Raw genomic sequence first — 57671 nt, 5'->3', positions numbered from 1 at the left:
AAAGTGTGTTGGCTAAAATCGCAGCGTCCAGCGCGGATTTGCCGCGTTTAGCGCTGAGTGCGACCCTGGGCATTGCAATTTCGCCTTTGGACGGTTCGGATGCCGACATCCTGCTACAGCATGCCGACAGCGCCATGTACAGAGGCAAGAACGGCGGCCGCGCCACGTTTAACTTCTATGAAGTCAGTTTCGAGCGCGAACAACGCCAGCAGGAGCTGTTCGCGCAGGAATTGAGGCAGGCTATTGAGCACAGCCAAATCCAGCCGTTCTATCAGCCTATTGTCAATCTTCCGGAGCAACGCCTCGCGGGCTTCGAACTATTGGCGCGATGGCTGCACCCCGAGCGTGGAACTATCATGCCGCTTGACTTCATACCCGTGGCAGAACAGTTGGGGCTAATCAAGCAACTCACTGAAAGTCTCCTGCTTCAGGCCTTCGATCAGGCGCGTGACTGGCCCAGCGACTTTACGCTGTCCATAAACGTCACTTCATTGATGATCGAAAGTGTCGATTTTCCCGACTGGTTGGCCCACGTGGCCAGTGAAGGTCAATTTCCACTGAGTCGGCTGGAAGTGGAAGTGACGGAAAATGCCCTTGTGGCCAATATCGACAGTGCACGCCTGAACCTGGAGCGTTTGCGCGCTATGGGTGTGAGCGTAGCGCTGGACGATTTCGGTACGGGCTATTCGGGTCTTTACCACCTGACCAAACTGGCCATCGACAAAATCAAGATCGACCGGTCTTTCTTTGACACCTCACTGGACAACCAAAATGAGATGGTCAAAGCCATCCTCGCTCTGGGAAAAAGCCTGCGCATGAAAATCACCGCCGAGGGAGTGGAGCACGAGGAACTTGCAGACTGGTTAGCCTCCCACGAGTGCGATTTCGCTCAGGGTTACTTGTTCGGACGGCCCTTGCCTTTGGCCCAGGTGACAGCGCTGCTGGCAATGGCCGAGCCCGAAGTGCCGATAAGGGCGCGCGCCAGTGCCGGGTAGCACGAACGTCGGGCGCACAGGATGTGGCGCGCCACTAATGGCAAGCTACGGTGCCCGCCGAAGCGTAATCCGGGTCAACTCCGAAGGCTGGCCAAGACGAATGGCAAATCCGGGCCAGAGTGCGGTGCCGTTGTTGACGTACAGCTGCATCCCGCCGACATCATAAAGCCCCGACATAAATCCTCCGTTGGCCAGGGCCAGCAGGCGGTGAAGACCGAAGATCATTCCGCCATGGGTATGGCCGGAAAGTTGTAAAGTTACCCCTTTAGCCGCGGTTTCTCGCGCGTTTCTCGGTTGATGGTCGAGCAGGATGATCGGTGTGTCTTTTGCGATGCCTGCTATGGCTTTTTCAACGTCTGGCGCGGGGAAGCCGGTTTTTGGTGCGGTCACATCGGTGACGCCAGCCAGAGCGATCCGTGCGCCGTCGCGCTCGATCAGAGTGTGGCTGTTGGCGAGTGGCACCATCCCCAGCGAGACAAAGTGCTGCATCCACGTCTGGTTATCGAAAAAGTATTCATGATTCCCGGGTATGACATACACGCCGTCAGGCGCCCGTAAATCGCGCAACGCTTCAACATCCTGCTTTCGGTTGTTGAGTGAGCCATCGATCAGGTCGCCGGTGATGACGATCAGATTCACTCCCAGCGCATTCGACTGCTGCACCACCGCCTGCGTCCACGGTGCGTCAAACAGGCGACTGATGTGCATGTCGGTCAGTTGCAATACTTTGTAGCCCTCGAATTGCACAGGCAGGTTTTTGATCGCGATCTGGATGTCTTTCACAGGCGGCACGCGCACGGCCTGCTGGACGCCGATTGCCGCCAGTACCAAGGCTGCCACACCGATGACGTAGCGCAGATTTGCCGGAATGGTCAGTGTTTTCCGGCGCAGCAGCATCGTCAGCAACGTTGCGATATCGACGATGATTTGCAACACCGCAAGCAACAGGATCGCGCCAAACGCCCAATTGAACAGCATCACGACGGAGCGTGGAAATTCTGGCGAAAACACGCTCCCGGAGGAAAACCGGCAATACAGATGATATTGCGAGGCTAGAACAAGCAGCAGAGCAACGGCAATTCTGGTTGATAGCGCCCACGGCATTGGCCATAAGAACCTGGCGATAACGTACAGGCAGGGCAGGCTGAACATAACGTGAAACATCAAAGCGCTCCTTTAGTCATCCGCCGATAGTAACGGCTCGCCTCTCGAGGCGTCGACCGGTGGGCTCCGAATACTCACTTGATTCATAAGCGGATGAAGCAACACCCGATACTGGAAACGTGGTTGGTGCCTCTTTCGGCTGCGGGCCCGGCCTTGCTCGCGATCCTCCCTTCATGGAGCGGGTTTTAAGTACCTGGAGCGTTGACTGAGAATGCCGGAATGGCAGGAAATGGCATCCATAAATAAACGTATGGATGCATTAAGCATCCTAATCGCAAAAAGCCATCTCTTAATTGACGCTAAGGTCGGCACTCATGGTTAATGGCTGCAACGCTATTCAACGTAGAGTTCGCCGCCATGCTCAAATTCTCATCTCGTTTAAACGCTGTTTTCGGAGCCCTGACCGGGTTGGCTTTGCTGATCGGCGCAAACGCCGCGATGGCGGACCAGACGTTACGTTTAGCCCACGCCTCCAGCTCCAGCAGCCTTATCAATCAGGCGATGACGCGATTCGCCGCCCAGGTCAGTGCGCAAACCAACGGTGAGTTGAAAGTGCAGCTCTACCCGGACGGCCAACTGGGTGATGAAGCGCCTATTGTCGATTCGGTCGGCGCAGGAGCCATCGACATTGGCCTGGGCGGCTCGACCGACGGCATCGATCCGCGCCTGAATGCGCTGTCGCTGCCATTTCTGTTCGAAGATTCGGTCGCCGTACATGCCTACCTCGATAGCGAAGCTGGCAAGAAATTCCTCAGCATGGGCCAGGATCATGGCTTCGTCATGCTCTCGGCGCTGGACTCTGGCTTTCGTCAGTTCGCCAACAGCAAACACCCGATACTTCAGCCCGCGGACCTAAGCGGCCTAAAAATACGTACGCCGCCCAACCCCGTGATCCTGGCAACCATCAAGCAACTGGGCGGGCTGGGACAGTCGATTCCGTTCGGCGAGGTGTATACCTCGCTGCAATCGGGTGTAGTCGACGGTGTGGAGCCCGAGCTGCGCGATTTTTACGACCAGAAATGGTACGAGGTCGCCAAATATGTCTCGCTCTCGAACTACGTGTGGTCGGCTAACTTCTGGTTCATCAACAAGGACAAGTACGAAAGCCTGAGCACAACTGAACGGGCAGCTCTCGATAAGGCGGTGGTAGACACCACAGCCTGGTATCGCTCGCAGCTGGAAGCGGTGTACAGCAAGATTCAGCAGGAAATGCAGGGCAAGGGCGTGAAGTTCAATGACGTCAACCCGCGTCCATTCCGCGAGCTGAGCAACCCGGTGTATGCCCAGTTCGGCAAGGTCTGGGGCGAAGACTTCGTCAGCCAGCTGCGACACGACGCGCAAGGCGAGTGACGCCATGTCTATCAGCCCGCATCCTGACCAACCACCCAGCAGCCTGGCTGAACGCTGCCTTGCTGTATTCGGCTCGCTGATGTTCGCCGTGACCTTTCTGTCCATTCTGGCAGGCGTTTTCTCGCGTTACCTGAATCTGCATGGCTTCGAATGGTCGTTCGAGATCGCCACGATCGGGTTTATCTGGGTGACATTTATTGGCGCCGTGATCGCTGAAGTCAGGCACGAAAACGTGCGATTCCAGGGCCTGGTGGGCATGCTGCCAAGGTCTTTGCAAAAGGCCCTGGATGCCTTTGCCAGTGTGGCCCTGCTGGGTATCAGCGCCTGGCTGCTGAGCAGCGGTGTTGCGTTCATTTCACGCACCGGCTGGATGCCAACCCCAGTGCTGCGCTGGCCCGCCGGGCTGAGTTCACTGGCGTTGATCAGCGCCGCCGCGATGCTTGCGCTACTGGCTGTGGTTCGTCTGACACGCCTGATTCGCAACGGAGTACGCCCATGACCGTGCTGATCCTTTTTCTGGCGTTTTTCTGTTTGCTGATGGCTGGCCTGCCAGTTGTCTGGGCGATGGCCGGTGGCAGTATCGCGGCCCTGCTGTGGGGTGATCTGCACATGCCGCTGGCCTGGATTGCCCAGCAAACGCTGCGCGGTGCCGACTCGTCGACCCTGGCCTCGATACCGTTGTTTCTGCTGGCCGGAGAGCTGATGAACCGTGGCGGTCTGACGCTGCGCATCATGCGTGTTGCAGAGCACTGCTTCGGGCGTTTGCGCGGCGGACTGGGGCTGGTGAATGTCGCCACTGCGTTCGTCTATGGCGGTCTGACCGGATCAGCCACCGCCGATACTGGCACCGTTGCCAAGGTCATGATTCCGGTGATGGAGGCGCGTGGCTACCCACGTGCCTTCGCCGCTGCTGTTACAGCAGCCTCTGGAACGCTGGGCATTATCGTACCGCCGAGCGTCATCCTGATCATGTTCGGCGTGTTGACCAACACGTCTATCGGTGGTCTGTTCATGGCCGGCGTTATCCCTGGCCTGATGCTCGCCGCAGTCTTCATGATGACCGCTTACATAGTCGGGGTTCGCGAGGGCTTTCCAAAAGCTGAAGGCAAGATGGACTGGGGCCTGTTCCTACGGGACACCGGTGGCGCGCTGCCTGCGTTGCTGATGCCGTTCATGGTGCTCGGGTCGATAGTTACCGGCTTTGCCACGGCCACTGAAGCGGCGTCGCTGTCAGTACTCTATGCGCTGTTCGTCGGCACCATTGTCTATCGACAACTGGGCTGGCGCGATCTATTCCCGGCCGTGACCGAAGCGGTGACCACCACCGGCTCGGTAATGATCATCATGGCTGTGGCCATGCCGTTTGGCTGGATCCTGACCTTCGAACTGGTGCCCCATACAGTGGCCACCTGGATTGTCGGCCTGCATACCGGCCCGCTGGTCACCATATTGCTGGTGATTCTGGTACTCAAAGTGGTCGGTTTCTGGCTGGACCTTGGCCCGGCAATGATCATTCTGGCGCCGATTCTGGTCCCCGTGGCCAAGGCTGCGGGCTTCGAGCCCTATCAGATCGGCCTTATCTTCACCATGACTCTGGGTTGGGGACTTTTCACTCCGCCTATCGGCACCAACATCTTTGTGGTGTGCAACGTAGGACGTATTGATATCGGTGCCGTATCACGACGATTGATACCGTTCTGGATCGCCACCGCGTTTGCCATCGCCTTGCTCGTGTTTTTCCCGAATCTGACCCAATGGTTGCCCCGCGTCATGGGCTATTGATACCTCCCATTTCCTGAGAATAAAGATGAAACATTTGATCGGTGGAATTTCCAGCGGCGGCCGCGCTTTGCCCGAAATCGACGGCCAGGCTTTCAATGTCGCACGCTCCAATGGGCCATGGCTGTGGGACAGCAAGGGTGTGCGCTACGTGGATACCGCAATGGGTTTTGGTGCAACCATGCTGGGCCATGCTCAGATGGAGGTCATGGCAGCGGCCAGTGCAGCAATGCTCAACGGCCCGATGCCTTCCTTTGCCCACGGGGACGAGGAGGCCGCTGCTGCCGCATTGGCGACATTCACCGGCGATCTCAGCCAGGTGATCTTCCTCAACACCGGCAGCGAAGCCGTGCACCTGGCCTGCCGCACCGCGCGCGTGGCAACGGGTCGCCAGCGCATTGTAAAGTTCGCTGCCGGCTATGACGGCTGGTACGACTCGGTAGCCTTTGGCAATGCGGGGCAGGCCTCGGCCTTGATGAGCGGCACAACCCGGCCTGAACGTGATGGCATGCTGCTGTTGCGCTACAACGATTTTGAGGATGCCGAACAACTGTTTCGCGATTACAGCGACATCGCAGCCCTGGTGGTGGAACCCGTGTTGGCCAACGCAGGCTGCATCGAGCCTGCGCCGGGCTATTTAAAGCACCTCAGCGATCTGGCTCACCGCAATGGCGCACTGGTTATCCTGGATGAAGTGTTGATGGGGTTGCGCCTGTGTCCAGGGCTGACCGGCACGATGCTGGGTGCCGAGCCTGATCTTGCCACGGTCGGCAAGGCGATCGGCAGTGGTATTCCGGTCGCCGCTCTGGTTGGCAAACCCGAATACATGCGTCTTTTCGAGCAGGGAAAAATCGTACGCGCCGGCACCTACAGTGGAGCGCCGCCAGCGTGCGCTGCAGTACTGGCGACCCTCAAGCAACTGGCGACCGCCAACTATGCCGCACTGCTGACACGCGGTGACCAGCTGCGCGCCCAACTGGTCGCAGCCTTTGCCAGCAAAGGCATGGCCGTGAGCAGTACGGGTTACGGGTCAGTGTTCACGTTATGGCCCTCGGCGACGCCACCCAGAACCTACGCCGATGCGGCGCATGTGGCTGACAGCGCGTGGACACTCGCGCTGCACAAAGCGCTACGCCGTGAACGGGTCATGAGCATGCCGTTTGCCTTTGGCCGAACCTATCTGACCTTTGCGCATCAGGAAAAAGCGCTGCAAGCGGTGCTTGAAGGTTACAAGGCTGCCATCGCTTCGCTTTGAGACTCGCTTTCAGAACGGCTTTTGGCCTGAAAGCAATCACGGACGAAATGCGCCAGGCGGCGGGTATTCAACAGGGCATGTTCAGGCACCAGCAGCTCCAGTTCGATGCTTGGCAGCCGGGGCAACTGCTCGGATTTCAGGATGCGCCAGCCAGATGGAACAACTGAAGCGGGCAATACCGTCACCGAGGTGCCCAGTCGAACCGAATGCATGACGCCCGGCAGATGAGATGAAGAACTGACCACCCGCCAAGGCGTGCCCAATAGATCCAGCGCCTCAATGATCTGCGGACGCGCCCGGCAGCTTTCGGTAAATAACGACAACGGTAAAACTTTCTGTTGCTCGGGAAAATGCCCCGGCGCTGCGCACCACAACATCGGTTCGCACCTAAGTAACTCACCCTGCACCTTGGTGCCGGAGCGGGTGATGATCGCCAGGTCGATGCTACCTTCGGTAATCATGGACTCGAGGCGAGAAGAAAAATCACAGATGATTTCTACCTGCAGATGCGGATGGCGCAGGGTGAATGCCTGCATGAGCTCGCAGCCCAGCGACTCAAGATAGTCATCCGGCATGCCTATACGAACGCGAGTGGCTTCCTGCCCGCAATCGAGCGCGGCAAGCGCCTCGTCTTCGAGCATCTGGATACGCCTGGCGTAGCCGATCAGCCGTTCACCATGCTCCGTCAGCGTAACGCCACGGCGAGACCGCTCCAACAGCTTGCGCCCGACCCGGGATTCCAGCCGGCCCAGCATCAAGCTGACAGCTGCCTGGGTCTTGCCGATACGCTCACCGGCAGTGGTGAACCCGCCGCAATCGATGACAGCAACAAAAGCAGCAAGGCAATCGGTATCGAGATGGCGCATGGGGAGACCTCGGGTGAAACCTGATAGGCGAGGTCTATGCACGTTCCATTCCGTTACGGGAAATGAAGCAACTTGAATGTCACGACCGAAGCTTCTCATTCGCCTGGCTGTTGAGCTGACGCTGCATATCCCAGCAACGGTAATGATCTGTCAGCGTTTCCGTGATGGATCGATATTTGATGCCCAGATCATTCAGGCTGCGCTGGTTATCCACCACGAAGCGAATGCCGAGGTGCTTGCTCAGATAATCCTGAGTGAGCCCGAAGAAGGGACCAATCAACCTGACAATAGCGTCGGGAATGCGGTAACGCGGCAATAACCAGGGGCGTCGATGCAAACGGCGCACAATGCCAGCTATCTCCACGAAAGAAATCATATGTTGTTCAGCAAGGATATAGCGCCCCTGAGCGTCAACCTTGTTCGCTGCGATGATATGAGCTGCCGCTACATCCCTGACGTCCACGGTAGTCAGACTCAGGTCGGGCATGCCATAGAAGAAGTAACCGCGGAACATCTCATCCAGAAGAAACAGGCTTCCGGAGTCCGAGGCCGGCGTAAGAGAAGGGCCGAGGATCATGCCCGGATTGATAGTGACCAGGCTCCAGCGAGTCTGCTTCTCGCAGATCCGCCATGCTTCTTTTTCGGCCTCGACCTTGGCGTAGTGATAGGGGTTGGTTTCAAGCGTGCTGCTGGTATTGAAATAGTCTTCGGTAAGGGTCTTGTTCTTCATGTGCAAAACGTCAATGTAATCGCCAAAGATTGCCCCGACGGTGGAGGTCGGGACGACACGAAGGACGCTGGGCGTTTTATCGACACTGCTCAGAACGTTCCGGGTGCCCAGCAGTGCAGGCTCAAGCATTTCCCGGCGGCCGTCCTTTATTTTTTCAGGCAGCAGAAAGGGCGACGCCACATGATGGACGACCGTGCAGTCGTGCATGGACGCATCAAACGCGCCGTCTACAAGAAGATCTGCTTCGAACAGGTAAAGTTTGCCTGGATGTTGCTTTTGCAACGTCAGCAGAGGAAGCACTTTTGCCCTGTTGGTGAGGTTGCGCACGGTGGTATTGACGACATTGCCGCTGGCAAGCAGTTGCTGAATCAAGTGGCAGGCCACAAAACCGCCACCCCCGGTAACAAGCACTCGTTCTGTCATCACGGCCCATCTCTTGTTTGATTATTTATGGAGAGCAGAGAGCTACGATAAACAACCGGTCACAGAACGATCAGGGGTTGAGCGGACACAAAAGGGGGCGGCAGCGGACGTTTGATGATCACGTATGTTCTTGCGAGTACGCAAAAACTCAGGAGGTTGACAGGCCCTGGATGTCTTTTCGAAATTGTTGAATTTCGTATCTGGCTTCGCGGGGTGTTACCCCGGTCCAGCGTTTGAACGCCCGACGGAAATCACGAATATCGCTGAAGCCGGTTTCAGTCGCCACGTCGATCAATTTCGTTTCACGGTGACTCAGGAGTGACAATGCTCGGGCCCTGCGTAGCGAGTCGATGACGCCCTGATAGGACTGTCCCGCCTCGTCAAGACGACGCCTTAAGGTGCGTTCGCCGATATTGAGCTGTTGCGCAAGGTCATTGAGTGACGGCGGAGCGCAGAGACGCTTGCGTATTTCCCGTTGAACGGTTTCGACAAGATCTGACGTGCCTTTATCTTCCCAGTTTGCACTGTCCAGCAACTCTGCCACTTCTGCAGCCACGAAGTCATCGCGCGTCAACAATGGAATGTCCAGCCACCGGGCATCGAATTCGATCAGATTGTGAGCACCGGCAAACACCACCGGGCAGCGGAATATTTCGCTGTATCGTTGCCGGTGCGCAGGCTCTGGATATTCAAGCTCGATGCGGCTGGGGAGCATGTCATGATGCCCAGTCAGATGCCGCGCAATGGCCATCGCGCTGGCGAATGCCTCTTCCAGATAAAAACTGATCACGTCAGGGTCAAAGAACTGCGGCACCATGTAGGTCAGGCAGCGACCTTCATGAAGCTCCATTCGATGGCGGAGCAGGGCACCGGCATGCTTCTGGTAACGGATGGCCAGGTCCAGCGCCTCACCCAGCGTGGGACTGGCCTGCATACCCAGCCCGACAATGCCCCATGACACTGCTGTCTGGCGCTCGCCGACCGACAGACCCAAGCCGTCATCACCCAGCACCGTGATTGTTCGGCGTACCAGCAGGTTGCTTTGCCGATGCGACAGAAGATAGCCGGGCTTTTTCAGGTCATCAGGGGCAAAACCCAGGCCACGGCATAGCCACTCGGCATCGACGCCACGTTCGGTCGCGTACTGCAGGAGCATGCGCGATACCTGCGGCGGAGCCGAGGCTTCAGAGAACAGTGGGTCAGCAATGAGCTTCATGTTGATCCGGACCTTTTACAGACAGGTTTTATTGTTTTATCGAATCACAGCATGCCTGAAAAAACAGCCGAAACACCCCTCGAATCGTTAAATTAATCATTGATCCGACCCGCCAGCCGAACAAGTCCGTTACCACCCCCTTTTACGTCCATTGGCCCCCTGCATGCTCCGCGCCTCCTTGGCTAACTTAGGGTTCTCGCTGTTGAACCCGAGGAATACAAAGTGAGCCACGAGAACAACAAGATCCACGATTGCGCCGACGCGGTGTGCATTATCGGAAGCGGCCCTGGCGGGCTGTGTATGGCGAGGGCGCTCAAGCGTCAGGGCCTCGATTACGAGCAGTTCGAGCGACACGGCGAAGTGGGAGGCGTATGGGATATCAATAACCCCGGAACCCCGATGTACCAATCGGCGCACTTTATCTCCTCTCGCGATCAGTCAGGGTTTATCGACTATCCCATGCCCGCGCACTTTCCCGATTACCCGAGCAATCGACAGATTTTCGAGTACGTTCGCTCTTTTGCGATGGCGTTCGATCTGTACGACAGGATCCGTTTCAACACCGCAGTCAAAGACGTTGAAAAAGAACAGGATGGACGCTGGCTAGTCACGCTGGCCAGCGGTGAACGACGCCGCTATCGCGCGGTAGTGTGTGCCACCGGCTGTAACTGGGACCCTAACATGCCTGAAGTGAAAGGTCAGTTTGAGGGCACCGTTCGGCACTCGGTAACGTACAAGAACGCCGACGAATTCAAGGGCAAGCGGGTGATGGTCATCGGTGCGGGTAACTCCGGCGCCGATATTGCCTGCGATGCGGCCAAATATGCAGATAAAGCCTTTATCAGCATGCGTCGCGGCTACCACCTCATTCCCAAGCACCTGTTCGGGATGCCGGTTGATGAGTTCGGTGAAAAGGGACCGCAACTGCCGATGTGGCTGGCGCGCCCGGTTTTCCAGACCATTTTACGGGTCATAAATGGTGATACCCGGCGCTTTGGCTTGCCCAGGCCGGACCACAAGCTCTTTGAGAGCCACCCGTTGCTCAATACCCAGTTGCTGCACTACCTGCAGCGCGGCGATATTCAGGTAAAGCCGGACGTGTCCCACTACGAGGGTCAGCACGTGGTGTTCAAAGACGGCACGCGTGAGCCACTCGATCTGGTGCTGTATGCCACCGGGTATAAATGGAGCTGCCCCTATGCCGCGAAGTATTTCGAGTGGCAGGGCGGTCGGCCCCGGTTGTACCTGTCTATTTTCAGCCGTGAGCATCACAACTTGTTCGGCATCGGGTACGTCGAGACGAACTCGAGCGCCTATAAGCTGTTTGATAGCGAGGCGCATGCTGTCGCTTGTTACTTGCGTGACCAATTGCATCAGAAAACCCAGGCCAGTCATTTCGATCAGTTGATTGCTACGGACGACCCGGATCTTTCCGGGGGAATCAAGTTCGTCAAATCCCAACGCCACGAGGTGTACCTGGAGGCGCATGCGCTCAAGAAATACCTGCGCAAGCTGTTTCACAGCCAAGGCTGGCCTGCGGTCGAAGAGGGTTATTACAAAAGCCTGCGTAAAGGCACTGGCTATATTCCTGCGCCACTGCAACAGAAGGTCGCCATTCAGGAGACGTGCTTATGAAAACGGTGGTCCTGATTACCGGCGCGGCCGGCGGCATTGGCCAGGCGATCTGCGCCCAGCTGATCCGCAGGGGCATGCAACTGATACTGGCAGACATCGACGAAAAGCAGCTGCGCGTGTTGGCGGAAAGCCTCGGCGAAGATGCTTTTCCCTATGTAGTTGATCTGACCGACCAGGAAAGCCTGGCAGGCTTGATGACCTACATAGAGTCAGAGTTTGGCCGACTTGACGTGTTGATCAACAATGCAGCCATTGCAGTAGTCGAAGCGTTTGATACACGCTCGGTGGAAAGCATCAGTCGAGAGCTCAACATCAATCTCGTCGCACCGCTGATCCTGACTCGTCTGGCCATTCCATTGCTCAAGCGCTCGAACGACGCCCGGATCATATCCACTGTTTCATTGGGGGGCGTATTTCCCACGCCCGAATCACCGATCTACTGCGCCAGCAAGTTCGGCCTGCGCGGCGCAATGCTCTCGATCGGTATGGATCTGGCCGAGAAGGGCATCAAGGTCGGCTCCATCCTGCCAACCGCGACAGACACCCAAATGCTGCGCAAGGAAGCGATCGAAGGCGGCAACGCTTTACAGTTCATTGCACCGCCACAATCGCCGGACGACGTCGCACGTCAGGTGTTACTCATGCTCGACAAACCGTGCCTGGAACGGACACCGAAACCGAGCGAATCCTTGGCATCCAGTCTGGCTATGCTGTTCCCCAACCTGTTGCCACGCACCACCCGGTTGCTGCAAAAGCGCGGTGAGAAAGGCATGAAGAAGTACATCGAGTCGCTCGGCGAGCGCGGTCTGGCGCATCGGGTGGAGGGGATTTGGCGTTTGAAATAGCAGCCGTCTGCGCTGCGGACAACACAGAGCGTTTCAGGGCTAAGGGCTTGCGGACATCGTTCGTCCAGGGGCGATGACAGTTGATCGAGCCAGACGGACCGGGGCAAGCCATTGTGGCGCCTCGTCTGGTGAGTCTCATCAGTCGTGATGTTCAGATCCTTCATGGCGTTTACGGTGCCCGACAGGAGCCGGAGCGCGTTCCGGTTTCCGAAGGTGTGGGCGAGGTCATCGCTGTAGGCGAGGGCGTCAGCCAGGTCAAAGTGGGTGACCGGGTTATCTGCGGTCACTTCCCGGACTGGCTGGAAGGCCCATTCAGAATCGATGTGTTTGCCCATGACGTCGGCGTAACCCACGACGGCTGGCTGGCGGACAAAGATGTTGCCGCGCTCGCATCTGCGGGCCTGACAGCCTGGAACGCGCTGATGGAGGTGTGCAAAGTCAAACCGGGCGAGCTGGTCCTTTGTCTCGGAACCGGCGGGGTGGCGCTGGCCGCTTTGAAGCTTGCGAGGCTCCACGGCGCGCGCGTGGCAATTACCTCGTCAAGTGACGAAAAACTGGACATCGCCCGCCAGCTGGGCGCGGACATTACCATCAATTACCGAACACACCCTGACTGGGCTGCGCAAGTCATGGCGCTCACCAATAACACCGGTGCGGACGTCATCCTAGAAACCGGAGGCCAGGACACCCTGGGGCAATCAATCGCTGCCGCTGCCGTCAACGGACGTATCGCGGTCATTGGTGTGACCCCGGGGAAGCACTCTCCGATTCCCGATTACCTGTCCCTCATCCTGAAAAATGTAACCATCAGGGGCATTGCCAATGGTAGCCGCGCGATGTTTGTCGACCTCATACGCGCAATCGAGGCAAATGGGATTGAAACCGTTGTTGCCAGGACGTTCAAATTCGCTGATGCACCCCAAGCCTATGCTTATTTTGCTGCGGCAAAGCATATAGGAAAGGTGTTGATCGAGTTTGAGCGCGACTGAGGGCAGGGCACAGGATCATCCGGAGAATGGCGAAAGGCTTACACGAGCTGGAGTGGATCCACTCTGTACGGCGCCACGGCGAAGGAGCAATCTACACCCATCAACTGCAAGCGCAGGAAGCGCTTCACAGGTCACGGATGATCACCATTGCCGGGATGGCTACCGACAGGATGTCGGAATGGTATTGATGGAAAAAACAACCCGCTTCGGCGGGTTTTTTTATGCGCGCAAGTAATGGGCGCGCCTGCAAACGTAATCGGCGCTGGCGGCAACGGTTTTACGGATGACGTGAAGGTGAAGGGCCTATGCAGACGCATACCCAAGCCCAAAGGCGTCAAAGGGTGTCGTATCGGGCGGGGGATCGCAAGGCGGCGCTGACCGTCGATTGGCGGTGGTCGTCATTGGCGTGGTATCGGCCTCGACCGTACTAAGCCTGCTGGTAGTGCCCGTTATTTTTACTTATATCGATGATGGCCACGAGACACTAAAAAAATGGTTTCGCAGACCTCGATAAAATAGTGTAATCCGCTATCGTCGCAGGCTCGGTGACTCGGGCTAACGCCTGATAATACCTGGCACGCCGACACGTTTTCCTACCTGGGTTCTACTTGGCAAACCCTGCGTAGCGGTGCCCGTTTTCACGAGCATTCGCAAAGCTGCTCCCGCCTCACTACAATCCCGGCAGACAAAGCAATCCAAAGGTGTACATTGGAATTCACACGGGACAAATTCAACGGGATCATTGTCGAACCAGCTTCACTGCCAAATGACCCGCAAGCGTTGCGTGACGCTGTCGACGCGCTGGTTACCCTCATCGAAAACGAGCGCCTGGCGCTGGCATGGGTCACGCTGCCTATAAGCAATGCCCAGAGCATTCCGATCTTCACGGCTGCCGGGTTCTCCTTCCATAGCTGTCTGACCGATCAACTGACCCTGGTGCGCTGCCCATTTGAGCAGGCATTCGTCCCGTTCATACCTACCCATACTGTAGGGGCGGGTGCCATCGTGATTAACGACGCAGGGGAACTCCTTGTCGTGAAGGAGCGAGGCACCCAAGGGTTCAAGCTGCCGGGAGGGCATGTAGACAACGCCGAACGAATTCAGGATTCGATCGAGCGTGAGGTGCTGGAGGAAACCGGGATCGAATCGAAGTGCGAATCCATCGTGGCGTTTACCACCAGACATCCCTACCAATTTGGCAAATCGAATATTCACTTCATCTGCCGAATGACGGCCCTGACGCAGCGTATCAACATCCTGGACACTGCCGAAATCGAAGACGCTAGATGGGTAGCATTGCCAGCCTACCTGGCAGACGACAGCAATAGCCTGTCCAACCGGCAATTGCTCAAAGATGTCGCGTTCAGCCGAGGTCTTGTCGCCACCGAGTACTCCGCCAACATCGGACCGCATAAAAAACAGGAGATTTTCACGACAACTGGCTGATCAACAGGCAACGCTGTCTTTAGGTGTATGGCAAAACATTCGGATTGAATGCGTTCTGGAATGTAGCGCGGGAGTCTGAGTAGGACTTGAGCACTGAATGCAGTGCTACTGATCAGATTTGAAATATCTTGAAACATTCCTGTCACATGACGAGTCAATGGAATAACCCTCTTCAAGGTTTTCCGATGAAAACGCCTCGTCCCGACACACGCCTCAAATCCCTCATCAACCTGCGCAACCTGAAAATGGCGCGGTCTGCGCACGCGTTCGTTCGAGGCAATACCGAGCAGTTCTATGAGTGGCTTCACAGTCAGTCGGGCAGGCGTCTGCCCAGCGGTCCGCCGGTCTGGATCTGCGGAGACTGCCATGCCGGCAATCTGGGGCCCACTGGGGATTCGAACGGCCGCATCGACATGCATATCCGCGACCTCGATCAAGCCGTCATCGGTAATCCGGCCCATGACCTGGTGAGGCTGGGGCTGTCGTTGGCGACAGCTGCTCGTGGCTCGGATCTACCCGGAGTGACCACGGCAAGAATGCTGGAAGAGATGATGCAGGGCTACGAAGAGGCTTTTATTGGCAACGACGATGAAGAGCCGGATCGTCCTGCGCAAGTGAAAGCGGGGATGCGTAGCGCGGTACAACGCACATGGAAGCATCTGGCAAAGGAGCGTTTCGAAGGTACGCAACCGACCATTCCGCTGGGCAAACATTTCTGGCAGCTGTCACGTGCGGAACGCGATGCAATCAAGGCGCTTTGTGAGACGCCGGAGATTCATGCGTTGGTGACATCGCTAAAAGGCAGGTCCCAGGATGACCGAGTGCGTTTACTCGACTCCGCCTACTGGGTAAAAGGCTGCAGCTCTCTGGGGCTGCTTCGCTACGCGGTGCTGATGGGTGTTGGCGATGAAGAAGATGAAGAGTTCTGCCTGCTCGACGTCAAGGAAGCCGTCGCCGCGGCGGCCCCACGTACTGCGAGGGCGCGCATGCCCAGAGACAATGGCAAACGGGTAGTGGAGGGCGCCCGGAACCTGTCGCCCGGTCTGGGTAGCCGAATGGTTGCCGTGCGAATGCTGGATCATTCGTTCTTCATTCGTGAGCTACTTCCTCAGGACATGAAGTTGGAACTTGATGAGCTCACTGAGCAGGAGGCCATGCAGGCCGCAGCGTATCTCGCCAAAGTTGTGGGTAAAGCCCACGCCAGACAGATGGATCTGGCCACACGTGCGGCGTGGATCAGGGACCTGCAAACCAATCGATCCGATACCCTGGACGCTCCCTCCTGGCTATGGTCGAGCGTCGTTCAACTGGTCGGTAGTCACGAGCAGGGCTACCTTGAGCATTGCCGCCTTTACGCGCTGTAGCGGTTTCGCCGCAGAGCCAGTAGACGGCAAAGCCGGGACGGTTATCTGTTGTGGCGCAGAATGGAAAAGTTCAGCGCCGCTGCCACCGAGAGCCACACCAGATAGGGAAACAAAATCAGCCCAGTAATGATGTCCAGCTGCAAGGCCATTACGATCATTGTGGCGACAACAATCCACAGCAAAGCAAGAATCACCATCGCAGCGACAATGCGGTTCGCACCAAAAAATACTGGTGTCCACAACGTGTTCAGTGCAATCTGAGCAGCCCACAGGGCAAGCACGATCTGGCTGCCGGGGAGCAGCGTCAGGCGATACCCTGCCCAGGCGAGGAGCAGGTAGATCACGGTCCACGCTACCGGAAATGCCCAGTTTGGCGGGGTGAAGCTCGGTTTCTGAAGGGATTCGTACCAGGCTCCTGGCTTGAAGATGATGCCGGTTGCTGCGGCGGCGCTGCAGGCTAGAAGGAAGATCAAAAAGGTCATGGCTTTTCCTGAGTTGAAACGCTGTAGGGCGTCAGATGAGTGGCAATCTCAAGCTTGGACGCCTGTGCGCTGGAAAGGTCCGATCTTTTGAGTGGCGAGGCGAGGCCAGCGAAGCCGATTGAAACAGTCAATGCCCTGCTGCGCTGGCCGAGCCGCTACTTTTGGTCAATAAGCCGCGACAATTCCATCCTTCCTTGGATCGGTCCCGCCCACATAGCCATGCGCCGTGCGCTGGATAATCTGCGCACCGCCAAAGGCAAATACGCCGCTCGGCTCTTCGACATCGATGTCGTGACCCTTTGCACGCAGTGCGCTGACCACATCAGGGTCAAACGCACGCTCCACCGCGACTTTCAAGCCGGTTTCGATCCTCCAGCGCGGCGCATCGGCAGCGGCTTGCGGGTTTTGCTTATAGCGCAGGATGCGCATCATCATCTGCAAGTGGCCCTGCGCCTGCATCGGGCCGCCCATCAACCCGAATGCCATAAGCGGTGTGCCGTCTGAGTTCATGACAAAGCCAGGGATGATGGTGTGGAACGGGCGTTTGCGCGGCGCAACGTAATTGACGTGCTGCGGGTCCAGCGAGAAGCCTGCGCCACGGTTCTGCATGCTGATGCCGGTGCCGGGTACAACGACGCCCGAGCCGAAGCCCATGTAGTTGGACTGGATGAACGAGATCATCATGCCGCTTTCATCCGCCGCTGACAGGTACACCGTGCCACCCGGTTTTGGCGAGCCATGCCCGGGATTGGCGGCCTGATCAGTGACCAGTCCCGCGCGCTCCATCAGGTAGGCCTTACTCAGTAAATCCTCTGAAGGGACGCGCATGTGCTCGCTATCGGCCACATGTTCGTCGAGGTCGGCGAGGGCCATTTTCATCGCCTCCAGCACCGGGTGAACCGTCTCAAGGCTGTCCACCGGGTGCTCGCCGACGCCCAGCGCTTCAAGCATGGTCAGGCCGGCAAGAGTAGCAATGCCTTGGCCATTTGGTGGGAGCTCGTGAACCACAGCGCCCGCGTATGGCACCGACAGCGTATCGATCCAGTCCACGGTGTGCGTCGCCAGATCGTCGAGACTCATCACGCTGCCATTGGCGTTGGCATGGGCGATAATCGCCTGTGCCAGTTCGCCGCGATAGAATGCTTCGCCTTTGGTCCGGGCGATCAGTTCCAGCGTGCGGGCGTGGTCCTTGAGCTGGATTTTTTCTCCGGCCAAGGGGGCTTTGCCACCCGGCATGAAGCATTCGGCAAAGCCCGGTTGATCCTTGAGCAGGTGCGAGCCGCGTTTCCACAGCTCGGCGATAATCGGTGTGACCTGATAGCCATCGCGGGCGTAGCCGATCGCCGGTTCGGCCAGGGTCGCGAAGGGCAGTTTGCCGTAGCGTGCCGAAAGCTCCACCCAGGCCGACACTGCCCCCGGCACGCTGACCGCAGGCCAGCCGCGTTGCGGCATCTGGCTCTGGCCTTCGAAGTATTCCGGTGTCCAGGCCTGTGGCGCGCGGCCGGAAGCGTTCAAGCCTTGCAGCTTGCTGCCGTCCCAGACGATGGCAAAGGCATCGCTGCCGATGCCGCAGCCGGTGGGCTCTACCACAGTCAGCACCATGGCCGCTGCGATGGCGGCGTCGACCGCATTGCCGCCACGGCGCAGCATGTCCAGCCCGGCCTGAGCGGCCAATGGTTGAGAGCAGGCGACCATATTGTTGCCCATCACCGGCGAGCGGGCCGACGCGTACGGTTGGTTGTAATCCAGATCATCGAACATAAGCGTTTCTCTTGGCAGAAGACGAAAGGTTTAGCCCTTGGGGTCCAGCGCATCGCGCAGGCCGTCACCCAGCAGGTTGAAACACAGGACCGTGATGTAAATCGCCACACCTGGCGCGATCGACATCCACGGAGCCTGCTCCATGAAATTCTTCGCTGTATTGAGCATCGAGCCCCACGATGGCGAAGGCGGTTGCTGACCCAGGCCAAGGAACGACAGGCTGGCTTCGGCCAGAATTGCCGAGGCGATGGTCAGCGTTGCCTGTACCACCAGCGGCGACATCACGTTGGGCAGCACGTAACGCAGGATGATCCAGCGATCCGGCAGACCGATGGCGCGCGCACCCTCCAGATAATCCTCGTGCTTGATCGACAGCACCTGGCCGCGGGTCAGGCGGGCAAAGATCGGCATGGCGGACAGGCCGATGGCAATCATCGCGTTGGTCAGGCTTGGGCCGAGAAAGGCGCCCAAAGCGATGGCCAGCACCAGAAACGGACAGGACAACAGTGCTTCCATGACCTGTGAAATAAGCATGTCCAGCTTGCCACCAAAGTACCCGGCCAGCAGGCCCAGCGGCACGCCGATGAGCATGGCGATGGCTACCGAAACACCACCGGCCAGCAGCGAACTGCGTGCGCCATACAGCAAGCGTGAAAACAGATCGCGACCCAGTTCGTCGGTACCCAGCCAATAGATCAGCGAGGGGGCTTTGCGTACGGCGAGAAAGTTGGCCTTTAGCGGATCATGGGGCGCAATCCAGGGGGCCAGAATGGCCGCGAGGACAAACAGCAGCAACACCGCCGCGCCAATCACTGCGCCTTTGTTGGCGAGGAACTTCTTCAGAAAAGGCGAGCGACTGCGCGGCAGGATCGCGCTATGCGGCAGGCTGGCAATAGCGGTCATCAGGCACTCCTCAGGCGTGGGTTGATCAAGCGATAGAGCACGTCGGCCAGCAGGTTCAACAGCAGAAAGCCAATCGCGACACACAACACCACGCCTTGCACCACGGCGTAGTCGCGGTTGAACACAGCGTCGACGATCATCTTGCCGAAGCCCGGAATGCTGAACACTTGCTCGGTCAGCACCGCGCCGCCAAGCAATTCACCAAACAGCAGTGTCGTGAGGGTGACGATGGGCATCAGCGCGTTGCGCAACGCATGCTTGAGAATCACTGTGCGCGGGAACAGTCCTTTGGCCCGAGCGGTGCGGACGTAGTCAGTGCGCAATACTTCCAGCATGGCGCTGCGGGTGTGACGCATGAGAATCCCCGACAGCCCGGCACCCAGTACGAAGGCTGGCAGAATCAAGGTCTTCAGGTTTTGCCCGAAATCCTCGCCCATAGGCACGAAGCCGGAGGCGGGCAGCCACTGCAGTTTCACTGCAAAGATCATGATCAGCAGAATGCCCAGCCAGAAGTGCGGAATGGAAATACCCGACAGCGCCACCACGTTGGCGCCGTAATCCACGGCGGTGCCTTTGCGCACCGCCGAAATGATCCCGGTGGGAACGCCGATCAACAGCGCAATCAGCAGGGCCAGCACGGCCAGCTCGATAGTCACCGGCAGTTTCGACGCCAGCAGCGTGGTCACCGGTTGCTCGGTGCGCAGCGATGTGCCCAGGTCGCCGGTCAATACGTTGCCGACCCAGTTGAGGTACTGCAACGGGATCGGGTCATCGAGCCGGTACTTGTCGCGCAGGTATTCCATGACCGCCGGATCGCGTTCTTCCCCGGCCATGGCCAGCACCGGATCACCCGGCAGCAGCTTCTGTAGGGTGAAGACGAACAGCGAAACCAGAATCAGCGTCGGTATCGAGCTGAGCAGGCGTCGCAGGATGAACATCAGCATACCGGAACCTCGCAGGTGCGCCCGTCAGTCATGGCTTGAACGCGACATTGGCCAGACGAATCAGACCGTCCGGGTTAGGGACGAAACCGGTCACGTTGTTACGCATGGCAATGATTCGCGGGTCGAAATACAGGTAGGCGGTCGGTACTTCATCGGCCAACAAACGCAGCGCTTCGTTGTAAAGCGCCTGGCGTTGTGCAACGTCGTTGACCGTGCGCGCCTTGTTCAACAGCTCGTCGAGCTTGGCGTTGCAGTATTTGCCGTCGTTCTGGCCACCCTTGCAGGTCACGAACTGATGGATATCGCCATCCGGATCAGGGCGGCCCGACCAGGCGCTCATGCCAATCTGGAAATTGCCGCTCGCCTGTTCGCTGAGCATCGTCGCGTATTCAGTGGCAATCAGGTTGACCTTGAAGCCCGCTTCTTCAGCCATGGCCTGAATGATCTGCCCGACCTGTTGCGCGATAGGGTTGTTGGCCACTTTCAGGTCAACCGCCAACGGCAGTTTCACACCGGCCTGCGCCAGCAGCGCCTTGCTTTTCTCGACATCGCGGGCCGGGATCGGCAGGTCCTTGTCGTAATACGGGCTGTTTTTCGGAAACGGCTGAGCGCTAGGGGCGTACAGCCCCTCAAACACCACCTGGTTAATGGCATCGCGGTCGATAGACAGCTCAAATGCCTTGCGTACGCGCTTGTCCTTGCCGATCGGCGAGTTGGCTTTTTCCCCGTTGCCGATGTTGAACATCAGTTGCATGTAGCCCAGGCCGGGTGTGTTGTAGATCGCCAGCTTGCTGTCACCCTTGACCGTTTTCACATCGGTTGGTGCAACACGCTCAATGATATCCAGGTCGCCGGAGCGCAGGTTGGCCAGGCGCACCGAGGTATCCGGAATCGGCAGGAACACCACTTTGTCGAAGTGATACGCCTGTTTATTCCAGTACTTGTCAAAACGCTCCAGCACGATTCGATCCTGCTGCACGCGCTGCACGAATTTGTAAGGGCCGGAGCAGACCGGGTTGGAGGCGAATTCGCCTTGCGCAGCTTTCGGCGCGAGCATCATTCCGGCGCGGTCCGACAGCTGTGAAACCAGCGTGGCATCGGCCTGCTTGAGCTTGATGGCGACGGTTTTTGCGTCTATCACCTCGACGCTGTCCACCGAGGCCAGCTCGCTTTTGCGCAGCGAGTCGGGGAGGGTGCGGGCGCGGTCGAGGTTGAACTTCACCGAGGCGGCATCAAAAGGTTCGCCATCGTGGTACGTCACGCCTTCGCGCAACGTCATGGTCAGGGTTTTACCGTCTTCGCTCCAGTTCCAGGCGGTGGCCAGTTGCGGCGAGTAAGTCAGGTCCGGGTTGACGTCCACCAGTTTGTCGCACAGCGCGGTGTAGACCAGACGGCCGGAGTAGGTACGCGAACGATGCGGATCAAGCACATCGGGATCGTCCTGAATGCCGATGCGCAACGTCGATTCGGCAAAGGCAGCGTTGGCGGCCAGCAATAACAATGTTCCTGTCACGACGCGTGCGATTCTCATGGCTGGCTCTCCACTGCAAGGGATTGATGATGCTTGAACAGATTCAGGCGCTGGGTGTAGGCAGCGCTGGGTGTCGGAAGGATCAGCGTGGCGCTGCCTGCGTTGGCGATTTCACGCCAGAAGTGGCAAGCCACCTGACGTTCGGCCTCGACTGTTTCCATCACCGGCACAGCTTCCTTGCACAGCGCACGGGCATGCGGGCATCGGGTATGAAAACGGCAGCCCGAAGGCGGGCGGCTGGGGCTGGGCATATCGCCGCCGAGGAGCGAACGCGGCTGGCGCAGGTCAGGGTGGCTGACCGGCACAGCGGCCATCAGCGCCTGGGTATAAGGGTGCAAAGGGTTATCGAACAGCGCGTCGACCGGCGCCAGTTCGACGATTTCACCCAGGTACATCACCGCCACGCGGTCGTTCATGTGGCGGATCACGGCCAGTCCGTGGGCGACAATCACCAGGGTCAGGCCGAACTGGTGCTTGAGGTCTTCCAGCAGATTGACCACTTGCGCCTGCACTGAAACGTCCAGCGCCGAAACCGGCTCGTCACCGAGGATCAAGCGCGGTTCGGAAGCCAGTGCGCGGGCAATGCCGATGCGCTGGCGCTGCCCCCCGGAGAATTCGTGGGGATGTCGGCCACCGTGTTCCGGGGCAAGACCTACTGTGCGCAGTAACTCTGCGACCCTGGCCTGACGGTCGCTGCGGCTGGCCTGGCTGTGCAGCCAGATCGGTTCGCCAACGATGGATTCCACGGTCATGCGTGGATTCAGCGAGGCGAACGGGTCCTGAAAGATGATCTGTAAGTCACGGCGTACCTGACGCAGCTTTTCCGGTGTCAGGTTGGCCAGGTTGCGGCCCTCGTAAATCACGTCACCCGCAGTCGGTTGCAGCAGGTTGAGCAGCAAGCGGCCAAGGGTGGATTTACCCGAGCCGGACTCGCCTACCAATGCCAACGTCTCACCCTTGCGGACTGACAGGTTGACCTCATTGACAGCCTGTACCGGCGGCTTCTTCGGCTGCAAAAGGCCGCTTTGCACGGTAAAGTGCTTGCTCAGGCCGATGCCTTCCAGAATGGGTTTCTGCGCGTTGCTGTCGGGGCTGACGCGCCCGGCGATGTCTGGTCTGGAAAGGTTCACGCACTGACTCCCACATGCTGTTCCAAAGGCGCACGGATGCACGCGGCGAAGTGTCCGGGAGACAACTCAAGCAGCGGCGGGCGTTCGTCTCGGCATTGCTGGATCACAAACGGGCAGCGGCCGGCGAAACGGCAGCCGCTTGGCATTTCTGCCGGCGTCGGCACTCGGCCGTTAATCGTTGCCAGGCGACCTTCACGAGGACCAATCGATGGCATCGAGCCCATCAGGCCGATGGTGTATGGGTGCTGCGGATCGTCGAACAGGGTTTTAACCGGGCCGCTTTCAACGACGCGACCGGCGTACATCACCATGACGTCATCGGCGACTTCGGCCACAACGCCCAGGTCGTGGGTGATCAGAATCATCGCTGTGCCAGTCTCGCCCTGCAAGTTGGCGATCAGCGAGAGGATCTGCGCCTGAATGGTTACATCCAGTGCTGTGGTCGGCTCATCCGCAATGATCAGCGCCGGATCATTGGCCAGCGCCATGGCAATCATGGCCCGTTGACGCATGCCACCCGAGAGTTCATGCGGGTAGGCGTCCAGCCGCTGGCGAGCGTCCGGTACGCGGACTTTTTCCAGCATTTCCAGCGCCCGTTGCCGGGCAGCCTTGTCTGAAAGGCCCTGATGACGCATCACGCTTTCGGCGATCTGCTCACCGATGGTGAAAACCGGATTGAGGGAAGTCATCGGTTCCTGAAAAATCATCGCCATGCGGTTACCACGCACATCCAGCAGGCGTTCTTCGGACATGCCCAGCAAGGCTTCATCGATCAGCAGAGAGTCGTGTGCGCCGACCTGGGCAGTCGCAGGCAAAAGTCCCATCAGCGCCATTGAGGTCACGCTCTTGCCGCAGCCAGACTCGCCAACGATGGCCAGGGTCTTGCCGCGCTTGACGGAAAACGACAAACCGTCGACAACGTTGGCGGGCGCACCGGCGAAGCGTACGGTCAGGTCTCTGACACTGAGCACCGTGCTGTCGCCAGTTTCTGTGAGATGGGCGATGGCGCTCATAAGCTGGCCTCCAGGTCTTGATTGATGACGTTATCCAGCGCCTGTTGCAGCGCCCGTAAATGGCCGCGCATGGCCGTGGCGGCCTTGATCGGGTCGCGGCTTTCAATAGCGCTGACGATGTCGTCGTGATCATGGCTGTAAGTGTCGAGGCGGTCGGCGTTACGCGCCCGCTGGCGCAAATCTCGCCAGGTAGGGTCCAGACGGATCGCATCAAGCATTTCGAAGATATCCAGCATCAGCCGATTACCCGCAGCTTCGGCAATTGCACGGTGCAGGGCGCTGTCCCACAGCTCGATGCCTTCGGCATCAGTCTGCTCGGCGACCTGCTGGCGAGTGGTGCGCTCGGCAAGGCGGCGCAAAATCGCCATCTGCTCACCATTGGCCCGCACCGCTGCCAGTGAGGCAAGTGCCGGTTCCAGGTGCAGACGCGCTTCCATGACCTCGCTGAAATTGGTCCGGCCAGAAAGCCGGGCGAAACTCATGGCAGCGCTGGGTGGTGTAGGTCCGACAAAGGTTCCTTTACCTTGCCGCCGCCAGATCTGGCCTTCGGCTTCCAGCACCGACAGGGCCCGACGAATTGCCCGTCGGCTAACCCCGAAATCGACAGCCAGACCCCGTTCAGTAGGCAGCGCCCGCAGGGGAAATGCCGCATGCTGAGCGACGATCTGCCGCAAGGCATCCAGTGCCAGTTTCGAAGAGTTGTCGATGGGGACGTCAGGATCGAACCTTTGCATCGTGGTACTCACACCAGACCAGAAAAAGATGCCCTGAGCTGCCTACACGCAGACATTCAGGGCAAAGGGACCGGTGCAAGAGCGATGCCAATGAAAATTGGTTCGATCAACTTCCAGTTGCAGGACGTCTCACAATTGCAGGCGATCAAGCCTGGCGCGCCAATGCTCAAAGGTTCGGCTGATCGGTTCCAGGCTTGGAAGAGGATTGGTTCGCAGGTCTGTGAACCAATTTTGCGAAGGAGGCGTTTTTTTGCATCAATGCGGGCATAGTGCGCCAGTGAGGCGCGCATTCTGCGGGGAGATTCTGGCATGGCGTTAAAAAATGCATCGATCGCTGTGCTGTTACTGGTATTGGCGGCTGGCGTCGGAACTTTCCTCCTGATGAATGAAGTGCCACAAGGGGAAGCGTTATCGTTAATAGCCAATGCGCACATTGATGGTTTGATCAGAGAGCCTTTGCTGCTCAGCGTCCGCTTGCCCGATGGTTCAAGTGCGCTTCTCGATGCTTTTGTCACGCGGCCAGAGAAGCCGGGGCGCTGGCCAGTTGCTCTGATCACTCATGGCACTAACGGTGATTCGAGCGATCGCACCAAAAGCCCCAATCTTTTCTCATCTGCGGCTACCGTATTTGCCCGTCATGGTTATGCAGCGGTAGTGGTAATGCGTCAGGGATATGGACAATCGTCAGGTGTCAGCGAAAAGCGTGATGGAACATGCCTCAGTCCCCATCATGCCAGGGCCGGCAGAATTGCAGCTGATGATCTCATTGCAGCATTGCAAGCCATTCAGGGGGCGCCCTGGTCATTACCGGATGAGGCCGTATTGATTGGTGTATCGTCCGGAGGATTCTCGGTGCTGGCAGCGGGCGCGTCCAATCCACCGGGCGTACGGGCGATAATAAATTTCGACGGTGGGCGCGGGGCCAAGGGGGCTGGCAAGGTTTGTGGCAAGGAGCAACTTCTAGCGGCTATTAAAACTTACGGAAGCCTCTCACGACTGCCTACCTTATGGATGTACGCCACCAACGATAAAGTATTTCCACTGCCACTCGGCGAAGAGTTTTTTGCAAGCTACATCGATCATGGAGGACGTGGAGAGTTTTTCCAGGCTCCCGTATTTGGTGAGGATGGTCACACGTTCTTTGAATGGGCGCCTGAAGAAATATGGTGGGGCAGGGTGGCTGATTTTCTGGATAAGAACAGGCTGCCGAGTGATGAGATCATTTCTGCACCTGTCCCGGATCTGGACCCGCCCGAGGGCTTGGCCACATCAGGGAAAGCGTCTTTTCAAAAATATCTGAACAGCCAGGTGTATGAAAAAGCTTTCGCGACCAATGGAGCAGGTGTCTGGGCCTGGAGCGGGGGGCATCGCAGTCAGGATCAAGCAGGCAAAAAAGCGCTAACTCGCTGCGAGAAGATGACACTCGCAAAAAAGGGGTTGCCTTGTACGGTCTATGCAGTAGGTAACACGCTGGTTAACGCGCAGAGAAAGTAAGTTATTTTTTATGAGGACTTCGCGACATCACTTCGCCGCGAGTTGTTGGGCCTGCTGCAACTCGTCGGGTGATATCTTATTCTCGCGTGCCTGTTTTACCAGGGCGTTGTTGGCGGTCGCGAGGCCAGCGCTGAGGGTCGCGATCTCCGTTACCAATGCGCCGACTTTGGATTTTTTGATTTCGGGATCCATATTCTGATCCGCCATAAGCGCCTGTAACTCCTGCTGTTTCTCCTCAATTTGTCGCTTCAACTCGCGGATCATCTTGAGGGTTTTTTGCGTCTGGTCTGGTAAGCCGCTTGATTCGATATCGGCATTCGACTTTGCCTGTGGCTTCTTGTCGTCGGCAGATTTCTGAATACTCGCCTCAGACAATGAGACCTTTACCCCTTCGGCAGGAATTGCAGTTGTAGCTGCAGAAGACGACTCAAGCGATTCATCTGTGACGTTGGCACTGTCAGGCCTGGGCGCAGGGACGACCGTTGGCGTGTAGCTAAAATTGGAGAGCTGAGTGTTGATGTTCAACGTATATGCCTCATGAGATGTCCGCAGTACGCCATTGGTACGGAAATGTAGCAAAACGTATCATTTTTGAATCATCGGCCGATCCTAGCAAATCTTTAGGTTCCGGGAGTGCGCCAATTATGATTCAAGCGCAAACGCCAACGACGTTCGCGATGGCTCGACATTGAAGGCTGTGCTGCCCAATCGGCCGCTGCACACTCCCAGGGCGGAGAACCAGGTGTCGGCATTCAGTCGGCGCACGTCACCGATCTGCAGGCCCATCACTTCAGAACGTCGTTGACCGCCACTGTTCCAGGCAAGAGGAGGAGGGCGCGGTCGCGGATCCCGCGCACCATCCTCGCAGGTCGCGAGCATCGCAGCAGGGGCTCGAGCGCCACCGCGGTTTTCTTACGTACCGCCACGCCTTGCCGCGACTGTGATTTGCGGGCTTCACGCAGCAAGGTTTTCACCGGCGGCGCCTCGGTGGGACTGTCCCAGTCATGCAACCGGCGCCACTTGGTCAGCATCACCAGCCGTTGCCATACGCAGCGCCCCTCGTCTCTATCGGCTGTTCATCGACACTACACACATGCTGTTACTTTCTGTCATAAAAGCTTCATATATAGGATCTATTGAGAATCTTGGGCTAGTCGATAACCGATAAATCCCTCATGTAGCCCTGCTATGAATCTTCGAAGCCTGAAAATTGCCTACCGCAGCCTTGCCTGCTTTGGCGTCCTGATAGTGCTCACGCTTAGCGTTGGCCTGTTCGGATTGAATCAATTGTCACACATTCGTGCGCAGGGACTAGCGCTTGAGAACAACAGCATTCCGAGTATTGTCGAGGCCGACAACTTAGCCTTGCAACTGGCCCGCACGCGCATAGAGGCACTGCGTATGGTCGCAATGCCTGACGCTGCCAGTCGCGCCGCCATCCTGAGCAAGATAGACGGTATATCCGGTCTGGTGAACAGCAGCTTCAAACGCTATGAGCCACTTGTGAGCAGTGATGAAGAACGTAGGCAACTGGAAGCCTTGCAACAGCATTACACGAGCTATCTCAGCTTGCTTGGCAAGCTTACAAACCTGATGTCCATGGGGCAGATCGATCAGGCTCGTCTTGTCATCAGTGACGAAATGGCGTCTGTCGGTGCAAAAATGAACGAGGGCACGGAAGCACTGCGAAAGATAAATGAGACTGCAATCAAAAACGCTGCAATAGCGTCCGATTCGACTTACTCGCAGTCACAGCTGGTAACCGGCATTGCGATCACGCTGGCGGTGGCTCTTACCCTGCTCTTGGCATGGCGGCTCACCGCAAGCCTGGCGCAGCCAATCACTCAGGCGGTTCAGGTCGCCAGAACCATCGCCGATGGGGACCTCACGCAAGTACTCGATGTACGCGGTACCGACGAAGCGGCTCAGCTCCTCCAGGCGATGCAGGTAATGCAAAACAATCTGCGTGAGACGCTTACGCACATGGGTCATTCGTCAACTCAGCTGGCAGCATCGGCTGAGGAAATGTCCGCAGTCATGCATGAGAGTGCACTAGGACTGCAGCAGCAGAACACCGAGATCGAGATGGCCGCGACCGCTGTTACTGAAATGAGCCAAGCGGTAGAGGAAGTCGCTAGCAATGCAACGTCAACTTCCACAGAGTCCAGAAAAGCTGCCGAAACAGCCCGAGAAGGGCAGACTCAGTTGGGCGCAACATTAGGGGCCATCGAAACCCTAACTGAGAACGTTTTGGACGCCCGAGAGCAAGCGCAGTACTTGGCCGATAAAACCCTCAACATAAGCCAGGTACTGGACGTCATACGATCGGTGGCGGATCAGACCAATCTGCTTGCACTCAACGCCGCGATCGAAGCAGCCCGCGCGGGTGAGGCAGGGCGGGGATTTGCCGTAGTCGCTGATGAGGTACGCGCATTGGCACACCGTACGAGCGAGTCAACCCGAGAGATCGAGTCGTTGATTGGTAGCATTCAAGACGGTACCGCACGCACTGTCGATGCACTTGAGTCCAGCGCAGAGCAGGCCCGTCTTACGCGAACTCAGGCTCAGTCCGCAAACTCGGCCTTAGCAACAATCGCGCAGTCAGTCTCCGGTATCGATGATTTGAACATGGTGATCGCCAGCGCGGCTGAAGAACAGGCACAGGTCGCACGCGAGGTAGATAGGAACATTGTAAGAATCCGCGATCTTTCAGTACAGACGGCCACAGGCTCCGAGCAAACCCGGATTGCCAGTCAGGAACTGTCTCAGCTCGCTGCCGGATTAAATACGCAGGTTCGCCGTTTTCGCGTTTAACCAACAATCCTTTCAAAAGCCTTGTCAGGTTGGGGGTCTTCCCCCAACTCGCGCGTGCCTTAAATCAAGCTCGCGCGACACTCATCAATGAGCTTTGGCTATCCAGAGCTCATCAACCCGCGTGGTATAACTCTGACTCATCAAGTCGCGCCGCTTAGCACATTCCGGTGTAGTCGGCACTGTCGCTGTGCGTAACGTCCCGCGTCCCCATCGACTGTTGATCGAGTCCATGACCGACATCAGCCGAGTGTCATTGGTAGCGTAGGGCAGCTCGATCACGACACCGTTGGCATACTTCGCTTCGTCCGGATTGAACATGCCCGTACGCACGCTCAAGCGCATCTTCTTGCACACTGAGCCTTGAGCTCGCAGCTTCTCCGCAGCTCGCGCTGTGTAGGTGGCCACCGCCTCCTTGATGGGCCCAACTTCGCTATGTTTGGCGATGTTTTTTTCATAGTCGCCCGGCGCAGGGTGAATTTGCGCGGCGATCAGCTTGATTTGCCCTTTCTCTTCCAAGTGTGGGGACAGCGCTGAGGCGAATGAATCTGTGCCCGAGCACTGCCTTGGATCCAACGGACGCTACACGACCGGCAGCCTGATGAAAAATATATGCAAGGACGTGCGCATCAACACCGGAGGCCAGGAGCGGACGCAAAAATATAAGGCAAGCGTCCTCCAAACTGTGCGGTGATCGCACAGGTTCTCTGTTAACCGCTTAAGTTTTAACGCCTTGGCGTAGATAGCGTATTACAAAAATCTATTCGGAGTCGGGATATTCCCATGTTCGCACACTTGAAAGTCCGCACAGGCATGATCGGCGTGTTGGTGTTATTCGTCATCGCGCTGATGTTCTCGATCATCAACAGCTGGTCATCGGCAATGCGCAGCTATGACCAGGTCGACGAGCTCAGACATACTTCACAACAGATTGACGGCATCAATAACTCACTGCTGTTGGCCATCCGTACCAGTGCCAATGTGTCATCGGCCTTCATCGAAACCGTGGGTGGTCGATTTGAGGATGCGGAAGCCCGGCTGATGCGAAGTGAAGGCATCTGGAACGATGCGATTGCCAAGCTCAATGCATCGACGCCGATATTCGCGACTCGAAACTTCAAGCGCTCGCCGACGAATTGAAGGCCGCGTTCGCCGAGTACGGCAACGCCATCGTCGGCCAGCGCGCCGCCACCCGTGCACGCTCGGCGGACCAGTATTTCGTGGTCAACATCAGCGCTGGCAAGGGTATGACCAAACTTCAGGAAATCCGGGTGAATCTGGTCGGCGCCTTGGATGCCCGTGCCGCTGAGATTAACCGGGACGCCAGTGAACGCCTGGCCACCGCCAAGCGGCTATCCCTGGTACTGGCGTGTATCACTCTGGCGCTGGCGGTGATTTGCTGGATGTTCATCTCCAGCCGTGTACTGCGCCCGCTTCGTGAGGCCGGTGAGAACTTCAAACGCATCGCCAACGGCGACCTGACCCAAGAGGTCGTGCCCCCGGGCCGCAACGAGATCGGCGACTTGTTCGTTGAGCTTCAGCGCATGCAAGCCAGCCAGCGCAACACCTTGATCCTGATTTCCGGTTGCGCGACCCAACTGGCTTCGGCGGCCGAAGAGCTCAACGCAGTGACCGAGGAAAGCAACCGTGGCCTGCAGCAACAAGACATGCAACTTGAACAAGCCGCCACTGCAGTCAACCAGATGACCAGCGCCGTCGAAGAAGTCGCGCGCAATGCCGTCTCCACTTCGCAAGCGGCGACAGCTTCAAACACGCTGTCGGAGAAAAGCCGTCAACAGGTTCGCGAAAACATCGCGGGTACTCAGTTGATGACAACTGAAATCCAGGGCAGCGCAGAGCGTATCCAGCACCTGGCCGGCGAAGTACGCAACATCGGCAAGGTACTGGACGTGATCCGTGCGGTATCGGAGCAGACCAACCTGCTGGCCCTCAACGCCGCCATCGAGGCCGCCCGTGCCGGTGAAGCGGGGCGCGGCTTTGCCGTGGTCGCCGATGAGGTGCGAACGCTCGCCTATCGCACCCAGGAGTCCACCCGCGAGATCGAGCAGATGATTGGCAGCGTGCAGACCACCGCCGAGCAAGCTGTCGACTCGATGCGAGGTAGCACCCTGCGTGCGCAAGGGACCCTGGAAATCACTCAAGCCTCCGGCGCGGTACTTGAAGACATATTTGCTGCCATCGGCCAGATCAACGAACGCAATCTGGTCATCGCCAGTGCCGCGGAAGAGCAGGCTCAGGTCGCCCGTGAAGTGGACAGCAACCTGGTCGCCATTCGTGACCTGTCCGCGCAGTCTGCGGCTGGCGCCCTGCAGACCAATGCGGCGAGTCACGAGCTGTCGCGTCTGGCGGTCGAGTTGAACGACCTCGTGTCTCGTTTTCGTACTTGAGTGAAGCGAGATCAGATATAGGCCCCGACCACCCGCTTTAGGGTGGTCAGCGCTTCACGCAGGGTCTCCGTACTCACTGAGCCCAGGGCCAGCCGTAACGCATGAGGGACGTGAGCCGAGGTGCAAAACGGCCCGAGTGTCGCGACCATCGGTTACTGGTCCGGTCGATTCCCCTGAGGCCCCAAGTCGCCCAAGCCCGGCAGAAGCGTGATTGCTGTGCCAGAGAGGTCCTATTAAATTTCAAAGATCCTCAATGTGATCGCGCACTTTGGCATCCGCTGTCGCCGAGGTGTGTCGCAACCAGTGAAGTGACGCAGATCTCAAATGCTTCACGTCGTCATCGGGGAAGCCTTTACCTTTGACGAGGCGTAGAGCTTGGAAATGGAGACCATGGCGCGTAGATCTTAGGTTGCTGGTAGGAGTTACAAATAGATACAATTTAACATAATATACATTATGCGTACCTACACGTACATCCTTGGTGAGCCTTGGCCACCAGATTTGAAGCCCGCGAACTGCCTCCTGTGTATTTCAAGAACGTGTAAATCGAAGCCCCTCACACTTCAGTGTCCGACCCATGTGCAGCGTAAATTTCAACACATCGTGATCGACTGTTTGAGACGATCCACAATGACGGACCGAGACATTGCGCCTGGCTCACGTACCCAAGTCAGCACTCGAATTCAAAACGTTTTGCGGTAAAGTGTCCGTCCGACGGTACCAACGCCTGCTAAACCTGAAATCAAGGACTGATGATGAAACGGATAATAGCGACTCTGATTGCCTGCATAAGCTCACCAGCATGGGCTGTAGATCCCGCGACCCTGCCAATGGTCGTGCAGATGCAAAAAGCTGCAAATGCAGCGACATGCGAGTCATATAAAGGCGATACATCGCCGCTGGGCAAGGCTGTTAACAAACAGTGCCGGAACCGAGCCAAAGCTGAGTTTGAAGACATGCAAGACGAAAAGCCGCTAAGGGACTGCATCAAGCCAGGCAACGTTATAGACGATGATGTGCGCAAGTGTATGAAAGGAATGTAACAGCATGGCCAAAACCAATCCTGTAGCCTGATGACCTGATAGGTGATAAATATGACAGTTCCGAGGTTTGGAACAGCAACCCTCGCCCATTTATACTTATGCAACAAGCCATATCCTATATAACTCAACTAAACAGACATTTAGTTGAGTTATATAGGTGACCCGATAATGCCTGATCCTCCACGCCTCCGTTCGCTCCACTAACTGATCTGAGCAAACTGTCAGACGCACTGCCGACAGCCGTAAGGCAGCCTACCGCCGCATAGGCCCAATCATCCCGATCTGAGCATCCGGGCACTCAAGCTGCTGCCTGCAGCCAGCCATATAAATTCGCATTCCGGTCATGAAAGCTTCATTAAATTTCAATGGCATTGTCATACGTAACGTCACTTATAAACGTCCACAATTAGCATGACCAAGCTGAACTCAAGCTGTCTGTCTGCGATTACCTAAATGAAAGCTGAACACCACATTAATAATTCTACATATTGTCATGACGACATTGTTATCCCCATATAACTCACCCTACCCTATGGCTGACAAGCGCTGCAATGCGCTACAAAAAACCAACGGCGTCTGGACAATATTTTGATGTTTGAGCCCCTATCTTCGCGACACTTGCTTTCGTCAGCAGGCCGTTTCTGGTGTGCAGCGAGTGTGCCCATACACATAGCGCCACTTGCAGCCGCTACCGGTATTCCCGTCCTGGCAGCTCGTTATTGATGCACGCCTATGTTTGGGTACCCGTGTTATGCGTTTTTTATGTATTGGCTATGAAACGTAAAGTGGAAAAATATCTATGAGCCAGGCTTTTCTTGCTTTTTCACGGCCTTCCATAGGCGATGAAGAAGTTGCTGCGGTGACTCGTGTGCTGCGTTCCGGGTGGATCACAACCGGGCCGGAATGTCAGAAGCTTGAGGAGCAATTTGCGGCTCGGTTTGGCGCGCAACATTCGGTTGCGTTGTCGTCTGCTACCGGGGCGATGCATGTTGCGCTACTGGCACTGGGGGTCGGACCTGGCGATGAAGTGATTACGCCTTCGCAGACCTGGGTGTCGACGGCCAACATGATTTGCCTGCTGGGGGCCACTCCGGTTTTTGTCGACGTCGACCGTGGCACTCTGATGAGCAGCGCCGCGCTCATTGAGCAAGCCATCACGCCACGAACCAAAGCGATCGTGCCGGTGCATTACGCTGGCGCCGCATTCGATCTCGACCCGCTTTATGCGCTGGCAGATCGGTACGGGATTACGGTGATAGAAGACGCTGCCCATGCGACCGGAACCGCTTACAAGGGTCGTCCGATTGGCAACCAGGGCACCGCGATATTTTCATTTCACGCGATCAAGAACATGACCTGTGCCGAAGGTGCAATGTTCGTCACTGACAATGCACAACTGGCTGATCGGGTGCGCCAACTTAAATTTCATGGTCTGGGTGTCGACGCCTACGACCGGCTGACGCTGGGTCGCAAACCCCAGGCAGAAGTCATGGAGCCAGGCTTCAAATACAATCTGGCCGACCTGAATGCGAGTATCGCCCTGGTCCAGTTGCAACGCCTTGACGCAATCAATGCAAAGCGTCAGGCGCTCGCCAGCCACTATCTCGAACGGCTGGCCTCGAACCCGGTCCTGCCCCTCGCCCTGCCCCGCTACGCCCAGCATCACGCCTGGCACTTGTTCATTCTGCGCATTGATCCCGAGCGCTGCGGGCTGGATCGCGACGCGTTCATGAAGGCCTTGCAGGCTCAAAACATCGGCACCGGCATCCACTTCATAGCGACTCACCTGCACAGCTATTACCGCAAACGTTTCCCTGACGTCTGCCTGCCAGACACCGAATGGAATTCATCAAGGCTTTGCTCTATCCCCCTGTTCCCTGACATGACGCTGGATGATGTCGAGCGGGTTGTCAGTGCCATTGAATCGACCGTGGAATCCAGCCATTGAGACCCTACCCAATCAAGTTTGTGTCGATTGTCATCCCTGTCTACAACGAGCGCCAGAGCTTGCCCGAGTTGCTACGGCGTACTGAAGCGGCCTGTAAACAATTGAATCACCGCTTCGAAATCGTGCTGGTGGATGACGGCAGTCGCGACGACTCGGCAGAGATTCTTCAGCAGGCCGCCGAGCGCAGCGCCAGCCCCTTCGTTGCGGTGATTCTGAATCGTAACTACGGTCAGCACGCAGCGATTATGGCTGGGTTCGAGCAATGCAAAGGTGATGTGGTGATCACCCTCGACGCTGATCTGCAGAACCCTCCCGAGGAAATTCCCCGGCTGGTGGCGCTTGCAGAGCAGGGATATGACGTTGTCGGCACAGTGCGCAGCAATCGTCAGGACTCCGCATGGCGACGTTGGCCATCAAAGATCATCAACGTGGCAGTACAGCGTTCCACCGGCGTGGCTATGAGTGATTACGGCTGCATGCTGCGCGCGTACCGGCGCACGATTGTCGATGCAATGCTGGCCTGCCGGGAGCGCAGCACCTTCATTCCGATTTTGGCTAACAGTTTTGCGCGGCACACGACGGAGGTATTGGTCGATCACGCTGAACGTGAACATGGCGACTCGAAATACAGCCCCATGCGCCTGGTCAACCTCATGTTTGACCTGATCACCTGCATGACCACTACGCCCTTGCGCCTGCTCAGCATTATCGGCTTCAGCATGGCGCTGCTCGGTGTGCTGTTCGCTGCGTTACTGATCATTCTGCGTCTGATCTTCGGTGCGCCATGGGCCGGTGACGGCACGTTCGTGCTGTTTGCGGTGTTGTTCGTATTCACCGGAGGGCAGTTCATCGGTATGGGATTACTGGGTGAATACCTGGGCCGAATGTACAGCGATGTCCGCGCGCGCCCGCGCTTCTTCATTGAAAAAGTCGTGCGCAGCTCGTCCGAAGTTGTCAGCGAAAGCGTCGATTCCTCTGTAACTCCCTATATGAACAAGGTTGCGCCATGAGCCCTAAAGCTGTCGTTTTCGCCTATCACGATATTGGCTGTGTCGGCCTGCAAGCGCTGCTGGGCGCAGGTTATGAAATTGCTGCAGTTTTCACTCACGCCGACGACCCCAAGGAAAAAACCTTCTTCGGTTCCGTGGCTCAGCTGTGCGCGCGACATGGCATTCCCGTACATGCTCCTGAGGACCCTAATCATCCTTTGTGGGTAGAACGCATCGGTAAACTGGCCCCTGACTTCATCTTTTCCTTCTATTACCGCCAACTTCTCGGTGATCCGTTACTGGCCTGCGCGAAAAAAGGCGCATTGAATCTGCATGGCTCGCTGTTACCACGCTATCGCGGGCGAGCACCGGCGAACTGGGTGCTGGTCAACGGCGAAAGCGAAACCGGCGTGACCTTGCATCAGATGGTCAAACGCGCCGATGCAGGGCCAATAGTCGCTCAGCAACGCGTCTCGATCAGTTCCACCGATACGGCCTTGACGCTCCACGGCAAACTGCGTGAAGCCGCCGCTGACCTGCTTAGTGAAACGCTACCGCTGCTTGCCCTCGGGCAACTTTCAGGCACGCCGCAGGACGAAACCCTTGCAAGCTGTTTCGGTCGCCGCACCCCGGCCGACGGTTTGATCGACTGGTCGCTTCCGGCCATTCAACTGTACAACCTGATACGGGCAGTCACGCAGCCCTACCCTGGCGCATTTTGCGCGGTAGGCGAAAACAAGTTGATTGTCTGGGCCGCCAGTGCCGAAGCAGGCAACAACGGCGAAGCACCCGGCACGGTCATCAGTCACGACCCATTGCGTATCGCCTGCGGTGAGGGCTCGCTGGTGATCAACGCAGGGCAGCGCGGCGACAACGGCTTGTACCTCAGTGGCGCACAACTGGCTCGCGAGTTCGGGCTGGTGGAAGGCTCGCAACTGCTCGATACAGAAAAGCGCCGCCCGGCCCGCCGTACCCGCGTGCTGATCCTCGGCGTCAACGGTTTCATCGGCAATCATCTGTCAGAACGCCTGTTGCAGGACGATCGTTACGACATCTACGGCATGGACATCGGTTCAGACGCCATTGAGCGCCTGCGAACCAAGCCGAACTTTCACTTTATCGAAGGCGACATCAGCATCCACACCGAGTGGATCGAGTATCACATCAAGAAATGCGATGTGGTGCTGCCATTGGTGGCCATCGCTACACCGATTGAATACACCCGCAACCCGTTGCGAGTGTTTGAGCTGGATTTCGAAGAAAACCTGAAGATCGTCCGTTACTGCGTGAAGTACACCAAGCGGGTGATCTTCCCGTCAACGTCCGAAGTCTATGGTATGTGCCAGGACGCAAGCTTCAACGAAGACACATCGAACCTTATCGTTGGCCCGATCAACAAGCAGCGCTGGATCTACTCGGTGTCCAAGCAACTGCTGGACCGCGTGATCTGGGCCTATGGTCAGAAAGGCCTGCAATTCACCCTGTTTCGCCCGTTCAACTGGATGGGCCCACGCCTGGACCGACTGGACTCGGCGCGTATCGGCAGTTCTCGGGCCATCACCCAACTGATTTTGCACTTGGTGGAAGGTACGCCGATTCGGCTGGTGGACGGCGGGGCCCAGAAGCGCTGTTTCACCGATGTCGCCGACGGTATCGAGGCGCTGGCGCGGATTATCGAAAATCGTGATGGGCGCTGTAATGGTCAGATCATCAACATCGGTAACCCCGACAATGAAGCCAGCATTCGCCAATTGGGTGAAGAGCTGCTGCGCCAGTTCGAAGCGCACCCGTTGCGCGGCAACTTCCCGCCATTCGCAGGCTTTCGCGAAGTAGAAAGCCAGTCCTTTTATGGCAAGGGTTATCAGGATGTCAGCCATCGCAAACCGAGTATCGACAACGCCCGACAGTTGATTGGCTGGACACCAGGTATCGAGCTGAGCGAAACGATTGGCAAAACCCTGGACTTCTTCCTTCGCGAAGCCATGGCTGAAAAGGCGGATATGCGCTGATGCAGGCAGGCTTAAGAATCGATGTCGACACATATAGGGGCACCCGTGAAGGCGTGCCGAGGTTGCTGGACATACTCGATGAAGCTCAGGTCAAGGCGACGTTCTTTTTCAGCGTCGGCCCCGACAACATGGGACGTCACCTGTGGCGTCTCGCACGGCCCACGTTTTTCTGGAAGATGCTTCGCTCCAGAGCAGCAAGCCTGTATGGCTGGGATATTCTGCTGGCGGGTACGGCGTGGCCGGGCAAGCCGATAGGACGTGACCTTGGCCCGTTGATGCGTCGCGCTCTGGATGCAGGCCACGAGGTCGGCCTGCATGCATGGGATCACCATGGCTGGCAAGCCAATGCCGGACGCTGGAACGATCGCCAGTTGACCGCGCAAATACACCGTGGGGTCGACTGCCTGAGCGACATTTTAGGCAACCCGGTGATCTGCTCCGCAGCAGCGGGCTGGCGTGCCGACCAGCATGTCGTGCAGGCCAAGCAGGCGTTTGGCTTCCGCTACAACAGCGACTGTCGCGGCGCTACCCTGTTTCGCCCGTTATTGGCTGATGGCAGACTCGGCACGCCGCAGATCCCGGTGGACTTGCCGACCTTCGACGAGGTGGTCGGCCCACAGCTCCAGCCAGGGGCCTTCAACGAATACATCCTCAACCGCTTCGCTGCGCAACGGCTCAACGTCTACACCATTCATGCTGAAGTCGAAGGCATTGTCATGGCGGACGGCTTCAGGCAGCTTTTAAGGCAGGCCGATGCACGGGAAATCGAGTTCAACCCGCTGGGCCAGCTGCTGCCGGAATCCATCGAGCAACTGCCTTGCGGACAAGTTGTTCGCGGTCACCTGCCCGGTCGCGAAGGCTGGCTGGGGGTGCAACAGTGATGCACTCCAGATACCGTGATGGCGCACTCCTGTTAGCGGCATTCTTGCTGGCCTACCTGCTACCACTGGGTTTCCATGGTTTGTGGATTCCCGATGAAACCCGTTATGCCCAGATAAGCCAGGAAATGCTTCACAGCGGCAACTGGATCGCGCCGCACTTCATGGGCTTGCGTTACTTTGAAAAACCGGCTGCCGGTTACTGGCTGATTGCCTTGGGCCAGGCGGTGTTTGGCGAGAACCTGTTCGGCGTGCGCATTGCTTCGGCGATAAGCACCGGTTTAAGTGTCTTGCTGGCCTACATGCTGGCGGGAAAGATCTGGCGCGACCCGCGCAAAAGCTTCGCCAGCGCACTGCTGTTCATGAGTTTCGGTTTCGTCGCCGGCCAAGCCGGTTACAGCAATCTCGACCCGCAATTCACCCTCTGGACCAACTTGACGCTGGTAGCGTTCTGGTACGCCGTGCACAGCATCGGTCGAGCCCGCCTGCTAGCCTGGACGTTGGTCGGCGTAGCCTGCGGCATGGGGTTCATGACCAAGGGCTTTCTCGCCTGGGCGTTGCCGGTCATCATCACCCTGCCCTACATGCTATGGCAAAGCCGCCTGACTGAACTGCTCAGGTTCGGCCCGCTTGCAGTGGTGATTGCCATTGCAGTCTGTCTGCCGTGGGCGCTGGCGGTACACCAGCAAGAGCCCGATTACTGGCGTTACTTTTTCTGGCACGAGCACATTCGCCGATTTGCCGGGGACAATGCGCAGCATGCCCAACCCTGGTGGTTCTACCTGCCTCTACTGATCGCGGCTTGCCTGCCTTGGGCGCTGCTGCTGCCCGTGACGTTGAAGCAAGCCTGGCAACAGAAAAACAGGCCCGACACCGCCTTCCTGCTGCTATGGCTGGTCCTGCCGCTGGCATTTCTGAGCCTGAGCAAAGGCAAGTTGCCGACCTACATACTGCCTTGCCTGCTGCCGCTGGCATTGCTCATGGCTGACGCTCTGGTCGAACGTCTCAATCAAGGCCGTGGCACGGCGTTGCGCGTTAACGGAATAGTTAACGCAGCATTGACCTTTCTCGGGCTTTTAGCGCTGATCTACGTGCAGTTGAAACAGCCCGTGTACGAAAACGAACCGATGCACTTGTTGCTGGCGATCATCGTACTTACCGGATGGACACTCACCAACGCCCTGCAAGGCATCCGCCCTTTGACCTTCTGGGCTCTGCCAGCGGTGGGAAGCTGGTTGCTGATCGTATTGCTGCCTGCGGCACTACCAAACGACGTGGTGTACAACAAGACTCCCGACCAGTTTGTCGCCAGGCATCAAACGGAGCTGGCAGCCTGTACACATTTGCTGAGCAATGATCTGGGCGCTGCTTCTGCCATGTCGTGGCGCCTGAAACGACCGGACATCGCGCTTTTCAATACTTGGGGCGAGCTTGAATACGGCCTGGGTTATCCGGATGTACAGGGCCGCCAAGTCCGTCTGCAGGACATCGACGCCTGGATTACAAAAGCCCGAAGCGAAGGCAGGGTCGGCGTGATCATGCGTGGCAAGAGTGATGATGAGCTGGAGGAGCTTGAAATGCTTCCCAAGGACGGCCAGCGTTACGACGAAGGCAACCTGGCCATCCTCATTTATGAGAAGTCAGCGTTATGACCTGGCTGATGCTCCTGAGCGCATGCCTGCTGACGTGCCTGGGCCAAATCGCACAAAAGTACGCAGTGGAAGGCTGGCGCGGGACATTTCCCGGCGTATTTGCTGCACTGCGTTCAATATGGCTGTGGCTGGCGATTGCCTGCCTCGGGCTGGGTCTGCTGGTCTGGCTGTTGGTGCTGCAACGCATGGATGTAGGCATCGCGTACCCCATGCTGGGCCTCAACTTCGTGCTGATCACCCTGGCGGGACGCTATGTTTTCAAAGAGCCGGTTGACCCACAGCACTGGCTTGGTATTGCGCTGATCCTTGTCGGCGTATTTCAGCTGGGACGCCAGGCATGACCCGCCGTAGCGCAACGATGTACGCCATGACCAGTGTTGTACTGGTCAGTTCGGCGCAATTGGGCATGCGCTGGGGCATGAGCCGCCTCCCCTCGCCTGGGCAATGGCTCGACCTGCAGGATATCGGGCAGGCTCAGTCCAGTGCCGTCGCCGTCATCTGCGCCTCGATCACAGCCTATGCACTCTCCATGCTTTTCTGGCTGCTGGCGCTGCGTGATTTGCCCCTCAGCCGTGCCTATTCGCTCCTCAGTATCAGCTATGCACTGGTTTATACGCTGGCTGCAACCCTGCCATTTTTCCATGAGACGTTCACGGTATCGAAAACTGTGGGTGTCACGCTGATTGTGGCAGGTGTCTTGACCATCAACCTGCGGCGCATCTCCAGCCCGTCACTTCAGGATCTTCCCCATGAGAATCAGCGTTTTCGGTAGCGGATATGTAGGTCTGGTACAAGCGACCGTACTTGCCGAAGTCGGCCATGATGTTGTCTGTATGGACATTGACCAGGCCAAAATCGATCAACTGCGTCAGGGTCAGGTACACATTTACGAGCCTGGACTGGCCAATCTCGTGCGTGACAATCTGGATCATGAACGTCTGCACTTCACCACCGACGAGCGACTGGCGGTGGAGCATGCCGAGGTGCTGTTCATCGCGGTTGGCACGCCCTCCCGAGCAGATGGCTCGGCCGATCTCGGCGGTTTTTTTGCGGTAGGCGAAGCCATTGCCCGGCATCGCTGCGAGCCGCTGATCATCGTCGAGAAGTCCACCGTGCCGGTCGGCAGTGGCGACGCCTTGCGAGGCCATATCGACAAGGTATTGCGTCAGGCCGGTCGCCTGTTGCAGTTCGATATAGTGTCCAACCCCGAGTTTCTCAAGGAAGGCTCGGCGGTCAACGATTGCCGGCGCCCGGACCGGATTGTCATCGGCTGCGAAAATGAAGCGGTGCGCAAAGTCATGCGCGAGCTGTATGCACCGTTCAACCGCAACCATGACCGCATCATGTTCATGGACCTGCGCAGCGCCGAACTGACCAAGTACGCCGCCAACTGCATGCTGGCGACCAAAATCAGTTTCATCAACCAGATCGCCGAGCTGGCAGAACATCTGGGCGCAGACGTTGAGTCCGTAAGGCTGGGCATCGGTGCCGACTCACGCATTGGTTATGACTTCATCTACCCCGGTTGCGGCTATGGCGGCTCATGCTTCGGCAAGGACATTCGCGCCTTGATTCACAGCGCCAGAGAGGCGCATTGCTCCAACGATCTGCTGTCTGTAGTCGAAGCAATTAATGAGCGGCAGAAGAACAAGCTGTTCGAGCGGGTCAATGCGTTCTACCAGGGCGACCTGCGCGGCAAGACGTTTGCCTTATGGGGGCTGGCGTTCAAACCCAATACCGACGATATGCGCGACGCTCCCAGCCGCATGCTCATGGAAGCACTGTGGGAAGCCGGGGCCAGCGTGCGGGCATTCGACCCCGAGGCCATGCAGGAAACCCAACGCATATATGGTCATCGCAAGGACCTGATTCTAATGGGAACACCTGAGTCCGTTCTCAACGATGCCGATGCGCTGATCATCTGCACCGAGTGGCAACAGTTCAAAGCCCCGGATTTCGAGCTGATACAGCAGCGGCTGAATGCACCGATCATCTTCGACGGCCGGAATCTGTATGACACCGAACGGCTGGCAACGCGCGGCTTTCACTACTTCCCCATCGGTCGTGGTGAATCCTGCGATTTGCCTATCCCGCAGAAGCGGTGGACACCCTATGACCAGTTAACCAGCAGTCAGGCCATATGAGTGGCCCTGCTCCGCCCGCCGTACAGAGGGGCTGTCAGTTACTGACAGCCCCTGCCCCTGGTGCCTGACTGACGAAATAGTAGACACGATCCCCGACCTTTACGCTGTCAACAATCTGCAGAGGCGGTTCGGGTGGCTGCATGCTTTCCATCACAGCGACATTGCCGTCAGCGCTGGTAAGAAAACCAGTCAATTCAGCGTTACTATTGAGTGTTTTCAGAAGGCTCTGACTATAGAACACGCTGGCCCCCGCCAGCCGTTCGCTGGGCTGGAACAAGGCAACCTGCCGTCCCTGCACCTGCAGGGTATGGACTTTGTCGGTCAGCGGCAGAAATGACAACTGCCTGTCGGCTTGTGGCGCGAGCCATAGGGCTGCACTTAGATAGCTCACTACAACCAGCACAACGCCTGCAGCCATGAGCGCCTTTCCATTCCTCACGATAGACGCCGCAAAAAATGAGCGTCCCGACCGAGCCTGCAATCGCTCACCCAGAACAAAAGCATATTCCGCAGCAATCACTGCCGCAGCAGGTGCCAGCGACATCAGATAAACCATGCGTTTACTGGAGGCCAGCGACAACAGCAGGAACTGCGCGCCCAACCACAGGGCGAAGAACAGCAGATAACGATTGGCCATTAACTGCTTTCGAAAATGCCACAACCCCAGATAAACCAGGATATTCCATGGCAAAAATGCTTCAAGCAGCTTTGTCAGGTAGTAATAGGCAGGTTCGTAGTGCCCCGCCTCTTCGAAGGAACCACTGAAGCGTCCAACGCTGTTGGTCCACAGCACGTCCTTCAATGACTGCGTGCCACCCTGTCCGTACAGGAAACACAGCCACACGAGCAGCGGAATCAGAGCAACAAGGGTGAACATTGCCGGGCGCAACCAGTGAGCAATAGCAATGCGTTTGTTCTGCAACGACTCGCAAACGAGCCAGGCGAAAATCACCACGCCCGGCATTGCCAGCCCCAGCACGCCCTTGCTCAGGGTCGCCAGTGTGATACCCAGCGTGAACAGCAACCAGGGCCCTGTAGAGAGTCCGTCACCACGCAGGCGATTACTGGCATGGAAGAATGCCAGCAAGGCCGTGGTTACCCCCAGCGCCAGCAAGGCGTCCTCGCCCACTTGCCGCGAATTGCTCCAAAAGCTGGCCTGGGTCGCCAGCATGAAAGCAGCTACCCAGGCCACGAATACCGGCCGGCCGAAACGCCGCAGCATGGTGTAAAGCAGCAACACGCTGAGCAGCCCGGCGCAGGCAGAAGCCAGTCTCACCGCCCATGGGGCAGGACCGAACACCCGAATAGCCGCCGCATCCAGCCACACACTCATCGGCGGTTTTTCCAGGAAAGGCTGGTTGTTCAATTTCGGCGTAATCCAGTTGCCACTCAAGTACATTTCCATGGCGATGCCAGCAACGCGCGGCTCCGTCGAATTTTGCAACTGGTGATTTCCCAGTGCGAGAAAAAACAGCAAGACACACAGCAGCAACAGCAATGGCGAACGCGCACGAGACGTCATCAAGGAAGATACCGGTTTGATGAGAAAGAGGATACCGACAGGCACAGGGCATTAAACTATAAACAGTGAGTTGTTGAATAATTGTTGAACAGCTCTTAAACACTTTTCACGCCTGCACAACCCAAGACTCACCCTTGTGTATAAATAAACAGAAATTTGACAACGCGAAAATACACCTGGGTTCAATGCCACAGCAGATGAAGCCGGGAAAGTTGCGTCCAGTCCTCCGGGTTTATAACCCCCCGGATAACCGCTTTACCCCGACTGTCGAGCGAAATGAAAAGCGCGCTGTCGTACTCGCTGGTGGCAGCATGGGGATACCCATGCAGACTTTCCAGCTGACCGATACAACCGCTGTGCGTCACCAGAATCAGATTTCGATTCAGAGACTTGTGCGCCACGACCTCATTCAGCATTGTCTCGTCACAGTTGTACAACCATTCCTGGGCCTCCACCGGATGGCCAAACATGGCTTGTGCGGTCTGGGCGGTGCGGGTCAAGGGGCTGGTTATTACATCGGTGTGTGCGAGCCCGAGTTCGCTGAACGACCGGCCGACATCTGTCGAAACGGAACTGCCGTAGCGAGTGATGCCGTCGTTTGCACCAAGGCACTCGTTGCTGGAGCGGTCGCAGCGTTCGCCGTGGCGAACCAGTACCATCACATCACCTTTCTTCCAGCTGGCATACAAACCGGACATGGCCAGATTCTCGCCCTGAACAAGCCGAACTGGCGAACGCGGCCAATAGGTGTACCCCGTCAACACGAGCAAGGAAATCACAATGGCGGCCGCCATCAGAACAGCGTTTATCCTGCCGCTCAGAAGCGAAGATGCCCTGAACGCGGATTTACCATAACTTTTCATCAAGTTGCCCCGCATGCCTGCCTGTTCAATGGACAGCCGAACACGCTGGCTCTGTCCTTATAAGGCCGCCAGCTTGATCAAGGACGCGTCATCGTCGGGTCAATAACATGTGAAAAAAATGCCAAAGCTGAATGAAACGGTTTTCATGAAACTCCCGCTAGGAATTGAACAGGCGGCTACGTATATTCTGCCTCGCAGAAGACTTGCGCACATCGATATGAACTCTCAAACCACGCAAATGACTATGGAATAAAAAAGAGTGCAAAACGAAAAATCAAGATTCTATGCGTGGAACTTCGGCGTGCCGATGGCAATAGCGCTGTTGACCTTTGTCGTTTTTGATCTTACTTCGCTCGACGAAGCGATCAGCAACTGGCTGTACTACCCGCTTCAGGTATTTCCGTTTGAGCATGACCGCCTATTTGAAAATCTGACCCATCGCTGGCCGAGGATCATCCCCGACTGGACGGGAGAAGCCGCAGTGATCGGGCTGTTGCTGTCCTTTATATGGCCACTGCTGAAACCCGGGCGCAATGACCGAATGATTGGCCTGCTGGAAACTGCTCGGGTAGCGCCATTGTTACGCTTCACTGCTCGTCACCGTCGTGACCTGCTGTTTGTCGTGGTCTCTTTCGCGGTGATCACCGGCATGATCCACTTTTTCAAAAGTCACACGAGCATTTACTGCCCTGTGGAAACCACTCTGTATGGCGGCACAATGGAGAAAAAGGAGTGGTTCGAAAACTTCAGGCTGTTCCATGAAGCGGGCGCGGGTCGTTGCTGGCCAGGAGGTCATGCTTCGGGTGGTTTTACCATGGTGGCATTGTATTTCGTTGCACGCCGTTACTGCTGGCGTCACGCCAAGGCAATCCTCTATGCATCGACCTTATTGGGCGCAATCTACGGCACCACGCGAGTGGTTCAAGGCTGGCATTTCATGTCCCACACATTATGGGCTGGCGTGATTGTCTGGCTCAGTGCACTGCTTACCGCGCTCGCTTTTTATGGCTGGCGGCAGTTGGCGCAACCGCTTGAAACCAGAACGGATAAACCACTCAGCTGAATCTGACGGACTCATTGTCCGCATCCTGCGTTGAGATTGAATATATATCCGGCAGAACGCTGTTAGAGTATTTGCTCTTTGAAAGTTGCCCTGTTACGCAGCTGTAGAGCTTCACGATGATGAGGTAAAAGATTGAGGGATGGACTTTACCAACGTGTAGCCGAGGAGGATCTTCACCAACCTGATATCGAACGGCTGAAATAAAAACGGGGAGCGATTAACGCTCCCCGTCTGGTACTTCAGTTCAGTCTTGCTGCATTAGATCAGACAGCAGCAACAACTTTGGCTGGCGGCTGAGTACGACGACCCAGTACACCGGCACCTGCTGCTACCAGACCCGAGATCACCAGAGTGATCAACAGAATCCAGGCACCTTGCGAAACGCGCTTGGCAGTCACTTCAGCTGCTTCACGGGCTTTCTGTTCTGCCTGAGCTTTCAGTTCCTGATACTTGGCATAAGCCTGACGATAGCTGGCCTGAGCCTGATCGACGATCTGATTGGCTTCGGCATCAGTCTTGTTGCCACGCGCCTTGATCAGATTAACCAGCGCCTGACGGTCAGCAGCATCCCACGCCTGGTCACCTTTGGCTTTGATGCGGTCCATCAGGCCACCCAATTGCTCATCGGCTTGCTGAGGATTTTGTGCACTTTGTTTGGCAGTGTTCTGGGCATCTTCCTGGGTTGCCTGAGCTTCCTGCTTGACGTTGTCAGGGTTCAGCTCTGCTTTACCGGTCTGGCGCATGGCTGTTTCAATTTCACCCTGGATATCGTCCAGATTGAAATCAATACCCTGAGCGCGCAACTGATCCTGAATCTTGCCGCCGACGGCCGGCGCTACCTGAGCAATACCGCTGCCCAGTGCCGACATACCGCTGCCTGCCAGATTAAGGCCACCACGCACGACACCTGTTACCGCACTGGACACCAGATAGACAGTGATCAGCGATACGCTCGCCCATACCAGAAGACCATGAAAAGCGCCTTCACGCTGAGCCAGACGGCCAGCCGCCCAACCACCGACAAACAGCGAGATGACCGAGCTGACAACAACCCAGATACCCGCACCTGTACCAATTCCGGACAACGGATTGGCTTCCTGCATTGGATCAATACTGGCACTTCCAATGGCCGTGCCCAACAGGTTCAACAACAGCGAAACAACCATGGCCAATACAACACCGGCCAGAATAGCGCTCCAGGAAATTCGTTTAAGCAGAGGAGCCATGGCATGCGTGTCTTGATACACAGGGGAGCCTGGAGCGATGCGGTCGTCGCGAATCATAATAAGAGTCCTTTGAGTCATTGGCAGTGAACGCTGAAATGTGTGGCGTACACTTTAATGACCCGGGCGACGTTCAAGAAGTTTAAAACTTTTATAGACTTTTTTTCAGGCCTGCAAAACCACATAAAAAGGCGACGAACAGTGATCTCTATCAATGGAACGGAAGGAGACGACTATGCTCCACACGCTTTACAACTTCCCGGCCTCATTATCTGCTTTATTTTATAAGTGAAGTTGTCTGATGTCTGTTAATGCTCGACAGGCATTAACAATCACCGGCACCTCATAAAGCACAGTCAATAGTGGGTATAACCACACACTCATCGGCCTGACCGAGAACAGTCAGGCCTTCAGGTCTTCGTTAGCGGAACAATCAAGCGATACCGTTAGGTCCGTCCAGCACCTGCCTGACCTTCCGGGCAAGGTCTTGAGGCATGCAGGGCTTGGATACCACATCGAACTCGGAACCACCGATATCAGTTCGTTCGATCGAGCTTTCAGCATAGCCGGTGGTCAGCAGCACCTTGATCTTCGGGTACCTGCGCCTCACTTCCCGCGCGAGCATCACGCCGTTCATGCCTCCCGGCATGATCAGGTCAGTGAACAGCAAATCATACCTGCTGCCGGATTCGAATTTCTTCAGTGCTTCACGAGCGTTGAGTACGATTTCGCAGATATAGCCATAGTCATCCAGCACCATCTTCGCCAGCTCGGCGACGTCGGGCCGGTCCTCGACAATCAGAATCCGCTCGCAGCTGCCAATGCGTCTGTCGACAGCTTTCGGTGGCTCCGCATGGGTCAGCATTGCCTCGTCTACCGGAAAATACAGACGCAGCGTTGTGCCAACACCTTCTTCGGTATAGATCCGCGCCGCGCCGCCCGACTGTTTGGCAAAGCCATAGACCATCGAAAGACCGAGCCCTGAACCCTTGCCCTCTTCCTTGGTGGTAAAAAACGGGTCCATTACGCGGTCACGAATACTCGATGGCATGCCAATGCCATTGTCCGTTATGGCAATACTGACGTAGCGGCCAGGCAGCAAGCCGTCATAGGACATGTTGGCCAACTCATCGACGACCAGATTGCGGGTTTCAATGGATATTTTCGGGTCAGGCCGGCCGATCAACGCATCCCTGGCGTTGATGAAGATATTCAGCAAGGCAACTTCTGCCTGGGTCGGGTCGATACGGCAGTTCTTCAATGCCGGATCCAGATCGGTTTCGATCGTCACGTGCGGCCCGAACGTACGCTCGATCAAGGGCTCTGTGCTGGAAACCAGGCCATTGAGGTTGAGCACCCGTCCCTGCAGTTTTTGTTTACGGGCAAATGCCAGTAATTGCTTGGTCAGCGTACTCGCGCGTTCGACAGCAGACTTGGCGTGATGAACGCTACGCTGGACACGCTGCACATCAATGGTGGGCTTCTCTGCAGCGCTACCGATCAAATCAATATAGCCCCCCATGACTTGAAGCAGGTTATTGAAGTCATGGGCGATGCCTCCGGTAAGCTGCCCCAGGGCTTCCATTTTCTGCGCCTGACGCAAGGCATCCTCAGCATCCCGACGTCGACTGATATCCAGTTGCGACGCAAAGAAATAGATCAGGTCTCCGGCATCGTTATAAACCGGAGAAATAAACAAGGCATTCCAGAACGTAGAGCCGTCCTTGCGGTAATTGAGAATTTCAGTGGAGATATCGACACGCTCGTCAATCGCTTCACGAATGGACTGCACCACGGCCCGATCCGTTTCCGGCCCCTGAAGAAACCGGCAGTTGGTACCGATGATTTCTTCTGACGAATAGCCCGTCATTTCCAGAAACGCGCGATTGGAAAAAATGATCGGGTTGTCCGCACGGTTGGGGTCCGTCACGATCATTGGCATCCGTGTCGTTTCCACCGCCGCAAAAAAGATATCTTTTCCCTGATGCTGGATATCTCCCGTTGCAGCATTGTCGACACGGGCTTTTTCTTCCGACACTCCAGAAACTCCACACATATTGGTTGGGTGTAATACACGTTCTCAAAGCTAGGACTGGCGGAGCCTTGAAAGGGTTCTCAGATTTTGGACAAAAAACGAATTATATTCATATGAGGGGCTAAACACTCAAAAAGCGTTCACGCCGAGAGCCGATTTTTCGTCCTTTTGTCGAATGAGAGCCGCAAATTCACTCGCACTCTCGCGTAACGCCACCTGCAAAGGGTGAAAGGAGGCCCGTTTGCCCTGCCCGTCTGCATAACCCAACAGGCCTGTCGGGCAGTATCGGGCGTCGTCCCAGCCCGGATAATCGAGAATGGGGTACCAGCAGATGCCTTCTACCGGTAAGCCTGCCCTGACAGCCTTGCTGACCTCGGCACAAATGTAATTGAACCAGGGCAAACGCTGAACATCTTCGGCACCGGTTTCAGAAATCAATATCGATCTTGCGTACCGTGTATGCAGCTCGCTCAACATGCCCTGAAAAGGCCTGTATTGCGGGTCGTCCTGAGTGAGCTTTCGACCCTTGAATTGCCATTGGTTATGAGGGTAGAAGTTGACGCCCAACACATCCAGATACTCGGATCGGCCGCCCAGCCCAGGCAATTGCCGCCCGGATAAAAGATCCCAGGCTTCAAACTGCGCTTGCCTATAGCACTCTGCTGCCGCTATTTGCGCACTACCGCGCGTAGCCGGTACGACATGAATCAATGGTTCGGCCTGAATAAAACGCGCGCCTGGCTCTATTGCACGTATCGCCTCTATCGCCGCAATGCTGGCCCGGACCAGTTGCTGTTTGAGTTCCATGCCGCGCTGCCGACTACCGGGGTTGAAATAAGCAACTTCACCTCCCGCCCAGCTCCAGAACGAAATTTCATTGATTGGCGAATAAAAAGGGGCGGTCTCCCCTTCGTCTTTGACTACCTGAGCCACTGCAGCGGCAAAACGCGCAAAGCGCTCGACAAACTCCGGCCGCCAGATATCCAGATCATCAGGATAACCGTAATGGCATAAGTCCCAGATAACCTGAGTGCCCTGACGCCGCGCGGCTCGTAACATGGGCAGAAAACTGCTCCAGTCGTAACAGTTCGGGCTGGTTTCAATCAGGTGCCAGCGCATACCGTCACGCACGGTACGTATTCCGTGCTCCGCCATTGCGGCAAAATCTTCCGGTGCCCATCGGTCGTGCCCAGTGGAGCCAAGCAGATCGAGTCGCACGCCGTCGCGTCGTCGATGGCTGGCACACTCGAATCCGCCTATGAAGAAGCTGTCAAACAGACCGCCCATACTCAACCTCGCGCAGGTTGTTCAATCGGTTCGGCAATCTGCTCCGGCAACTCATGAGCCAGCCGCTGGTACAGCGCCAATGCCTGACCGACAACCTGGTCCATGTTGTAATACTTGTAAGTACCGAGCCGCCCAAGAAAAGTCACCTGATTCGACTCATCGGCCAAGGCTTTGTAACGCTTGTACAACTCCGCGTTTTCCGGTCGCGGAATGGGGTAGTAAGGGTCGCCCTCGGCACTCGGGAATTCATAGCTGATACTGGTCTGGGCATGCAGTTGACCGGTGAGGTGCTTGTATTCCGTAATACGCGTATGAGCAACTGCCTCATCCGGATAGTTGACCACGGCCACGGATTGAAACTGTGCCTGATCAACGGTCTTGTGCTCGAAACGCAACGACCGATATGGAAGACGGCCATAGCAATAATCGAAGTATTCATCGATCGGCCCGCAGTAGATCAGGTGCCGATACTGCACGGCCCCGCGTATATCGGCAAAGTTGACCCCCAGTGCCACGTCGATAAGCGGGTGATCGAGCATCCGTTCAAACAGGTGCGTATAGCCATGCAGCGGCATTTTCTGGAAGGTATCCGTGAAGTAGCGATTGTCCGAAGTGGTACGGGTAGGCACTCGAGAGGTGACCGACCTGTCCAGTTGCGACGGGTCCAGCCCCCATTGTTTGCGGGTGTAGCCACGAAAAAACTTCTCGTACAACTCCCGGCCCACCTGATTGATCACAACGTCTTCGGAGGTTCTTATCATCTCCACCGGCTCGGCCCGGCTGGCAAGAAAGGCTTCGGCTTGTTGCTCATTCATCTGCAAACCGTACAAGCTGTTGAGCGTATCGAGGTTGATCGGAATAGGTAGCAATTGGCCATCCACGCTGGCAAGCACACGGTGTTCGTAGTCGCGCCATTCGGTAAATCGCGAAAGGTATTCCACAATGCGCTCGGCATTGGTGTGAAAGATATGCGGCCCGTATTGATGAACCAATACCCCGGCGCTGTCCAGGTGATCGTAAGCGTTACCCGCAATGTGTGGACGTCGGTCGATCAGCAAAACGCGTTTACCCAACCCGGCTGCCAGCCGCTCCGCCACTACACTTCCCGCAAAACCTGCACCGACGATCAGAAAATCATAATGCGTCTCTGCAAATGCGGCTGATTGAGGATTTATCCGAGGCATTGGGTTTGCTCCCCGATAGTTACCAGGCCGATTTGCGCCTTCATGGCAGCGCACGTGTTGTCCCAGGACTCACCGGCCAGCACTGCATCAACCTTACGCAGAAAATCAGCAGGATCCCTATGCGCCAGTGCCTCGCGAATCGCGCGCACAAACGCATCGGTATCATCGGCAATTGCGACGACACCGGATTCACCATAAGTTCTGACAACGTCGGCAATCCGGGTTGATACCACTGGACAACCGCCAGCCAGGTACTCTGGCGTCTTGGTCGGGCTGATAAAACGTGTGGAATTGTTCAGGGCAAACGGCATCAATGCTACATCCCAGCCAGACAGATAGGCTGGCAAATCGCGATAAGGCTTGCTGCCCAGATAATGAACATTGTCCATGTGCGGCAGGGTTGCCGGATCGATTTTCACCACGGGGCCGATCAAAATGATTTGCCATGTGGGCTGTGATTCCGCCACTTCTCGAATCAGTTCAATATCGAAACGCTCATCAATGACGCCAAAATAGCCCAGCCTTGGGTGGGGAATGCATTGTTGATCCTCCGGAACGGCAAGCACGTTGCGGGCGGCTGCAAAATGCCCGATATCGACGCTGCTGGGCATGGAGTGTGCATTTGCATGCTGTAGGCGCTTGGCCTCCCAGAGGCTGAAGCCGCCGGTAAAGACAACATCTGCGCGCTTCATCAGCGCTTGCTCCTGCTCGACAAGCTCTGGCGGCGCATCTTTGAATGCAGACAGCTCGTCCATGCAATCGAAGATCGTCACTTGCGCACGGAGGTGATCGGTAAATACCAGGCTCATCGGGGTGAAATACCACAGCAGCAGGTCGCCAAATTGTTGCGCATCCATAAAGCCATCCAGCAACGTGCGCTGTGCAGCTATGACCTGGTCAGGCTGCATCTGCAAAGGCAGGTGCGGCACCAGTACGGTGACACCGCATGCTTGCGGCAGTGACTCAAGCCAGATGCGAGGCGAGTCTGAAAGAGCAGGCTCCTCAAGAAACAACACCTGATAATCCTGCGCCATGCGCGACATGATGTGCTGCGGGCGCTGATACACAAACCCCCACCTGAGGTGGGCCAGGCACAGCAGCAGCGGTCTGACTGCTGCCTCGACCCTGGTTAAGACTGACGTTGCGGATTGAATGTCCTGGACACCGTTCATGAAGTTTCCCTTTTGCTAAAGTCCTGGATGAAACTGAAGGGCTCTGTAAAGGGCTGAACTTCGACGGCATTCATGATGAGGATGTGAGTTGGCGGCTGTTGCATGCATGGACAATCACGTGCATAGAGCAACTATAGATATTCTCATTGGTTTCGAGCACGCGCTCGGACCGCTGTTCACTGATTCCGATAAAGGGTATGCGCCGTCGGGAATGAACCGTTGAACTCGGCGGTACAAATACGCCCCTAGTCTTGAGCGAATGTTTTTTGGCACCTGCGGTACGTTTTCCCCACGCGGTGGTCTGGTCCTGATTTTCGCAAGCAAGGCTCCTCTGTCGTCCTGTTGATAAAGGTCACGACGTCGAGCCCTCAGCGCGCCTCTTACCGAGGCGGCGAACATCCAGGAAGGATAATCATGATTCTGGTTACCGGTGGTGCGGGATACATTGGCGCTCACGTTGCGCTTGAATTGCTTGAAGATGGCCACGATGTCGTGGTGCTTGATAACTTGTGCAACAGTTCGCGAGAGACGTTGAGCCGGGTGGAGACACTCAGCGGGCGACAGGTGGACTTCATCCACGGCGATGTACGCAGCAAAGCGACGTTGAACCGGCTATTCGCCCGCCACCCTGTGAACGCTGTGGTGCATTGCGCCGGGCTCAAGGCCGTGGGCGAAAGCGTCAGAGAGCCGTTGCGCTATTTCGAGACCAACGTGAGTGGCAGCGTAAACCTCTGTCAGGCGATGGCGCAGGCAGGCGTGTTCAACCTTTTGTTCAGCTCATCAGCGACTGTATACGGCGACTGTGAACAAATGCCGCTGGATGAGAACTGCCCACTGGGTTTACCGACCAATCCTTACGGGCATTCCAAACTGATGGCCGAGCATGTGATGAAAAGCGTCGCTCGCTCGGATCCACGCTGGTCCATCGGGCTGCTGCGCTACTTCAACCCCATTGGTGCCCATTCTTCCGGCTTACTGGGCGAGTCGCCCTGCAACACGCCCAATAACCTGCTGCCCTTCCTGCTGCAGGTTGCCAATCGACGACGCCCTGCCCTGCACATTTTTGGCACCGACTACCCCACGCCGGACGGCACAGGTGTGCGTGATTACCTTCACGTAGTGGATCTGGCCGAAGGCCACTTGAAGGCGCTGGACAGAATACGCAGCGAACCAGGCGTATCCGTCTGGAATCTGGGAACCGGACAGGGTTATTCAGTCCTCGAGGTGGTGCACGCTTTCGAACGTATCTCCGGCAAAACCGTGCCTTTGATCTTTGAGCCGCGCCGGGCCGGAGACATTGCGGTGTGTTGGTCGGATCCGGGGAAAGCATTGCGTGAGCTGGATTGGCGCGCCAGGTTCAACCTTGATTCGATGCTCACTGACGCCTGGCGCTGGCAGTGCATGAACCCACAGGGTTATATGCCGACAGCACTGGTCAGTTGAAGTGCGGCCAAAGGTGTAAAGTGGCGGGGAATTACCCTCGCAGCAGGCTGCTGTGCGCTAAAAATTGGCCGGTGTGTTGGAACTGATGATCTCGGCCTCGTCCTGGCCAATGTTGCGGAAGCGGTGTGGCAAGGTGGTCGGGAAGTAATAACCGTCCCCGGGACCGAGAATATTGACCTGCCCATCGATGGTCAGCTCCACGGTGCCGCGCGTCACCAGCCCGCACTCCTCGCCTTCGCTGTGGACGATGGGCTCTTCACCCGAATCTGCGCCCGGCGCGTACTGCTCGCGCAGAAAACGCATCTGGCGGCTCGGCAGGGTTGCGCCGACCAGCAGCAGGCGAACACCGTTACGCCCCAGGTCAGGCTGGTCGCCGGCGCGGAATACATACTGATCCTGCCCCGGTGGCTGGTCGAAGGTGAAGAAATCCGCAAGCGTCATGGGGATGCCCTCAAGCAGCTTCTTCAACGAGCTTATAGAGGGGCTGACACGATTTTGCTCAATCAGGGAAATCGTGGCATTGGTCACACCACTGCGTCTGGCGAGTTCGCGCTGTGACAGCTTGTAGCTTTCACGCACCAGTTTGAGTCGTGCTCCCGTATCCATAATGGCCTTGTGTGAAAGATATCCGATGAGTGAAGCAAAGCCCAGTTGGAATGGATTGTCCATCGCCCAAGGCCGCAAAGCCGGATATTAAATCACGTTTGCCAGCAACACTCAGCAGCTCATCGCACTACCTGCCCTGACGGTTCCGGGCATACGCCAGGCAGGCTTCACGGAATGCCGTGAACAGGTTCAGCGACACAGGGTTGTTCATGAACTCCCACTCCGGGTGCCACTGCACACCCAGCACAAAGCCTGGCGCACCGGGCAGGGAAACCGCTTCCACCAGACCGTCGGGTGCCAGTGCTTCCGCGCGCAGATCCGATGCCAGACGATCGATACCCTGACTGTGCAGGCTATTGACCTCGAACCCCGGCGCCAGCCCGAGCGCCTCCAGCAACCCGCCAGATTGCACCTGCACCGGGTGTTGCGGCGCGTACTGCACGGCCAGCACATCGCTTTGCGGCTCACGGTGATCCAGATAACCGGGCAATTCCTGGACCCGCTGATGCAGGCTGCCGCCCAGTGCAACATTCAGCTCCTGAAAACCACGACAGATGCATAACACCGGCACACCCTGGGCGATAGCGGCCCTGAGCAGCGGTAATGTTGTGCGATCCCGAAACACGTCGTGGGCAGTGCCTTCCACGCTTGCCGGGCCGTTGTAATGATGCGGCTCGACATTGGACGGCGAGCCGGTAAACAGCAAACCGTCCAGTGAGGCCAGCAACTGCGCAGGCTCGGTGGGCACGTCGAGCGCGGGCAGAATGACCGGGACACCCGCAAACGCAGCCGCCTCGACATATTTATCGCCTGCGGTGTGAGAGGAGTACTTGCCCAACTGCTGACGGCAGGCAGTAACGCCGATCAAGGGAGGTCGTGACATACATTGAGTCCTTGTGAATCTGGTGAGCCAGCACGTCAATATGACGCTATCCAGGCGGGATAAAACCAGTCTAGGATAGTCATCTACGCAACAAACATAGGCATTCAGGCAAAGGAACAATGCAGCGATGCAATATGAAATCACCCATGCCGATCTTGCCCTGGTATTGGCGCTGGTACGCGGCCGGACCTTGGCGCGTGCTGCAGATCTGCTGCACGTTGATATTTCGACAGTGTTCCGCTCGATCCGACGTCTGGAGTCAGCCCTCGGTGCTGCGCTGTTTGAAAAGAACCGCCGCGGCTACATTCCGACGGATGCCGCCCAGGCCATGGCCGAGCAGGCGGAACACGCCGAACAGGCACTCGCCGCTGCCCGTATTGCCTTGCAGCAAGGCGAACAGGTGGTCAGCGGTACGGTACGCCTGACGTGCACCGACGCGGTATTGCACAGCCTGCTGCTGCCAACGCTCGCGGACTTCATGCCGCAGTACCCTGCCCTCACGCTGGAACTGGCCACCTCCAATGCGTTCGCCAACCTCAGCCGTCGTGACGCCGACATTGCGTTGCGCCTGACCAATACCCCGCCCGAACACCTGATCGGACGATGCCTGGGCAGCGCGGACTACTTCATTTGTGGCCGCCCAGAATACCGCGACGCACTGACGCACAGCCCCGCCTCCATTCCCTGGATCAGCCCGGACGACTCGATGCCCGACCACACCTCGGTGATCTGGCGTAAACAGGCGTTCCCGGCGGTGAGCCCGCGCTATCGCTGCAGCAACATGTCGGCGGTCTCTCAATTGGTCGCTGCCGGCCTGGGCGTGGCGGCCTTGACCGATTTCACGATTCAGGGCCTTGGCTCAGTGGAAAGGTTGAGTGAACCACTGCAAGGGTGCAGCACCGATCTGTGGCTACTGACCCGTCCCGACTGCCGCGCATTGCGCTCCGTGCAGACCCTTCTGGAAGCACTCGCGCCCCGTCTGCGAGCAGCATTGCTGGCGTCCAGATCCGCCTGATCGCCAGCCTGTGGATCCATTAAACAATAGTTAATAAAATTAATCATTGGATTAATCTCGATCCTGTGGCATTAATAATCACGAGGAAAAGAACATGATTCATTCTGTGGATCCATAAGACCAATAATCGAACCGTGGAGAACCGTCATGCACCCGAAAAATGCGTGGTACGTCGCCTGTACAGCGGATGAAGTCGCCGACAAGCCTCTGGGCCGGCAGATCTGCAACGAAAAGATGGTCTTCTATCGCGACCAGAACCAGCAAGTTGTCGCCTTGGAAGATTTCTGCCCGCACCGCGGTGCTCCGCTGTCGCTGGGTTATGTCGAGAACGGCCAACTGGTATGCGGTTATCACGGGCTGGTGATGGGCGGCGATGGCAAGACCGCCGCGATGCCCGGCCAGCGTGTTCGAGGCTTTCCCTGCAACAAAACCTTCGCAGCGGTCGAGCGCTACGGCTTCATATGGGTCTGGCCTGGCGACCGGGAGAAGGCCGATCCGGCGCTCATCCACCATCTGGAGTGGGCGGTCAGCGACGAATGGGCCTACGGTGGCGGTCTGTTTCATATTCAGTGCGACTACCGCCTGATGATCGACAATCTGATGGACCTCACCCACGAAACCTACGTGCATGCGTCGAGCATCGGCCAGAAGGAAATCGACGAAGCAGCGCCTGTCACGACGGTCGAAGGCGAGGAAGTCATTACCGCGCGCCACATGGAAAACATCATGCCGCCGCCGTTCTGGCAGATGGCGCTGCGTGGCAACAACCTGGCCGATGACGTGCCAGTCGATCGCTGGCAGATCTGCCGCTTCACCCCGCCCAGCCATGTACTCATCGAGGTAGGCGTAGCACACGCGGGCAAAGGCGGCTATCACGCGCCTCACGAGTTCAAGGCCTCGAGCATCGTTGTCGACTTCATCACGCCAGAGACCGACACCTCGATCTGGTACTTCTGGGGCATGGCGCGCAACTTCAACCCGGCTGACGAGCAACTGACGGCCACCATCCGCGAGGGGCAGCGCAAGATCTTCAGCGAAGACCTGGAGATGCTTGAACGCCAGCAACAGAACCTGCTTCAGCACCCGCAGCGCAACCTGCTCAAGCTCAATATCGACGCCGGCGGTGTGCAGTCGCGCAAAATTCTGGAACACTTGATCGCTGCCGAACGAGCCAGCACAGCTGAACAGATTCCAGTAATGGCCACTAAATGACCGCCTGCTGCCAGCCCGAATGCGTTGAAAACAATCAGAAGTGACCCGTGCTGCGGTCACCCGAGGACATACCATGATCGACGTGACCGTGTTATCACGTAACGATGAAGCGCTGGATATCTGCAGTTTCGAGCTAGTGCGAGCCGATGGCGAGTTGCTGCCGCCTTTCACGGCAGGCGCACACATTGACGTGCACTTGCCTGACGGGCTGATCCGCCAGTATTCGCTGTGC

51 protein-coding genes and 4 pseudogenes (2 of these 55 running past the window's edge) are annotated in these 57671 nt (G+C 57.1%); 29 read left to right on the top strand and 26 right to left on the bottom strand.

Annotation, left to right across the window (positions count from 1 at the left end):
• Window positions 1–995, top strand: partial view of a putative bifunctional diguanylate cyclase/phosphodiesterase gene (locus RYC18_RS11680; RefSeq protein WP_044292722.1) — the 3' portion only. 607 nt of this gene lie to the left of the window's left edge; 995 of the gene's 1602 nt are visible here — the last part of the coding sequence; its start codon lies beyond the left edge, outside the window; its stop codon occupies window positions 993–995.
• A 45-nt stretch (window positions 996–1040) separates the two neighbouring features.
• On the opposite strand, the gene RYC18_RS11675 is transcribed toward RYC18_RS11680, so the two are convergent.
• Window positions 1041–2159, bottom strand: coding sequence for a metallophosphoesterase (locus RYC18_RS11675; RefSeq protein WP_316886099.1), 1119 nt, complete (start codon window positions 2157–2159; stop codon window positions 1041–1043).
• Between the two features lie 357 nt (window positions 2160–2516).
• Here RYC18_RS11675 and RYC18_RS11670 point away from each other — a divergent pair, with 357 nt between their 5' ends.
• From RYC18_RS11670 to RYC18_RS11655, 4 genes are read left to right on the top strand one after another with little or no spacing between them, the layout of a single operon-like run.
• Window positions 2517–3509, top strand: coding sequence for a TRAP transporter substrate-binding protein (locus tag RYC18_RS11670; RefSeq protein WP_039847398.1), 993 nt, complete (start codon window positions 2517–2519; stop codon window positions 3507–3509).
• Window positions 3510–3513: 4 nt separating this feature from the next.
• Entirely contained in the window at window positions 3514–4008 is a 495-nt protein-coding gene (locus RYC18_RS11665; RefSeq protein WP_005777328.1) for a TRAP transporter small permease, read from the top strand.
• On the top strand, window positions 4005–5291 hold the full coding sequence (locus RYC18_RS11660) for a TRAP transporter large permease (RefSeq protein ID WP_004665402.1): 1287 nt from the start codon (window positions 4005–4007) through the stop codon (window positions 5289–5291). The genes RYC18_RS11665 and RYC18_RS11660 overlap by 4 nt, the downstream gene beginning before the upstream one ends.
• A 25-nt stretch (window positions 5292–5316) precedes the next feature.
• Window positions 5317–6543 (top strand): aminotransferase class III-fold pyridoxal phosphate-dependent enzyme, encoded by a 1227-nt coding sequence (locus RYC18_RS11655; RefSeq protein ID WP_005777325.1) that lies wholly within the window; start codon window positions 5317–5319, stop codon window positions 6541–6543.
• Here the strand turns inward: RYC18_RS11655 and RYC18_RS11650 are convergent.
• The 3 genes from RYC18_RS11650 to RYC18_RS11640 all read right to left on the bottom strand — a co-directional run bounded on the left by RYC18_RS11650 (window position 6516) and on the right by RYC18_RS11640 (window position 9778).
• A complete protein-coding gene (locus RYC18_RS11650) occupies window positions 6516–7409 on the bottom strand; it encodes a LysR substrate-binding domain-containing protein (RefSeq protein WP_016980510.1) in 894 nt (297 codons plus the stop codon). The genes RYC18_RS11655 and RYC18_RS11650 overlap by 28 nt on opposite strands.
• 79 nt (window positions 7410–7488) lie before the next feature.
• Window positions 7489–8562: an NAD-dependent epimerase/dehydratase family protein gene (locus tag RYC18_RS11645; protein WP_016980511.1), complete on the bottom strand. Its 1074-nt coding sequence runs from the start codon at window positions 8560–8562 to the stop codon at window positions 7489–7491.
• Window positions 8563–8710: 148 nt separating this feature from the next.
• Window positions 8711–9778, bottom strand: coding sequence for an AraC family transcriptional regulator (locus RYC18_RS11640; RefSeq protein WP_057404308.1), 1068 nt, complete (start codon window positions 9776–9778; stop codon window positions 8711–8713).
• A 264-nt stretch (window positions 9779–10042) separates the two neighbouring features.
• On the opposite strand from RYC18_RS11640, the gene RYC18_RS11635 reads away from it, so the two are divergent.
• The 5 genes from RYC18_RS11635 to RYC18_RS11615 all read left to right on the top strand — a co-directional run bounded on the left by RYC18_RS11635 (window position 10043) and on the right by RYC18_RS11615 (window position 16057).
• Entirely contained in the window at window positions 10043–11413 is a 1371-nt protein-coding gene (locus RYC18_RS11635) for a flavin-containing monooxygenase (protein ID WP_316886144.1), read from the top strand.
• A complete protein-coding gene (locus RYC18_RS11630; protein WP_044292815.1) occupies window positions 11410–12258 on the top strand; it encodes an SDR family oxidoreductase in 849 nt (282 codons plus the stop codon). Before RYC18_RS11635 ends, RYC18_RS11630 begins: the two co-directional genes overlap by 4 nt.
• Window positions 12259–12338: 80 nt before the next feature.
• Window positions 12339–13247, top strand: coding sequence for a zinc-dependent alcohol dehydrogenase family protein (locus tag RYC18_RS11625; RefSeq protein ID WP_057404309.1), 909 nt, complete (start codon window positions 12339–12341; stop codon window positions 13245–13247).
• A gap of 708 nt (window positions 13248–13955) precedes the next feature.
• Window positions 13956–14693 (top strand): NUDIX hydrolase, encoded by a 738-nt coding sequence (locus RYC18_RS11620; RefSeq protein WP_316886088.1) that lies wholly within the window; start codon window positions 13956–13958, stop codon window positions 14691–14693.
• 185 nt (window positions 14694–14878) lie between these two features.
• A complete protein-coding gene (locus RYC18_RS11615; protein WP_057404310.1) occupies window positions 14879–16057 on the top strand; it encodes a DUF2252 domain-containing protein in 1179 nt (392 codons plus the stop codon).
• Between the two features lie 41 nt (window positions 16058–16098).
• On the opposite strand, the gene tspO is transcribed toward RYC18_RS11615, so the two are convergent.
• The 8 genes from tspO to RYC18_RS11575 all read right to left on the bottom strand — a co-directional run bounded on the left by tspO (window position 16099) and on the right by RYC18_RS11575 (window position 24555).
• Window positions 16099–16539, bottom strand: a complete 441-nt coding sequence (gene tspO / locus RYC18_RS11610) for a tryptophan-rich sensory protein TspO (RefSeq protein WP_005777309.1) — start codon at window positions 16537–16539, stop codon at window positions 16099–16101.
• Between the two features lie 165 nt (window positions 16540–16704).
• Entirely contained in the window at window positions 16705–18300 is a 1596-nt protein-coding gene (locus tag RYC18_RS11605) for a gamma-glutamyltransferase family protein (RefSeq protein ID WP_016981819.1), read from the bottom strand.
• Between the two features lie 30 nt (window positions 18301–18330).
• The gene (locus RYC18_RS11600) at window positions 18331–19203 is read right to left on the bottom strand and encodes an ABC transporter permease (RefSeq protein WP_057404311.1); all 873 of its coding nucleotides are present in this window, start codon (window positions 19201–19203) and stop codon (window positions 18331–18333) included.
• Window positions 19203–20147, bottom strand: coding sequence for an ABC transporter permease (locus RYC18_RS11595; protein WP_016981817.1), 945 nt, complete (start codon window positions 20145–20147; stop codon window positions 19203–19205). Before RYC18_RS11595 ends, RYC18_RS11600 begins: the two co-directional genes overlap by 1 nt.
• A 28-nt stretch (window positions 20148–20175) precedes the next feature.
• A complete protein-coding gene (locus RYC18_RS11590) occupies window positions 20176–21678 on the bottom strand; it encodes an ABC transporter substrate-binding protein (RefSeq protein WP_029240982.1) in 1503 nt (500 codons plus the stop codon).
• Entirely contained in the window at window positions 21675–22808 is a 1134-nt protein-coding gene (locus RYC18_RS11585; RefSeq protein WP_316886084.1) for an oligopeptide/dipeptide ABC transporter ATP-binding protein, read from the bottom strand. The genes RYC18_RS11590 and RYC18_RS11585 overlap by 4 nt, the downstream gene beginning before the upstream one ends.
• Window positions 22805–23821 (bottom strand): ABC transporter ATP-binding protein, encoded by a 1017-nt coding sequence (locus RYC18_RS11580; protein WP_005777297.1) that lies wholly within the window; start codon window positions 23819–23821, stop codon window positions 22805–22807. Before RYC18_RS11580 ends, RYC18_RS11585 begins: the two co-directional genes overlap by 4 nt.
• Window positions 23818–24555 (bottom strand): FadR/GntR family transcriptional regulator, encoded by a 738-nt coding sequence (locus tag RYC18_RS11575; RefSeq protein ID WP_005777295.1) that lies wholly within the window; start codon window positions 24553–24555, stop codon window positions 23818–23820. Before RYC18_RS11575 ends, RYC18_RS11580 begins: the two co-directional genes overlap by 4 nt.
• A 309-nt stretch (window positions 24556–24864) precedes the next feature.
• On the opposite strand from RYC18_RS11575, the gene RYC18_RS11570 reads away from it, so the two are divergent.
• Window positions 24865–26049 carry a dienelactone hydrolase family protein gene (locus tag RYC18_RS11570; protein ID WP_005777291.1) on the top strand — a complete coding sequence of 395 codons (1185 nt, stop codon included), beginning with the start codon at window positions 24865–24867 and terminating at the stop codon, window positions 26047–26049.
• 27 nt (window positions 26050–26076) lie between these two features.
• Here RYC18_RS11570 and RYC18_RS11565 read toward each other — a convergent pair whose 3' ends face one another.
• Complete coding sequence (locus tag RYC18_RS11565; RefSeq protein WP_005777289.1) at window positions 26077–26574, bottom strand: hypothetical protein; 498 nt, start codon at window positions 26572–26574, stop codon at window positions 26077–26079.
• Window positions 26575–26700: 126 nt separating this feature from the next.
• Window positions 26701–27098: pseudogene (locus RYC18_RS11560) on the bottom strand (integrase); the annotation flags it as partial.
• A 139-nt stretch (window positions 27099–27237) separates the two neighbouring features.
• On the opposite strand from RYC18_RS11560, the pseudogene RYC18_RS26465 reads away from it, so the two are divergent.
• Both RYC18_RS26465 and RYC18_RS26460 read left to right on the top strand, forming a co-directional pair.
• Window positions 27238–28008 (top strand): annotated as a pseudogene (locus RYC18_RS26465) (MCP four helix bundle domain-containing protein); the annotation flags it as partial.
• Entirely contained in the window at window positions 27991–28863 is an 873-nt protein-coding gene (locus RYC18_RS26460; RefSeq protein WP_404940740.1) for a methyl-accepting chemotaxis protein, read from the top strand. The pseudogene RYC18_RS26465 and the gene RYC18_RS26460, both read left to right, overlap by 18 nt.
• Window positions 28864–28947: 84 nt before the next feature.
• Here RYC18_RS26460 and RYC18_RS11550 read toward each other — a convergent pair whose 3' ends face one another.
• Window positions 28948–29379, bottom strand: a complete 432-nt coding sequence (locus tag RYC18_RS11550) for a DUF4113 domain-containing protein (protein WP_005777282.1) — start codon at window positions 29377–29379, stop codon at window positions 28948–28950.
• 264 nt (window positions 29380–29643) lie between these two features.
• Here RYC18_RS11550 and RYC18_RS26455 point away from each other — a divergent pair, with 264 nt between their 5' ends.
• Together RYC18_RS26455 and RYC18_RS11545 are read left to right on the top strand one after the other, a co-directional pair.
• Window positions 29644–30000: a Tar ligand binding domain-containing protein gene (locus RYC18_RS26455; protein ID WP_234707684.1), complete on the top strand. Its 357-nt coding sequence runs from the start codon at window positions 29644–29646 to the stop codon at window positions 29998–30000.
• A 107-nt stretch (window positions 30001–30107) separates the two neighbouring features.
• A complete protein-coding gene (locus RYC18_RS11545) occupies window positions 30108–31268 on the top strand; it encodes a methyl-accepting chemotaxis protein (protein ID WP_404940739.1) in 1161 nt (386 codons plus the stop codon).
• Between the two features lie 11 nt (window positions 31269–31279).
• Here RYC18_RS11545 and RYC18_RS26450 read toward each other — a convergent pair.
• Both RYC18_RS26450 and RYC18_RS26445 read right to left on the bottom strand, forming a co-directional pair.
• Window positions 31280–31414: pseudogene (locus tag RYC18_RS26450) on the bottom strand (PLP-dependent aminotransferase family protein); the annotation flags it as partial.
• Between the two features lie 112 nt (window positions 31415–31526).
• Window positions 31527–31646: pseudogene (locus tag RYC18_RS26445) on the bottom strand (site-specific integrase); the annotation flags it as partial.
• A gap of 374 nt (window positions 31647–32020) precedes the next feature.
• On the opposite strand from RYC18_RS26445, the gene RYC18_RS11540 reads away from it, so the two are divergent.
• The 9 genes from RYC18_RS11540 to RYC18_RS11500 all read left to right on the top strand — a co-directional run bounded on the left by RYC18_RS11540 (window position 32021) and on the right by RYC18_RS11500 (window position 41931).
• Window positions 32021–32311 (top strand): hypothetical protein, encoded by a 291-nt coding sequence (locus tag RYC18_RS11540; RefSeq protein WP_005743709.1) that lies wholly within the window; start codon window positions 32021–32023, stop codon window positions 32309–32311.
• Window positions 32312–33110: 799 nt separating this feature from the next.
• A complete protein-coding gene (arnB, locus tag RYC18_RS11535) occupies window positions 33111–34259 on the top strand; it encodes a UDP-4-amino-4-deoxy-L-arabinose aminotransferase (RefSeq protein ID WP_005743711.1) in 1149 nt (382 codons plus the stop codon).
• The gene (arnC, locus tag RYC18_RS11530) at window positions 34256–35269 is read left to right on the top strand and encodes an undecaprenyl-phosphate 4-deoxy-4-formamido-L-arabinose transferase (RefSeq protein WP_005743713.1); all 1014 of its coding nucleotides are present in this window, start codon (window positions 34256–34258) and stop codon (window positions 35267–35269) included. The genes arnB and arnC overlap by 4 nt, the downstream gene beginning before the upstream one ends.
• Entirely contained in the window at window positions 35266–37257 is a 1992-nt protein-coding gene (gene arnA / locus RYC18_RS11525) for a bifunctional UDP-4-amino-4-deoxy-L-arabinose formyltransferase/UDP-glucuronic acid oxidase ArnA (protein ID WP_316886073.1), read from the top strand. Before arnC ends, arnA begins: the two co-directional genes overlap by 4 nt.
• On the top strand, window positions 37257–38138 hold the full coding sequence (gene arnD, locus RYC18_RS11520) for a 4-deoxy-4-formamido-L-arabinose-phosphoundecaprenol deformylase (protein ID WP_002553514.1): 882 nt from the start codon (window positions 37257–37259) through the stop codon (window positions 38136–38138). Before arnA ends, arnD begins: the two co-directional genes overlap by 1 nt.
• Window positions 38138–39787, top strand: a complete 1650-nt coding sequence (arnT, locus tag RYC18_RS11515; RefSeq protein WP_005743715.1) for a lipid IV(A) 4-amino-4-deoxy-L-arabinosyltransferase — start codon at window positions 38138–38140, stop codon at window positions 39785–39787. Before arnD ends, arnT begins: the two co-directional genes overlap by 1 nt.
• Window positions 39784–40128: a 4-amino-4-deoxy-L-arabinose-phosphoundecaprenol flippase subunit ArnE gene (gene arnE, locus RYC18_RS11510; RefSeq protein ID WP_005743716.1), complete on the top strand. Its 345-nt coding sequence runs from the start codon at window positions 39784–39786 to the stop codon at window positions 40126–40128. The genes arnT and arnE overlap by 4 nt, the downstream gene beginning before the upstream one ends.
• A gap of 26 nt (window positions 40129–40154) precedes the next feature.
• Window positions 40155–40559 (top strand): 4-amino-4-deoxy-L-arabinose-phosphoundecaprenol flippase subunit ArnF, encoded by a 405-nt coding sequence (gene arnF / locus RYC18_RS11505; protein WP_005777154.1) that lies wholly within the window; start codon window positions 40155–40157, stop codon window positions 40557–40559.
• Complete coding sequence (locus tag RYC18_RS11500; RefSeq protein WP_004667617.1) at window positions 40537–41931, top strand: UDP-glucose dehydrogenase family protein; 1395 nt, start codon at window positions 40537–40539, stop codon at window positions 41929–41931. The genes arnF and RYC18_RS11500 overlap by 23 nt, the downstream gene beginning before the upstream one ends.
• Window positions 41932–41965: 34 nt before the next feature.
• Here RYC18_RS11500 and RYC18_RS11495 read toward each other — a convergent pair whose 3' ends face one another.
• Entirely contained in the window at window positions 41966–43453 is a 1488-nt protein-coding gene (locus tag RYC18_RS11495; protein ID WP_316886063.1) for an ArnT family glycosyltransferase, read from the bottom strand.
• 182 nt (window positions 43454–43635) lie between these two features.
• A complete protein-coding gene (locus RYC18_RS11490; protein ID WP_225231424.1) occupies window positions 43636–44316 on the bottom strand; it encodes a histidine phosphatase family protein in 681 nt (226 codons plus the stop codon).
• Between the two features lie 259 nt (window positions 44317–44575).
• On the opposite strand from RYC18_RS11490, the gene RYC18_RS11485 reads away from it, so the two are divergent.
• Entirely contained in the window at window positions 44576–45379 is an 804-nt protein-coding gene (locus RYC18_RS11485) for a phosphatase PAP2 family protein (protein WP_005743721.1), read from the top strand.
• 263 nt (window positions 45380–45642) lie between these two features.
• Here RYC18_RS11485 and RYC18_RS11480 read toward each other — a convergent pair whose 3' ends face one another.
• The 5 genes from RYC18_RS11480 to RYC18_RS11460 form a co-directional block, all read right to left on the bottom strand.
• A complete protein-coding gene (locus RYC18_RS11480; RefSeq protein ID WP_002553498.1) occupies window positions 45643–46662 on the bottom strand; it encodes a hypothetical protein in 1020 nt (339 codons plus the stop codon).
• Window positions 46663–47035: 373 nt separating this feature from the next.
• Complete coding sequence (locus RYC18_RS11475; protein ID WP_005777149.1) at window positions 47036–48640, bottom strand: hybrid sensor histidine kinase/response regulator; 1605 nt, start codon at window positions 48638–48640, stop codon at window positions 47036–47038.
• Between the two features lie 126 nt (window positions 48641–48766).
• Complete coding sequence (locus tag RYC18_RS11470; protein ID WP_005743722.1) at window positions 48767–49924, bottom strand: hypothetical protein; 1158 nt, start codon at window positions 49922–49924, stop codon at window positions 48767–48769.
• Between the two features lie 2 nt (window positions 49925–49926).
• Window positions 49927–51108 carry a UDP-galactopyranose mutase gene (gene glf, locus RYC18_RS11465; RefSeq protein ID WP_005743724.1) on the bottom strand — a complete coding sequence of 394 codons (1182 nt, stop codon included), beginning with the start codon at window positions 51106–51108 and terminating at the stop codon, window positions 49927–49929.
• Window positions 51096–52280: a glycosyltransferase family 1 protein gene (locus tag RYC18_RS11460; protein WP_316886053.1), complete on the bottom strand. Its 1185-nt coding sequence runs from the start codon at window positions 52278–52280 to the stop codon at window positions 51096–51098. The genes glf and RYC18_RS11460 overlap by 13 nt, the downstream gene beginning before the upstream one ends.
• A 414-nt stretch (window positions 52281–52694) precedes the next feature.
• Between RYC18_RS11460 and galE the strand changes: the two genes are divergently transcribed.
• Window positions 52695–53723, top strand: a complete 1029-nt coding sequence (gene galE / locus RYC18_RS11455; protein WP_005743726.1) for a UDP-glucose 4-epimerase GalE — start codon at window positions 52695–52697, stop codon at window positions 53721–53723.
• Window positions 53724–53780: 57 nt separating this feature from the next.
• Here galE and RYC18_RS11450 read toward each other — a convergent pair whose 3' ends face one another.
• Window positions 53781–54329 (bottom strand): cupin domain-containing protein, encoded by a 549-nt coding sequence (locus RYC18_RS11450; protein WP_002553494.1) that lies wholly within the window; start codon window positions 54327–54329, stop codon window positions 53781–53783.
• Between the two features lie 127 nt (window positions 54330–54456).
• The gene (locus tag RYC18_RS11445) at window positions 54457–55212 is read right to left on the bottom strand and encodes a gamma-glutamyl-gamma-aminobutyrate hydrolase family protein (RefSeq protein WP_005777144.1); all 756 of its coding nucleotides are present in this window, start codon (window positions 55210–55212) and stop codon (window positions 54457–54459) included.
• A 127-nt stretch (window positions 55213–55339) separates the two neighbouring features.
• Here RYC18_RS11445 and RYC18_RS11440 point away from each other — a divergent pair, with 127 nt between their 5' ends.
• The 3 genes from RYC18_RS11440 to RYC18_RS11430 all read left to right on the top strand — a co-directional run.
• Window positions 55340–56227 carry a LysR family transcriptional regulator gene (locus tag RYC18_RS11440; protein WP_016981700.1) on the top strand — a complete coding sequence of 296 codons (888 nt, stop codon included), beginning with the start codon at window positions 55340–55342 and terminating at the stop codon, window positions 56225–56227.
• Between the two features lie 147 nt (window positions 56228–56374).
• Window positions 56375–57439 carry an aromatic ring-hydroxylating dioxygenase subunit alpha gene (locus RYC18_RS11435; RefSeq protein WP_316886048.1) on the top strand — a complete coding sequence of 355 codons (1065 nt, stop codon included), beginning with the start codon at window positions 56375–56377 and terminating at the stop codon, window positions 57437–57439.
• A gap of 73 nt (window positions 57440–57512) precedes the next feature.
• Window positions 57513–57671, top strand: partial view of a PDR/VanB family oxidoreductase gene (locus RYC18_RS11430; protein WP_005743730.1) — the start only. Its footprint extends 792 nt past the window's final position; the window shows 159 of its 951 coding nt (coding positions 1–159); its start codon is at window positions 57513–57515; its stop codon lies beyond the right edge, outside the window.

The organism is Pseudomonas syringae group sp. 247E2, assembly GCF_032587795.1.
GTDB classification, from domain to species: Bacteria; Pseudomonadota; Gammaproteobacteria; order Pseudomonadales; family Pseudomonadaceae; genus Aquipseudomonas; species Aquipseudomonas amygdali.
The sequence above is the reverse complement of the archived record's forward strand: the minus strand, read 5'-3'. Positions and strand labels throughout refer to the sequence as shown.

Excerpts from the sequence above, each read along its gene's own strand:
- RYC18_RS11675 (WP_316886099.1), bottom strand. The coding sequence starts at position 2,159 with ATGTTTCACGTTATGTTCAGCCTGCCCTGCCTGTACGTTATCGCCAGG.
- RYC18_RS11670 (WP_039847398.1), top strand. The coding sequence starts at position 2,517 with ATGCTCAAATTCTCATCTCGTTTAAACGCTGTTTTCGGAGCCCTGACC.
- RYC18_RS11665 (WP_005777328.1), top strand. The coding sequence starts at position 3,514 with ATGTCTATCAGCCCGCATCCTGACCAACCACCCAGCAGCCTGGCTGAA.
- RYC18_RS11660 (WP_004665402.1), top strand. The coding sequence starts at position 4,005 with ATGACCGTGCTGATCCTTTTTCTGGCGTTTTTCTGTTTGCTGATGGCT.
- RYC18_RS11655 (WP_005777325.1), top strand. The coding sequence starts at position 5,317 with ATGAAACATTTGATCGGTGGAATTTCCAGCGGCGGCCGCGCTTTGCCC.
- RYC18_RS11650 (WP_016980510.1), bottom strand. The coding sequence starts at position 7,409 with ATGCGCCATCTCGATACCGATTGCCTTGCTGCTTTTGTTGCTGTCATC.
- RYC18_RS11645 (WP_016980511.1), bottom strand. The coding sequence starts at position 8,562 with ATGACAGAACGAGTGCTTGTTACCGGGGGTGGCGGTTTTGTGGCCTGC.
- RYC18_RS11640 (WP_057404308.1), bottom strand. The coding sequence starts at position 9,778 with ATGAAGCTCATTGCTGACCCACTGTTCTCTGAAGCCTCGGCTCCGCCG.
- RYC18_RS11630 (WP_044292815.1), top strand. The coding sequence starts at position 11,410 with ATGAAAACGGTGGTCCTGATTACCGGCGCGGCCGGCGGCATTGGCCAG.
- RYC18_RS11615 (WP_057404310.1), top strand. The coding sequence starts at position 14,879 with ATGAAAACGCCTCGTCCCGACACACGCCTCAAATCCCTCATCAACCTG.
- tspO (WP_005777309.1), bottom strand. The coding sequence starts at position 16,539 with ATGACCTTTTTGATCTTCCTTCTAGCCTGCAGCGCCGCCGCAGCAACC.
- RYC18_RS11605 (WP_016981819.1), bottom strand. The coding sequence starts at position 18,300 with ATGTTCGATGATCTGGATTACAACCAACCGTACGCGTCGGCCCGCTCG.
- RYC18_RS11600 (WP_057404311.1), bottom strand. The coding sequence starts at position 19,203 with ATGACCGCTATTGCCAGCCTGCCGCATAGCGCGATCCTGCCGCGCAGT.
- RYC18_RS11595 (WP_016981817.1), bottom strand. The coding sequence starts at position 20,147 with ATGCTGATGTTCATCCTGCGACGCCTGCTCAGCTCGATACCGACGCTG.
- RYC18_RS11590 (WP_029240982.1), bottom strand. The coding sequence starts at position 21,678 with ATGAGAATCGCACGCGTCGTGACAGGAACATTGTTATTGCTGGCCGCC.
- RYC18_RS11580 (WP_005777297.1), bottom strand. The coding sequence starts at position 23,821 with ATGAGCGCCATCGCCCATCTCACAGAAACTGGCGACAGCACGGTGCTC.
- RYC18_RS11575 (WP_005777295.1), bottom strand. The coding sequence starts at position 24,555 with ATGCAAAGGTTCGATCCTGACGTCCCCATCGACAACTCTTCGAAACTG.
- RYC18_RS11570 (WP_005777291.1), top strand. The coding sequence starts at position 24,865 with ATGGCGTTAAAAAATGCATCGATCGCTGTGCTGTTACTGGTATTGGCG.
- RYC18_RS26460 (WP_404940740.1), top strand. The coding sequence starts at position 27,991 with ATGCAGGTAATGCAAAACAATCTGCGTGAGACGCTTACGCACATGGGT.
- RYC18_RS26455 (WP_234707684.1), top strand. The coding sequence starts at position 29,644 with ATGTTCGCACACTTGAAAGTCCGCACAGGCATGATCGGCGTGTTGGTG.
- RYC18_RS11545 (WP_404940739.1), top strand. The coding sequence starts at position 30,108 with ATGACCAAACTTCAGGAAATCCGGGTGAATCTGGTCGGCGCCTTGGAT.
- RYC18_RS11540 (WP_005743709.1), top strand. The coding sequence starts at position 32,021 with ATGATGAAACGGATAATAGCGACTCTGATTGCCTGCATAAGCTCACCA.
- arnB (WP_005743711.1), top strand. The coding sequence starts at position 33,111 with ATGAGCCAGGCTTTTCTTGCTTTTTCACGGCCTTCCATAGGCGATGAA.
- arnA (WP_316886073.1), top strand. The coding sequence starts at position 35,266 with ATGAGCCCTAAAGCTGTCGTTTTCGCCTATCACGATATTGGCTGTGTC.
- arnD (WP_002553514.1), top strand. The coding sequence starts at position 37,257 with ATGCAGGCAGGCTTAAGAATCGATGTCGACACATATAGGGGCACCCGT.
- arnT (WP_005743715.1), top strand. The coding sequence starts at position 38,138 with ATGCACTCCAGATACCGTGATGGCGCACTCCTGTTAGCGGCATTCTTG.
- arnE (WP_005743716.1), top strand. The coding sequence starts at position 39,784 with ATGACCTGGCTGATGCTCCTGAGCGCATGCCTGCTGACGTGCCTGGGC.
- arnF (WP_005777154.1), top strand. The coding sequence starts at position 40,155 with ATGACCAGTGTTGTACTGGTCAGTTCGGCGCAATTGGGCATGCGCTGG.
- RYC18_RS11500 (WP_004667617.1), top strand. The coding sequence starts at position 40,537 with ATGAGAATCAGCGTTTTCGGTAGCGGATATGTAGGTCTGGTACAAGCG.
- RYC18_RS11495 (WP_316886063.1), bottom strand. The coding sequence starts at position 43,453 with ATGACGTCTCGTGCGCGTTCGCCATTGCTGTTGCTGCTGTGTGTCTTG.
- RYC18_RS11490 (WP_225231424.1), bottom strand. The coding sequence starts at position 44,316 with ATGAAAAGTTATGGTAAATCCGCGTTCAGGGCATCTTCGCTTCTGAGC.
- RYC18_RS11480 (WP_002553498.1), bottom strand. The coding sequence starts at position 46,662 with ATGATTCGCGACGACCGCATCGCTCCAGGCTCCCCTGTGTATCAAGAC.
- RYC18_RS11470 (WP_005743722.1), bottom strand. The coding sequence starts at position 49,924 with ATGGGCGGTCTGTTTGACAGCTTCTTCATAGGCGGATTCGAGTGTGCC.
- glf (WP_005743724.1), bottom strand. The coding sequence starts at position 51,108 with ATGCCTCGGATAAATCCTCAATCAGCCGCATTTGCAGAGACGCATTAT.
- RYC18_RS11460 (WP_316886053.1), bottom strand. The coding sequence starts at position 52,280 with ATGAACGGTGTCCAGGACATTCAATCCGCAACGTCAGTCTTAACCAGG.
- galE (WP_005743726.1), top strand. The coding sequence starts at position 52,695 with ATGATTCTGGTTACCGGTGGTGCGGGATACATTGGCGCTCACGTTGCG.
- RYC18_RS11450 (WP_002553494.1), bottom strand. The coding sequence starts at position 54,329 with ATGGATACGGGAGCACGACTCAAACTGGTGCGTGAAAGCTACAAGCTG.
- RYC18_RS11445 (WP_005777144.1), bottom strand. The coding sequence starts at position 55,212 with ATGTCACGACCTCCCTTGATCGGCGTTACTGCCTGCCGTCAGCAGTTG.
- RYC18_RS11440 (WP_016981700.1), top strand. The coding sequence starts at position 55,340 with ATGCAATATGAAATCACCCATGCCGATCTTGCCCTGGTATTGGCGCTG.
- RYC18_RS11435 (WP_316886048.1), top strand. The coding sequence starts at position 56,375 with ATGCACCCGAAAAATGCGTGGTACGTCGCCTGTACAGCGGATGAAGTC.